The sequence below is a fragment of the Rhizobium sp. ERR 1071 genome (assembly GCF_007828675.1).
In the GTDB taxonomy this organism is placed as follows: Bacteria; Pseudomonadota; Alphaproteobacteria; order Rhizobiales; family Rhizobiaceae; genus Rhizobium; species Rhizobium dioscoreae.
Window position 1 is genome coordinate 1 of record NZ_VITM01000013.1, and the last position, 56,423, is coordinate 56,423.

At 60.4% G+C, this 56,423-nt stretch carries 54 protein-coding genes and 1 tRNA gene (1 of these 55 running past the window's edge); 26 read left to right on the top strand and 29 right to left on the bottom strand.

What is annotated here, in order from left to right; translation table 11 throughout:
* Positions 1–51: 51 nt before the first annotated feature.
* Positions 52–432 carry a hypothetical protein gene (locus tag FBZ99_RS28495; protein ID WP_145636228.1) on the bottom strand — a complete coding sequence of 127 codons (381 nt, stop codon included), beginning with the start codon at positions 430–432 and terminating at the stop codon, positions 52–54.
* Here FBZ99_RS28495 and FBZ99_RS28500 point away from each other — a divergent pair.
* Entirely contained in the window at positions 419–2,359 is a 1,941-nt protein-coding gene (locus FBZ99_RS28500; RefSeq protein ID WP_145636231.1) for a M23 family metallopeptidase, read from the top strand. The two genes, FBZ99_RS28495 and FBZ99_RS28500, sit on opposite strands and share 14 nt — an antisense overlap.
* A 106-nt stretch (positions 2,360–2,465) precedes the next feature.
* On the opposite strand, the gene clpB is transcribed toward FBZ99_RS28500, so the two are convergent.
* The 7 genes from clpB to FBZ99_RS28535 form a co-directional block, all read right to left on the bottom strand.
* On the bottom strand, positions 2,466–5,066 hold the full coding sequence (gene clpB / locus FBZ99_RS28505; RefSeq protein ID WP_145636238.1) for an ATP-dependent chaperone ClpB: 2,601 nt from the start codon (positions 5,064–5,066) through the stop codon (positions 2,466–2,468).
* Positions 5,067–5,451: 385 nt separating this feature from the next.
* On the bottom strand, positions 5,452–6,147 hold the full coding sequence (locus FBZ99_RS28510) for a DUF4167 domain-containing protein (RefSeq protein WP_095435959.1): 696 nt from the start codon (positions 6,145–6,147) through the stop codon (positions 5,452–5,454).
* Positions 6,148–6,493: 346 nt separating this feature from the next.
* Positions 6,494–7,369: a peptide chain release factor N(5)-glutamine methyltransferase gene (prmC, locus tag FBZ99_RS28515; protein WP_145636240.1), complete on the bottom strand. Its 876-nt coding sequence runs from the start codon at positions 7,367–7,369 to the stop codon at positions 6,494–6,496.
* The gene (prfA, locus tag FBZ99_RS28520) at positions 7,366–8,445 is read right to left on the bottom strand and encodes a peptide chain release factor 1 (protein ID WP_113332334.1); all 1,080 of its coding nucleotides are present in this window, start codon (positions 8,443–8,445) and stop codon (positions 7,366–7,368) included. Before prfA ends, prmC begins: the two co-directional genes overlap by 4 nt.
* A 94-nt stretch (positions 8,446–8,539) precedes the next feature.
* Entirely contained in the window at positions 8,540–10,807 is a 2,268-nt protein-coding gene (gene ptsP, locus FBZ99_RS28525; protein WP_113354191.1) for a phosphoenolpyruvate--protein phosphotransferase, read from the bottom strand.
* 100 nt (positions 10,808–10,907) lie between these two features.
* Positions 10,908–12,182 (bottom strand): aspartate kinase, encoded by a 1,275-nt coding sequence (locus FBZ99_RS28530; RefSeq protein WP_069612962.1) that lies wholly within the window; start codon positions 12,180–12,182, stop codon positions 10,908–10,910.
* Positions 12,183–12,353: 171 nt separating this feature from the next.
* Positions 12,354–12,980 (bottom strand): hypothetical protein, encoded by a 627-nt coding sequence (locus tag FBZ99_RS28535; RefSeq protein ID WP_113332336.1) that lies wholly within the window; start codon positions 12,978–12,980, stop codon positions 12,354–12,356.
* A gap of 263 nt (positions 12,981–13,243) precedes the next feature.
* Between FBZ99_RS28535 and ubiG the strand changes: the two genes are divergently transcribed.
* On the top strand, positions 13,244–13,996 hold the full coding sequence (gene ubiG / locus FBZ99_RS28540; RefSeq protein ID WP_145636243.1) for a bifunctional 2-polyprenyl-6-hydroxyphenol methylase/3-demethylubiquinol 3-O-methyltransferase UbiG: 753 nt from the start codon (positions 13,244–13,246) through the stop codon (positions 13,994–13,996).
* A 21-nt stretch (positions 13,997–14,017) separates the two neighbouring features.
* Here ubiG and FBZ99_RS28545 read toward each other — a convergent pair whose 3' ends face one another.
* The 5 genes from FBZ99_RS28545 to FBZ99_RS28565 are packed head-to-tail and all read right to left on the bottom strand — an operon-like array spanning position 14,018 to position 16,976.
* Complete coding sequence (locus FBZ99_RS28545) at positions 14,018–14,605, bottom strand: DUF3291 domain-containing protein (protein WP_113332338.1); 588 nt, start codon at positions 14,603–14,605, stop codon at positions 14,018–14,020.
* Complete coding sequence (locus tag FBZ99_RS28550; protein WP_145636245.1) at positions 14,605–15,033, bottom strand: DUF1178 family protein; 429 nt, start codon at positions 15,031–15,033, stop codon at positions 14,605–14,607. The genes FBZ99_RS28545 and FBZ99_RS28550 overlap by 1 nt, the downstream gene beginning before the upstream one ends.
* Entirely contained in the window at positions 15,030–15,887 is an 858-nt protein-coding gene (locus FBZ99_RS28555) for a carbon-nitrogen hydrolase family protein (RefSeq protein ID WP_145636247.1), read from the bottom strand. Before FBZ99_RS28555 ends, FBZ99_RS28550 begins: the two co-directional genes overlap by 4 nt.
* Positions 15,888–15,911: 24 nt before the next feature.
* Positions 15,912–16,169 carry a glutaredoxin 3 gene (gene grxC / locus FBZ99_RS28560; RefSeq protein ID WP_069612956.1) on the bottom strand — a complete coding sequence of 86 codons (258 nt, stop codon included), beginning with the start codon at positions 16,167–16,169 and terminating at the stop codon, positions 15,912–15,914.
* A gap of 30 nt (positions 16,170–16,199) precedes the next feature.
* Complete coding sequence (locus tag FBZ99_RS28565; RefSeq protein WP_145636249.1) at positions 16,200–16,976, bottom strand: ComF family protein; 777 nt, start codon at positions 16,974–16,976, stop codon at positions 16,200–16,202.
* 119 nt (positions 16,977–17,095) lie between these two features.
* Between FBZ99_RS28565 and FBZ99_RS28570 the strand changes: the two genes are divergently transcribed.
* On the top strand, positions 17,096–17,980 hold the full coding sequence (locus tag FBZ99_RS28570; protein ID WP_113354197.1) for a methyltransferase domain-containing protein: 885 nt from the start codon (positions 17,096–17,098) through the stop codon (positions 17,978–17,980).
* Between the two features lie 9 nt (positions 17,981–17,989).
* Here FBZ99_RS28570 and FBZ99_RS28575 read toward each other — a convergent pair whose 3' ends face one another.
* Both FBZ99_RS28575 and FBZ99_RS28580 read right to left on the bottom strand, forming a co-directional pair.
* Entirely contained in the window at positions 17,990–18,172 is a 183-nt protein-coding gene (locus tag FBZ99_RS28575) for a Flp family type IVb pilin (protein ID WP_069612954.1), read from the bottom strand.
* A 175-nt stretch (positions 18,173–18,347) separates the two neighbouring features.
* Positions 18,348–18,665, bottom strand: coding sequence for a hypothetical protein (locus FBZ99_RS28580; RefSeq protein WP_069612953.1), 318 nt, complete (start codon positions 18,663–18,665; stop codon positions 18,348–18,350).
* A 384-nt stretch (positions 18,666–19,049) separates the two neighbouring features.
* On the opposite strand from FBZ99_RS28580, the gene FBZ99_RS28585 reads away from it, so the two are divergent.
* A complete protein-coding gene (locus FBZ99_RS28585; RefSeq protein WP_069612952.1) occupies positions 19,050–19,376 on the top strand; it encodes a hypothetical protein in 327 nt (108 codons plus the stop codon).
* Positions 19,377–19,434: 58 nt separating this feature from the next.
* Here FBZ99_RS28585 and mutT read toward each other — a convergent pair whose 3' ends face one another.
* From mutT to FBZ99_RS28605, 4 genes are all read right to left on the bottom strand, one after another.
* Positions 19,435–19,848 carry an 8-oxo-dGTP diphosphatase MutT gene (gene mutT, locus FBZ99_RS28590; RefSeq protein ID WP_113354198.1) on the bottom strand — a complete coding sequence of 138 codons (414 nt, stop codon included), beginning with the start codon at positions 19,846–19,848 and terminating at the stop codon, positions 19,435–19,437.
* Complete coding sequence (locus FBZ99_RS28595) at positions 19,845–20,624, bottom strand: GNAT family N-acetyltransferase (RefSeq protein WP_113354199.1); 780 nt, start codon at positions 20,622–20,624, stop codon at positions 19,845–19,847. Before FBZ99_RS28595 ends, mutT begins: the two co-directional genes overlap by 4 nt.
* 10 nt (positions 20,625–20,634) lie before the next feature.
* Positions 20,635–21,876 carry a bifunctional glutamate N-acetyltransferase/amino-acid acetyltransferase ArgJ gene (gene argJ / locus FBZ99_RS28600; RefSeq protein ID WP_145636252.1) on the bottom strand — a complete coding sequence of 414 codons (1,242 nt, stop codon included), beginning with the start codon at positions 21,874–21,876 and terminating at the stop codon, positions 20,635–20,637.
* 174 nt (positions 21,877–22,050) lie between these two features.
* Complete coding sequence (locus tag FBZ99_RS28605; RefSeq protein WP_069612949.1) at positions 22,051–22,974, bottom strand: peptidylprolyl isomerase; 924 nt, start codon at positions 22,972–22,974, stop codon at positions 22,051–22,053.
* A gap of 246 nt (positions 22,975–23,220) precedes the next feature.
* Here FBZ99_RS28605 and secA point away from each other — a divergent pair, with 246 nt between their 5' ends.
* Positions 23,221–25,941, top strand: coding sequence for a preprotein translocase subunit SecA (secA, locus tag FBZ99_RS28610; RefSeq protein ID WP_113332346.1), 2,721 nt, complete (start codon positions 23,221–23,223; stop codon positions 25,939–25,941).
* Between the two features lie 127 nt (positions 25,942–26,068).
* Here secA and FBZ99_RS28615 read toward each other — a convergent pair whose 3' ends face one another.
* Positions 26,069–26,698, bottom strand: a complete 630-nt coding sequence (locus FBZ99_RS28615) for a glutathione S-transferase family protein (RefSeq protein ID WP_113332347.1) — start codon at positions 26,696–26,698, stop codon at positions 26,069–26,071.
* Positions 26,699–26,949: 251 nt separating this feature from the next.
* On the opposite strand from FBZ99_RS28615, the gene FBZ99_RS28620 reads away from it, so the two are divergent.
* Together FBZ99_RS28620 and FBZ99_RS28625 are read left to right on the top strand one after the other, a co-directional pair.
* Positions 26,950–28,365, top strand: coding sequence for an oligosaccharide flippase family protein (locus FBZ99_RS28620; RefSeq protein ID WP_145636254.1), 1,416 nt, complete (start codon positions 26,950–26,952; stop codon positions 28,363–28,365).
* A gap of 2 nt (positions 28,366–28,367) precedes the next feature.
* Positions 28,368–29,639: a GNAT family N-acetyltransferase gene (locus FBZ99_RS28625; protein WP_113354202.1), complete on the top strand. Its 1,272-nt coding sequence runs from the start codon at positions 28,368–28,370 to the stop codon at positions 29,637–29,639.
* Here FBZ99_RS28625 and FBZ99_RS28630 read toward each other — a convergent pair.
* Entirely contained in the window at positions 29,626–31,266 is a 1,641-nt protein-coding gene (locus tag FBZ99_RS28630; RefSeq protein ID WP_145636256.1) for an AMP-binding protein, read from the bottom strand. The genes FBZ99_RS28625 and FBZ99_RS28630 overlap by 14 nt on opposite strands.
* A 255-nt stretch (positions 31,267–31,521) precedes the next feature.
* Between FBZ99_RS28630 and FBZ99_RS28635 the strand changes: the two genes are divergently transcribed.
* Entirely contained in the window at positions 31,522–32,502 is a 981-nt protein-coding gene (locus tag FBZ99_RS28635; protein ID WP_145636258.1) for an aldo/keto reductase, read from the top strand.
* 447 nt (positions 32,503–32,949) lie between these two features.
* A complete protein-coding gene (locus FBZ99_RS28640) occupies positions 32,950–33,744 on the top strand; it encodes a class I SAM-dependent methyltransferase (RefSeq protein ID WP_145636260.1) in 795 nt (264 codons plus the stop codon).
* Positions 33,745–33,750: 6 nt separating this feature from the next.
* On the opposite strand, the gene FBZ99_RS28645 is transcribed toward FBZ99_RS28640, so the two are convergent.
* Positions 33,751–34,338 (bottom strand): TetR/AcrR family transcriptional regulator, encoded by a 588-nt coding sequence (locus FBZ99_RS28645; protein ID WP_145636262.1) that lies wholly within the window; start codon positions 34,336–34,338, stop codon positions 33,751–33,753.
* A gap of 232 nt (positions 34,339–34,570) precedes the next feature.
* Between FBZ99_RS28645 and FBZ99_RS28650 the strand changes: the two genes are divergently transcribed.
* The 6 genes from FBZ99_RS28650 to FBZ99_RS28675 all read left to right on the top strand — a co-directional run bounded on the left by FBZ99_RS28650 (position 34,571) and on the right by FBZ99_RS28675 (position 39,351).
* The gene (locus FBZ99_RS28650; protein WP_145636265.1) at positions 34,571–35,869 is read left to right on the top strand and encodes an MFS transporter; all 1,299 of its coding nucleotides are present in this window, start codon (positions 34,571–34,573) and stop codon (positions 35,867–35,869) included.
* A 143-nt stretch (positions 35,870–36,012) separates the two neighbouring features.
* Positions 36,013–36,097: transfer RNA gene (locus FBZ99_RS28655), tRNA-Leu, on the top strand.
* Between the two features lie 300 nt (positions 36,098–36,397).
* The gene (locus tag FBZ99_RS28660; protein ID WP_152096731.1) at positions 36,398–37,207 is read left to right on the top strand and encodes a HipA family kinase; all 810 of its coding nucleotides are present in this window, start codon (positions 36,398–36,400) and stop codon (positions 37,205–37,207) included.
* Between the two features lie 3 nt (positions 37,208–37,210).
* Positions 37,211–38,002 (top strand): DUF3037 domain-containing protein, encoded by a 792-nt coding sequence (locus tag FBZ99_RS28665; RefSeq protein WP_145636269.1) that lies wholly within the window; start codon positions 37,211–37,213, stop codon positions 38,000–38,002.
* Positions 38,003–38,229: 227 nt separating this feature from the next.
* Positions 38,230–38,823 carry a YqaA family protein gene (locus FBZ99_RS28670; RefSeq protein ID WP_145636271.1) on the top strand — a complete coding sequence of 198 codons (594 nt, stop codon included), beginning with the start codon at positions 38,230–38,232 and terminating at the stop codon, positions 38,821–38,823.
* 15 nt (positions 38,824–38,838) lie between these two features.
* The gene (locus FBZ99_RS28675) at positions 38,839–39,351 is read left to right on the top strand and encodes a disulfide bond formation protein B (RefSeq protein ID WP_145636272.1); all 513 of its coding nucleotides are present in this window, start codon (positions 38,839–38,841) and stop codon (positions 39,349–39,351) included.
* Between the two features lie 273 nt (positions 39,352–39,624).
* Here FBZ99_RS28675 and FBZ99_RS28680 read toward each other — a convergent pair whose 3' ends face one another.
* Entirely contained in the window at positions 39,625–40,182 is a 558-nt protein-coding gene (locus tag FBZ99_RS28680; protein WP_015341304.1) for an HNH endonuclease, read from the bottom strand.
* Positions 40,183–40,292: 110 nt separating this feature from the next.
* On the bottom strand, positions 40,293–40,982 hold the full coding sequence (locus tag FBZ99_RS28685) for a DNA-3-methyladenine glycosylase family protein (RefSeq protein ID WP_173002585.1): 690 nt from the start codon (positions 40,980–40,982) through the stop codon (positions 40,293–40,295).
* On the opposite strand from FBZ99_RS28685, the gene gluQRS reads away from it, so the two are divergent.
* Complete coding sequence (gene gluQRS, locus FBZ99_RS28690; protein ID WP_145636274.1) at positions 40,981–41,862, top strand: tRNA glutamyl-Q(34) synthetase GluQRS; 882 nt, start codon at positions 40,981–40,983, stop codon at positions 41,860–41,862. The two genes, FBZ99_RS28685 and gluQRS, sit on opposite strands and share 2 nt — an antisense overlap.
* Here the strand turns inward: gluQRS and FBZ99_RS28695 are convergent.
* On the bottom strand, positions 41,827–42,765 hold the full coding sequence (locus tag FBZ99_RS28695; RefSeq protein ID WP_145636277.1) for a YihY/virulence factor BrkB family protein: 939 nt from the start codon (positions 42,763–42,765) through the stop codon (positions 41,827–41,829). The genes gluQRS and FBZ99_RS28695 overlap by 36 nt on opposite strands.
* 101 nt (positions 42,766–42,866) lie before the next feature.
* Between FBZ99_RS28695 and FBZ99_RS28700 the strand changes: the two genes are divergently transcribed.
* The 6 genes from FBZ99_RS28700 (at position 42,867) to FBZ99_RS28725 (ending at position 47,636) form a co-directional block, all read left to right on the top strand.
* Positions 42,867–43,700 (top strand): SDR family oxidoreductase, encoded by an 834-nt coding sequence (locus FBZ99_RS28700; RefSeq protein WP_145636280.1) that lies wholly within the window; start codon positions 42,867–42,869, stop codon positions 43,698–43,700.
* Positions 43,701–43,821: 121 nt separating this feature from the next.
* Positions 43,822–44,025: a twin transmembrane helix small protein gene (locus FBZ99_RS28705; protein WP_015341309.1), complete on the top strand. Its 204-nt coding sequence runs from the start codon at positions 43,822–43,824 to the stop codon at positions 44,023–44,025.
* A 111-nt stretch (positions 44,026–44,136) separates the two neighbouring features.
* On the top strand, positions 44,137–44,715 hold the full coding sequence (locus FBZ99_RS28710; protein ID WP_113354211.1) for a cob(I)yrinic acid a,c-diamide adenosyltransferase: 579 nt from the start codon (positions 44,137–44,139) through the stop codon (positions 44,713–44,715).
* A 197-nt stretch (positions 44,716–44,912) separates the two neighbouring features.
* Positions 44,913–45,662, top strand: a complete 750-nt coding sequence (locus FBZ99_RS28715; protein ID WP_113332362.1) for an electron transfer flavoprotein subunit beta/FixA family protein — start codon at positions 44,913–44,915, stop codon at positions 45,660–45,662.
* Positions 45,663–45,683: 21 nt separating this feature from the next.
* Positions 45,684–46,613, top strand: coding sequence for an electron transfer flavoprotein subunit alpha/FixB family protein (locus tag FBZ99_RS28720; protein WP_145636282.1), 930 nt, complete (start codon positions 45,684–45,686; stop codon positions 46,611–46,613).
* A gap of 144 nt (positions 46,614–46,757) precedes the next feature.
* Positions 46,758–47,636: a 3-hydroxybutyryl-CoA dehydrogenase gene (locus tag FBZ99_RS28725; protein ID WP_113231607.1), complete on the top strand. Its 879-nt coding sequence runs from the start codon at positions 46,758–46,760 to the stop codon at positions 47,634–47,636.
* A 156-nt stretch (positions 47,637–47,792) separates the two neighbouring features.
* Here the strand turns inward: FBZ99_RS28725 and tlpA are convergent, their stop codons facing one another.
* A complete protein-coding gene (gene tlpA / locus FBZ99_RS28730; RefSeq protein ID WP_145636284.1) occupies positions 47,793–48,458 on the bottom strand; it encodes a thiol:disulfide interchange protein TlpA in 666 nt (221 codons plus the stop codon).
* A 23-nt stretch (positions 48,459–48,481) separates the two neighbouring features.
* Between tlpA and argH the strand changes: the two genes are divergently transcribed.
* The 4 genes from argH (at position 48,482) to FBZ99_RS28750 (ending at position 54,557) form a co-directional block, all read left to right on the top strand.
* On the top strand, positions 48,482–49,882 hold the full coding sequence (argH, locus tag FBZ99_RS28735) for an argininosuccinate lyase (RefSeq protein ID WP_145636286.1): 1,401 nt from the start codon (positions 48,482–48,484) through the stop codon (positions 49,880–49,882).
* Positions 49,883–49,981: 99 nt separating this feature from the next.
* Positions 49,982–50,176: an LPS translocon maturation chaperone LptM gene (gene lptM / locus FBZ99_RS28740; RefSeq protein ID WP_015341316.1), complete on the top strand. Its 195-nt coding sequence runs from the start codon at positions 49,982–49,984 to the stop codon at positions 50,174–50,176.
* 13 nt (positions 50,177–50,189) lie between these two features.
* Positions 50,190–51,461, top strand: a complete 1,272-nt coding sequence (gene lysA / locus FBZ99_RS28745; protein WP_145636288.1) for a diaminopimelate decarboxylase — start codon at positions 50,190–50,192, stop codon at positions 51,459–51,461.
* A 348-nt stretch (positions 51,462–51,809) separates the two neighbouring features.
* Complete coding sequence (locus FBZ99_RS28750; protein ID WP_145636290.1) at positions 51,810–54,557, top strand: TIGR02302 family protein; 2,748 nt, start codon at positions 51,810–51,812, stop codon at positions 54,555–54,557.
* Between the two features lie 74 nt (positions 54,558–54,631).
* Here the strand turns inward: FBZ99_RS28750 and FBZ99_RS28755 are convergent, their stop codons facing one another.
* The 3 genes from FBZ99_RS28755 to FBZ99_RS28765 all read right to left on the bottom strand — a co-directional run.
* The gene (locus tag FBZ99_RS28755) at positions 54,632–54,991 is read right to left on the bottom strand and encodes a response regulator (RefSeq protein ID WP_113332370.1); all 360 of its coding nucleotides are present in this window, start codon (positions 54,989–54,991) and stop codon (positions 54,632–54,634) included.
* A gap of 159 nt (positions 54,992–55,150) precedes the next feature.
* Entirely contained in the window at positions 55,151–55,699 is a 549-nt protein-coding gene (gene hpt, locus FBZ99_RS28760; RefSeq protein WP_095435999.1) for a hypoxanthine phosphoribosyltransferase, read from the bottom strand.
* A 146-nt stretch (positions 55,700–55,845) separates the two neighbouring features.
* Positions 55,846–56,423, bottom strand: the 3' portion of a protein-coding gene (locus tag FBZ99_RS28765) for a hypothetical protein (RefSeq protein WP_145636292.1). The gene runs 88 nt beyond the window's last position; 578 of the gene's 666 nt are visible here — the last part of the coding sequence; its start codon lies beyond the right edge, outside the window; its stop codon occupies positions 55,846–55,848.

The window sequence follows — 56,423 nt, forward strand, 5'->3', positions numbered from 1 at the left end:
CAGGAAACACCAGAGCGAGAGACTTCGTCGCCAGCAGCGCCGCCGCCCTCGTCAGTGATCGGGCTTATAGACCCCCCAACCCGATATAGTCAACAGGCCTATTTTGAAAAAAATCAAAAAACAAATAACTAATTGATTCTTATGTGAGTTTTGTGAAGATGCCCTGTAGTCATCGAAAATAGCCTGCAAAAACACCCACAGATATCCTGGATGAAGCGTCGGGCCGCCTGCACGATGACGGAACAAGCCGCAAAACCGCTTTCTGCGTCCCATCTTCATCAGCGACCCTGCCATTTTATGGGAAACAGCATATGGATCGCCGCAAAAAACGCCCGGTTGATTTGACACCCCTGTCATAAATATGCACATCTTCGCCCCCAGCCTGCGGCTCGCATGAAGGAAGCGGATCACGATCGGCATGATGACGGACAAGATGATGCTCCGATCACTCGGTAACGAGCCGCCTATCCTGGCCGATGGCCGGCGGGCGCCGGATCGGCGCGAAGTGTCTCTTCGTTGGCTTTCCGGCACCTTTCTGACAGGCCTGACGTCGAGTATCCTGATGGGCGTGGCCTTGTTTGCCGCACTTGACGGCCGCCAGCAGCTGGCGATCCCCGCGGAAGCCTACGCGACATCGGACAATCATAATGCCACCGACGACCAGGTCACCCGCGGCGGCCGGCTGATTTCCACCGCGATCGCCTCGAAGCCGTCCGACCGCAATATTCTCGAAGTTTCGACCGTTGTGCGCGATGGCGACAAGGAGGTGGTGCGCCGCCAGCCCTTCGCTCATGTGAAGATCGCGCTCGCCACCAATCGCATCGCCAGCGAAAGCTACCCCCCCTTCGATCCGCTGGCGATCTTTTCCGCCGACGAAAACATACCGCAGCCCGCCAACAAGACCGGCGCCATCTACGGATCGGACGTCGAATCCGAAGTCAGCCTGAAGACGATTGCCTTTCCCACCAAGGATATTCCCTTCCAGCTCGCCGGCTCCATGTCACTCGATGAGGTCGAAGAAAATGTCCGTTCCAACGGTTCGGTGCTGGCGGACGGCAATACCCAGCTTTCGGCGCTCTATTATGTCGACCCGCGCCGTTTCGCCAATGACGATCCCGACGTCGATCTGACGGCGGGCCTTGCAGCCCGCATCGTTGAAGAGAACATGTCGGTCTCCGCTCCGGAAGCCGTGACCGCGCAGACGGAAGAATTTGCCGACGACATCATTCCCGTCCGCGAAAACATGTCGATTGCCGCGGCGCTGACCGGATCCGGTTATCTGAAGGCTGACGCGGACGATGTCGCAGCCAAGATCCAGCCGCTCTTCGGTTCGTCCGATGTCTCCGCCGGCGACGTGTTGCGTATCGGCATCCTTCAGAAGGGTGAGCAGGCGAAAATCATCCGCGCCAGCATCTATCGCGGCACGAAACATCTGCTCACCATCGCGCAGAACGACCGCGGCGAATTCGTCGCCGGCAGTGCACCGCCGATGCTCGATGCCATCGCCACGGCCTTCGATAACGACTTGCCAGCTGTTGCGGCCGGCCGCGACCTGCCGAGCGTCTACGACGGCATCTACCGCGCCGCCCTTTCCTACGGCATGACCAAGGAGATGGTGGCGCAGATCGTCAAGCTGCTTGCGAGCAATGTCGATTTCCAGGCGCAGCTGAAACCGACGGATTCGCTGGAAGCCTTCTTCTCGGTCACCGACGACAAGGGACAGGCGACGGCCGATTCCGAACTGCTCTACGTCAACGCCCGGTTCGGCGACAACGTCACCCGCTTCTATCGCTTCGAGGATCCGACCGATCATTCGATCGACTACTTCGACGAGAATGGCAAGAGCATCCGGCAGTTCCTGCTGCGCAATCCCGTTCCCACCGGCGTCTTCAAATCCGGCTTCGGCATGCGCCGCCACCCGATCCTCGGCTTTGCGCGCATGCATACCGGTGTTGACTGGTCAGCCCCGCGCGGCACGCCGATCATCGCTGCCGGCAACGGCATCGTCGAAAAAGCCGGTTGGGATTCAGGTGGTTTCGGCAATCAGACACTGATCCGCCATGCCAATGGCTACGTCTCCTCCTACAATCACCAGAGCGCGATCGCCAAAGGCGTCGTGCCGGGCGCAAAGGTGGTGCAGGGACAGGTGATCGGCTTTATCGGCTCGACGGGCCTGGCGACCGGCCCCCACCTGCACTACGAGCTGATCGTCAACGGCACGAAAGTCGATCCGCTACGCATCCGCCTTCCCGGCGGCAAATCGCTGGAAGGCGACGCACTCGCCAAGTTCCAGGAAGAACGCAAGCGCATCGATACGCTGCTCACCGACGAGAAGACGAAGCAGATCGCCAGCAAGTAGCCTCGGCCGCTCGGCCTATTTCATGCTGAGCTATCAACACTACGCTACGGCCGATAGCAAAATGGCGGCCCGAAGACCGCCATCTGTGTTGACTCGGTCGGCCAGCTTACGCCGCTTCGTTTACCGCCTGACGCGGGCGGAACAACAGCCGGTCCGAACCGCTGGTGACCTTGACGAGCGAGCCATCCGGAATCTGCCCGGACAGGATCTGCTCGGCGAGCGGATCCTGGACATATTTCTGGATCACCCGCTTCAGCGGCCGTGCACCGTAGACCGGATCGTAGCCCTTGTTGGCCAGCCAATGGCGGGCATCGTCGTCGAGTTCGAGCGTGATCTTGCGTTCCGACAACAGCTTCAGCAGACGTTCGAGCTGAATGTCCACGATCGCGCCCATCTCATCGCGCTTCAGGCGATGGAACAGGATGATCTCGTCGATACGGTTCAGGAATTCCGGCCGGAAATGCGACCGGACGACTTCCATTACCTGCTCGCGCACCAGATCGCTGTCATCGCCGTCCTTCAGCTGGGTGAGATATTCGGCACCCAGATTGGAGGTCATGATGATCATTGTGTTGCGGAAATCGACCGTGCGGCCCTGTCCGTCCGTCAAACGTCCGTCATCCAGAACCTGGAGCAGGATGTTGAAGACATCGGGGTGCGCCTTCTCGATCTCATCGAACAGCACGACCTGATAGGGCCGGCGGCGGACGGCTTCGGTCAATGCGCCGCCTTCCTCATAGCCGACATAGCCGGGAGGGGCACCGATCAACCGCGCCACGGAATGCTTCTCCATGTATTCGGACATGTCGATACGCACCATTGCCGTCTCGTCGTCGAAAAGGAAGCGGGCAAGCGCCTTCGTCAACTCCGTCTTGCCGACACCCGTCGGACCGAGGAAGATGAACGAGCCGATCGGCCGGTTCGGATCCTGCAGGCCGGCACGCGAGCGGCGAACGGCACGCGACACAGCCTGAACGGCGTCACCCTGGCCGACGACCCATTTTGCCAGCTCGTCTTCCATCCGCAGCAGCTTGTCGCGCTCGCCTTCCAGCATCTTGTCCACGGGAATCCCGGTCCAGCGGGAAACGACCTGGGCGATATTGTCGGCGGTAACGACCTCCTGCACCATGGAATCGCGGGCACTATCCTGCTCTTCCGCGGCGTGCAATTCCTTCTCAAGATTGGGGATCACGCCATAGGCAAGCTCGCCTGCACGCTGGAATTCACCCTTGCGCTGGGCAATGGCGAGTTCGTTGCGGGCATCGTCGAGCTGCTTCTTGAGATCGGCGGCAAGACCGAGCTTCTGCTTTTCCGCCTGCCAGCGCGCGGTCAGCGCATCGGCTTCCTCTTCCAGCGAAGCAAGATCGCCCTCCAGCCGCTTCAGCCGGTCGGCGGAAGACTGGTCGGTTTCCTTCTTCAGCGCCTCACGCTCGATCTTCAGCTGGATGATGCGGCGATCGAGTTCATCGAGCTCTTCCGGCTTGGAATCCACCTGCATACGCAGACGCGCCGCTGCCTCGTCCATCAGGTCGATGGCCTTATCCGGCAGGAAGCGATCGGTGATGTAGCGGTTCGACAGGGTTGCAGCAGCCACCAGAGCGGCATCGGCGATGCGCACCTTGTGATGCTGCTCATATTTTTCCTTCAAGCCACGCAGGATCGAGATCGTGTCTTCGACCGTCGGTTCCTCAACCATGACAGGCTGGAAGCGGCGGGCAAGGGCAGGATCCTTCTCGACATGCTTGCGGTATTCATCGAGCGTGGTCGCGCCGACGCAGTGCAGTTCGCCACGCGCGAGCGCAGGCTTCAGCAGGTTGGATGCATCCATCGCACCGTCGGCCTTGCCGGCACCAACAAGGGTGTGCATTTCATCGATGAAGAGGATGATCTCGCCATTTTCCGACTGCACTTCGTTGAGCACGGCCTTCAGCCGCTCTTCGAACTCGCCGCGGAATTTCGCACCGGCAATCAGCGCGCCCATGTCGAGCGCCATCAGCTTCTTGTCCTTCAGCGATTCCGGCACGTCGCCATTGACGATACGTAGCGCCAAGCCTTCGACGATCGCCGTCTTGCCGACGCCGGGCTCACCGATCAACACAGGATTGTTCTTCGTACGGCGGGACAGGACCTGAATCGTGCGACGAATTTCATCGTCACGGCCGATCACAGGGTCGAGCTTGCCTTCGCGAGCCTCGGCGGTGAGGTCTCGGGCATATTTTTTCAAGGAATCGAAGCTTTGCTCCGCATTGGCGGAGTCAGCCGTGCGGCCCTTGCGGATATCGTTGATGACCTGATTGAGGGCAACAGGGGTCACGCCGGCATTCTTCAGGGTTGCCGACGTGGAAGCCGAGGGTTCGATCGCCAAAGCTTGCAAGAGACGCTCGACGGTGACGAAACTATCGCCCGCCTTCTTGGCCGCATCTTCTGCAGTCGTGAAAACCTTGGCGAGCGGCTGTGAGAGATAGACCTGGCCGTCACCGCCGGAAACCTTCGGCAGCTTGGCAAGCGCGGCATCATTGGCGATACGGGCAGCTTTGGCATCGCCGCCGGCACGTTCAATCAACGAGGCGGCCATGCCCTGATCGTCGTCCAGAAGCACCTTGAGAACGTGCTCGGGCGTGAACTGCTGATTACCCTGTGCAAGCGCATTGGTTTGGGCGGATTGCAGAAAACCGCGTACCCGCTCGGAGTATTTTTCAATATTCATATGAGACCTCCATGAATCGCTCTGCCCGGACCCGGCACAGACCGATGATTGAGATTGAGCCCCCTCTAGAGGCGAGCCCCGCCTTACCGCCATTGAGATTTGCAGCAAGACAACTGGAGGAGATATGGGAGGCTATTTGAAGAGTTTAAAGGGTGCAAAACGCGAAAAAAGCGCGGGGTTTGGTTGGCAAATCGCGCCGACTTATTGGCCGGTTCCCTCAGCTAAACCCAGCTTCGACGGTCGATGGTAGCGAATCTTTCTCTCTCGCTACCTGATGACCATTCAGCCCTTTCCATTCGCCCATAGCAAAACGGCAACGGCAGCGCATCTCGCACTGCCGTTGCCGTTTCAATTTCTGCCGACTGCGCCCGAAAGCGTATGGGCCTTATTCCGAGGTTGCGTCCGCCAAGGCCGGAGCTTCGCCCGAAGCGGCTTCGCCCTCACCGTCGCCACCGGCAGCGCTGCGGCGCGGCTGGCGGCGCGGGCGGTTACCGCCGGCACTGCGGCGGCGCGGCTGGCGCTCGGTGGCGGCCACGGCCGGAGTTTCCTCTTCGATCGCCACTTCGGCCGGAATCCCTTCGATCACCGGCTGCGGACCGGTGCCATTGATGACCTCGGGCTCGCTGGCCGGAGCGGCAGCAACCGCTGGAGCAGCCTGCTGCTGGCGACCGTGGGGCTGAGCCATCTGCGGCTGATCGTCAATCTCCTGCGCATCGATATCGTCGATATCGCGCTCGGCATTATCGCGGTCATTGTAATTGTGATGATCGTCGCGCTGGTAGCGCTCCTGCATCTGCGCCTGGGCGCTGGCAATGATCCGATTGTAGTGCTCGGCATGCTGCAGGTAGTTTTCCGCCATGACGCGGTCGCCGGAGCTTTGAGCATCGCGAGCCAAGGCCGCGTACTTCTCGGCGATGTGCTGTGCGGTTCCGCGGATTTTCACATCGGGACCGGAGCTGTCGTAAGTCCTGGTCAGCGGGTTCGAGCCCTTGCGGTTGAAATTGTTGTTGTTATTTCCGCCGCCGCCGTTGTTGTTATTACCACGCCCCCGACCGCGCTTGTTTTGCTGTCCTGGCCTCATAGATCCTTCACCTGAATTCTCTTCGTTGGGATAAAATCATACACGGCACCTGCCGCCGCGGGTCGGATACTTCCGAACCGGGGCCTGCGTGCCGCAAGCAAACTGCGCTTTAGCGCTCGTCTGCCGCTCGACTACGTCAGATTAACTGATCACGCATTGGGTTATCTTCAACCTTTGACACTCTTATCAGAGAGCGGATCCCCGAGGCTGTCCAAGATGAGCGAATCGTCTCGTTCATTCCCAGCCGCCCAACGCGTGAGCGCAACCTATATTGCTTCCTCAGGAAATCCAAGCTTTTTCTTTGCGATAACAACGGGGTTCCACAAATCCGCTGCAAAATGTCACGTTAATGTTGAAATTCAAACACAAGAACCCGGTCGTTCTGGCCGTAGTCCCGAACCGCCTCGACAAGGGAAAATCCTGCTCCTTCAAAAACCGAAGTCACCGTTTCACGCTGATCGTAGCCGATCTCCACACCAATCATACCGTTCTGATATAGAAATCGAGCCGCATCCTTTGCGATCGCCCTGTATGCATCCAGCCCATCAAGGCCCCCATCAAGGGCCGTGGGAGGATCGAAATCCTTTACTTCTGGAGCGAGAGTGGAAATGACACTAGACGCAATATAGGGCGGATTTGAGACAATCACGTGAAAACGTTCGTGGATGGCTTCAAACCAGCTCCCTTGCACAGTTCTGAACCGCGCCGCCAGGCCATTTCGCTCCGCGTTCCCGCGAGCGGTTTCCAGCGCTTCGCTGGAAATATCGGAACCAACGCCCATTGCTTTAGGGCATTCACGAAGCAGGGCCAAACAAATGGCCCCGGTCCCCGTCCCGATGTCCAGTATATGGATATTGCCGATCTGGGATTCAAGACGCCTGACATGTGGCAGCATCGTATCGACGAGAATTTCCGTATCGGGCCGCGGTTCGAGCGTTGCAGCCGAAAGCCGCAGCGAGAGACCATAGAATTCCCGCTCGCCGAGAATGCGATAGACCGGCTCATGATTGAGCCGACGATCGATCGCCGCACGTATCATCACCACGTCATCCTCGGATACGGGCTCGAAACCGTGCGTCACGAGGCCGGTCGCAGAAAGATGCAGAAGGCCGCCGACAAGAATGCGTGCTTCCGTGGCGGGATCGTCGAGATCGGCCCCGGCAAATCGGGCGCGCGCCTCCTGCAGGAGCTCGGATGCGGTCGGCCCCTGCCCGCCACTCATGCCTGTTCGCCGAGCTGGGCGAGCTGGCTCGCCTGATAATCCGCCAGCAGCGCATCGACCACCTCGTCGATCTCGCCCACCATCATCCGGTCGAGCTTGTAGAGCGTCAGGTTGATGCGGTGATCGGTGACGCGCCCCTGCGGGAAATTATAGGTGCGGATGCGCTCGGACCGATCGCCGGAGCCGACCTGGCTCTTGCGGTCGGCGGAACGCTCGCTGTCGGCCCGCTGGCGCTCCATGTCGAACAGGCGAGACCGCAGGACCTGCATGGCTTTAGCGCGGTTCTGATGCTGCGACTTTTCCGAGCTGGTGACAACGATACCCGAGGGAAGATGGGTGATGCGCACGGCCGAGTCGGTCGTGTTGACGTGCTGACCACCGGCACCTGAAGAGCGCATGGTGTCGATGCGGATATCCTCAGGCCGGATCTCGATATCGATTTCTTCGGCTTCCGGCAGCACGGCGACGGTCGCCGCAGAAGTATGAATACGCCCGCTCGCCTCGGTTTCCGGCACACGCTGCACGCGGTGAACGCCGGATTCGAACTTCAATCGGGAAAATACGCCCTTGCCGCTGATGGTGGCGATGATTTCCTTGAAACCACCCGCTTCGCCCTCGCTCGCCGAAAGCACTTCCACCTTCCAGCCATTGCTGGCGGCAAAACGCTCATACATGCGGAAGAGATCGCCAGCGAAAAGGGCCGCTTCCGAGCCGCCAGTGCCGGCGCGGATTTCCAGGATCGCGCTCTTCTCGTCGGCGGCATCCTTCGGCAGAAGCTCGATCTGGATCGCCTTTTCCAGCGTCTCGATTCGCTCCCTGACCTCGGGCAGCTCCATTTCGGCAAGATCGCGCATGTCGCGATCGACGGATTTATCGGAGAGCATGGTTTCGAGATCGGCAGCCTCGGCAAGGGCACGCTCATAATCGCGGATTTTGGTCACAACCGGCTGCAGCTCGGAATATTCGGAAGCAAGCTTCACATAGACATCCGCGGCCGGACCGGCGGACATGCGCGCCTCGATCTCGCCGAAGCGGCGTTCCAATTCGCGCATTTTTTCAACAGGGAGCTTCGCCACCCTCTACTCCAATTCTTCTTATTATCTCTGCTTTGATGTTGTGATGCGCATGATCCTGCCTGCAAAACCGCTTTATGCTTTTCAGGATCGCGCGCTAAAGCGGAATATTGTGGCTCTCGGCAAAGTGCACAAGGATATCCCGCATGGAATTCGTCGGCTGCTTGTCATCGAGTGCGGCTTCCATGACCTCGGACAAGGCCTTGAGGTCAAGCCCGAGCAGCATTGCTTTGACCGGCCCGATCGAGGCCGGCGACATCGAAACCGAGCGGAAACCGATGCCGAGCAGGGCCATGGCCGAAATCGTCTTGCCCGCCAGTTCGCCGCAAAGCGTTACCGGCGTCTTGTTGCGTTCGCCAGCCCGCACAATATCGCGCAGGATACGCAGAAACGGCCGCTCGAGCGGATCGAAGCGATCCGAAACGCGGGCATTGCCACGATCGACCGCCATCGAGAACTGGAACAGGTCGTTGGAGCCGACCGAGACGAAATCGACCTCCGCCATCAGCTCGTCCAGCTGCCACAGCAGCGCGGGCACCTCGAGCATTGCGCCGAACTGCAGCTTGCGCGGCAGGCCGTGCCCGAAGCGCGAAAGGTGCTGCACTTCCTTTTGCAGAAGTTCACGCACGGCTCGGATCTCGGAGACTTCCGTGACCATCGGCACCATCATCTTCAATTCGCTGTCGGCTGCCGCCCTGAGCATAGCCCTGAGCTGCGTGCGCAACAGGCCTGGACGATCGAGCGAGAGGCGGATGGCGCGCCAGCCGAGCGCGGGGTTTTCTTCCTCATGCGCTCGGAAATAGGGAACGACCTTGTCGCCGCCGATATCGAGCGTGCGGAAGGTGACGATACGGCCACCCGCCTGCTTCATGACATTGCGATAGAAGGCTTCCTGTTCATCCGCCTTCGGCATGGTCGAGGCGATCATGAACTGCAGTTCGGTGCGGAACAGACCGATGCCCTCGGCTCCGGATTCCGCAAGTTGCGGCAGGTCTACCAGCAGACCGGCATTCATCAGCAGCGAAATGCGCTGCCCGTCCTTTGTGATCGGCTCGACGGAACGCAGAGCCCGGAACTGCTCCTGCCTACGGGCACGGAACCGGACCTTCTCTTCATAGGAGCGCTGATGATCAGCCATCGGCCGCAGGTGTACATGACCACCGTCGCCGTCGATGATGACCGGATCGCCGTTTTCGGCCAGCGCAACGACACCTACCGCCTGTCCGACGACCGGAATGCCCATGGCGCGTGCCACGATGACGACGTGGCTCGTGACAGCGCCCTCTTCCAGCACCAGGCCGCGAATATTGGCGCGGGGATAATCGAGCAGTTCAGCCGCGCCCATCGCACGCGCGAAAATGACCGCATCGTTCGGGAAGCCTTCCGCGCTGGTACGGCCTGAATGTCCAATGAGCTGCCGCAAAAGCCGGTTCGCCAGATCTTCGAAATCGTGCATGCGTTCGCGCAGATAGGGATCGGTCAGGCGCATCATGCGCGCCTTTGTGTCACTCTGCACCTTTTCGACGGCGGCTTCAGCGGTCAGGCCGTTGCGGACGGCTTCCTCAAGCTTGCGCACCCAGCCCTGGTCGTGCGCGAACATGCGGTAGGTCTCAAGCACCTCGCGATGCTCACCTTCCATGGACACGTCACGGCGCGACAGCATGTCGTCGATCGAAATGCGCAGCGAACCGAGTGCCTCGGCGAGGCGGCCGATTTCCTTGTCGGCATCCTCGTTCAAGAGATTGGTGACGACGATGCGCGGCTCGTGCAGCACGACATAGCCGAGGCCGATGCCTTCATTGTAGCTGTCGCCATCGATCGTAACGGAGCGAGTGAGATCGAGTTCCAGGCCAGGCTTGGTGATCTTCTTCAGCTCGCCGGTCGCGATCATCTCGGCCAGCACCATGGCCGTCGTTTCGAGCGCCTCCAGCTCTTCCTCGCGATAATTGCGGCTCGCCTTGTTCTGGACGACGAGAACGCCGAGCGAACGGCCGGTGCGCAGGATCGGCACGCCGAGGAAGGAGTGATAGATCTCTTCGCCGGTTTCCGGAAGGTAGCGGAAGGCCGGATGCGATTGTGCATCGGAAAGATTGAGCGGCTGGGCGGATGCGGCAATCGTGCCGACCAGGCCTTGCCCCATCTTCAATTGCGAAAGGTGGACGGCCTCTTTATTCAGACCCTCGGTGGCATAAAGCTCAAGGACACCGTCGGCGCGCAGCACATAGACCGAGCAAACCTCGGCAACCATATTGCTGGCAATCTGGCGGACGATCCGGTCAAGGCGCTCCTGCGGCTCCAGCGGCTCCGCCATCAATTCGCGTAGCCGCTTGAGCAGAACGCGTGGACCGCCGGATAGGTCTCTCATTGCGCCACTAGCTCCCGAATCAAGATGTCATGCCCGTCTTGCCCACGTCAGGGCCGGCCGAAACTCGCCTCCGTCACGGTCCGTCGTCAGCAGTCGTGACTCAACTCTTATCCAGACCGTAGCAGGAATGCAAAGTCCTGACTGCGAGTTCTGCATAAGGACCGTCGATCAGGATGGAAATCTTGATTTCTGACGTCGTAATGGCCTTGATGTTGATGCCTTTTTCGGCAAGTGCCCTGAAAGCGGTCGCAGCTACGCCTGCATGCGAGCGCATACCGATGCCGATGACGGAAACCTTGACCAGACCTGATTCGCTCTGGACGACGTCGTAGCCGATCTTTTCCTTGTTTTCGCCAAGAACGCGCAGCGCCTTCTCGACGTCGCCCGAGGGCACCGTGAAGGTCATATCGGTCTTGGAGCCGTCTTCGGAAATGTTCTGAACGATCATGTCGACATTGATGTGGTTTTCGGCCAGCGGCCCGAAGATCGCAGCGGAAACACCCGGCCGGTCGGCAAGACGACGCAGCGAGATCTGAGCCTCATCCTTGGCATAGGCAATGCCGGTGACTACTTCCTGTTCCACGATTTCTTCCTCGTCACAAATCAGCGTTCCGGGCGGGTTAAGCAGATCGCCCATGCCCGGAGCATCGGGATCCTCGAAAGAAGAGCGCACGAAAGTGCGGACCTTGAACACCATGGCGAGCTCAACCGAGCGCACCTGCAGCACCTTCGCACCGAGAGACGCCATTTCGAGCATTTCCTCGAAGGCGATCTTCTTGAGGCGGCGCGCCTTCGGCTCGATGCGCGGGTCGGTCGTGTAGACGCCATCGACATCCGTGTAGATATCGCAGCGATCGGCCTTCACGGCGGCGGCGATCGCAACGGCCGACGTGTCGGAACCGCCGCGGCCGAGCGTCGCGACGCGATTGTCGGGACCGAGACCCTGGAACCCGGCGACGACGGCGACCTGCCCTTCCTTCATGCGGCGGATCATGTCTTCGCCGTCGATGTCGAGAATGCGGGCCGCACCATGCGCATTGTCGGTGCGGATGGGGATCTGCCAACCCTGCCACGAACGGGCGTTGATGCCCATGGCCTGCAGCGCAATCGCCAGCAGGCCGGAGGTGACCTGCTCGCCCGAAGCCACGACGGCGTCATATTCGCGTGCATCGTAGATCGAGTGATTGGCGCCGGAGACTTTCGGCATGTTCTGGACCCAGCCGACCAGTTCGTTGGTCTTGCCGGACATGGCGGAAACGACGACTGCCACTTCGTGACCGGCATCGACCTCGCGTTTCACATGGCGTGCAACGTTCTTGATACGGTCCAGATCCGCGACGGAGGTCCCGCCGAATTTCATCACGATGCGTGCCATGTGCCTCTACCAGTACCCTGCGCCGGGCGGCCGAATGCGGAAAGCCCGACATGCAAAATCGCCCTTCCGGTTCGGTAGCCGGAAAAGCGTGATCTCAATGGGGCCGTCTCTTAGCGAGTTTGTCGGGCAGGCGCAATAGCATCGGACGCCAGAGGCGACGAAAAGTTTACTCTAAAAATCCACTTTTAAGGTCGACCAGAGCTTGTCGAGAATGCCCCCTTCCTTGGGGATATTTTCTTTGTTGAGGAAGGTGGCGACAAGCACGCCGCCTTCCGGCCGGCCGGTCGCGACGATCTCATATTCCATGACGTCGTCGTCCGTGGTCGTCTCGGCCTTCACGCCCTTCAGCACGGTACCGCTCGGCAATGTGCGCTGGGTCGCTCGCTTGCTGATTTTCGCGCCGCCATTGATGCTCTCCTGCACCATCTGCTGGAGTACGACATCGGTATAGCTGGAAGGGTTAAGACCCTTATAGACCTGCACGATGATGCCCGTGCCGATCGGCGTCATCAGCGCATATTGCTGCACGCCGTCGCCGAGATCCGTCTTTGCAACCGTGAACTTGCCATCATGATCGAAGGAGAATTTGCCGCCGGTGAAGGTCACCGTCTCGCTGCGCTGCAGCTCCACCGGGACCTTGCGGCCATCCTTCATGGTGACTTCGAGCGTATCGCCGGGATTGATGCCGACGCTGACTCCGTCGATCGTCAGGCGAAACCCCTTGCCGTCCCCGGCGCATGCATGGCTGGCCGCAAACCAGCACATGGCGACGACCGTCGCGAGACGGAGTGGTCTCATGAGGAGCTCCTCTACAGGCCAGTCGATCGCAATCGATCCCGGTTCCGAAAGTCCATTTCACAACCCGGCGATTGATCGGCCATAAGATACCGCCATGTCAACCTCCGCACCGCAATTCGCATCGCGCAATCGAGATACCCCACAGCTGATCGAAGGCCGCAGGCCCTTGACATCGCGCATCGATCGTCCGACTTCACCCTTCAGGTAGAATTATTGCTTGCAGTCGTGCGAACCGCAGAACGACGCAAATGATGGAGTGAGCCATGAGCGAAACGGCAAAGAGCACGATCGACCAGAGCGAAGTGGACCGTTTTTCCGCCATGGCGGCTGAGTGGTGGAGCCCGACCGGCAAGTTCAAACCGCTTCACAAGTTCAATCCGGTCCGTCTGGCATATATCCGCGACCGCGCCTGCGAGAATTTCGACCGCGATCCGAAGAGCAGCCGACCGCTTGAGGGCCTTCGCGTGCTCGACATCGGCTGCGGCGGCGGTCTGCTGTCGGAACCGGTAGCGCGCATGGGCGCCACCGTCATCGGCGCCGATCCCTCGGAAAAGAACATCGGCATCGCCTCGACGCACGCGAAAGCCTCCGGCGTTCCCGTCGACTACCGAGCCGTCACCGCCGAGCAGCTGGCCGAAGCCGGCGAAACCTTCGATATCGTGCTGAACATGGAAGTGGTCGAGCATGTCGCCGACGTCGAATTCTTCCTGTCGACCTGCGCAAAAATGGTGCGTCCCGGCGGCTTGATGTTCGTTGCGACCATCAACCGCACCATGAAGGCGGCAGCCCTTGCCATCTTCGCCGCCGAAAACGTGCTTCGCTGGCTGCCCCGCGGTACGCACCAGTATGAAAAGCTGGTCCGCCCGGAGGAAATCGAAAAGCCGCTTGCCGCAAGCGGCCTCGATATCATTGCCCGCACAGGCGTCTTCTATTCGCCGCTGCAGGACCGCTGGAACCTCTCGAAGGATATGGACGTCAACTACATGCTTCTGGCGAAGCGAGCGAACTTGGGCTGATCGTGCATCTGCGAATCCGCCTCAGACCTTCAATGTCAGCACGTGTGCCAGCAACTCGCTCTGGCCCACGGCGTTGCGAGCAACGATCTCTTTAATGCGAAGGCGATCGATCTCCTGAGGCCGGCCAGCAGGCCCATAGGGCTGCTTGAACGAGAAGGCAGCCGGGCCGGCACCATGATCGTGCAAATGTTCCAGGCGCTCGACGCCATCCCTCCATTCCGGAATGGTCCCGTGATCCACCCACCAAAGGACAAGCGGCGGCCAGCTCTGCCTGAGGTTCCAGTGTCGCGCGCCTTTCAGGGCGTCGGCATGCACGCCGCTATAGGTGAATGCCATCAGCGATTCGATATCGGCCCAGAGCGACAGTGACGATGGCGCCGTCTGAAAGCCGCTGCCCTCGATGAAACGCGGAAAGACCTGTTGACCCCAACAGGGAACGCCCGGTTCGCCGGAATAACCGGATCGACCGATAAAGCCATCAGCCCGGGCAGCAGCCTCGAAATTCGCCGCCTCGCGCAGCCGAAATCCCTCGACCTCAGGACTCTCGTAGGCCGCGACATGCAGCCCGAAATTATACATGGCGAGATGTTTGCTGCCGGTCGCCGGCATCAGTTGATATCGTCTGGCAACACGGGAATGGCTGCGATCTCGATACCCTCCTCGACAAGGGCCTGCGCCTCATCAGGCGTCGCCTTGCCGATGATCCCACGCGCATCTGCTTCGCCGTAATGGATCTTGCGGGCCTCTTCCGGGAATTTGGCGCCGACATCCTCGGCATTGGCCTTGATGGCGTCGACCGCTTCCTTGAGCTTGGCCATCGCCTCCTTGCGGGCGGCATCCATGGCAAGCGTCTGCATCTCGTCCTTCTTGCGCGCGGTCGAAACCGAAGGCGCCATCAGCTGCTTGGAGATCGCAGCCGAATTACAGACCGGACAGGTGAGAAAACCGCTTGCGACCTGGCGGTCGAAATCGGCACTTTCGGCAAACCAGCCCTCGAACTCATGGGCATTGTCACAGGTAAGCGAATAACGGATCAAGCAGCGACGCCTCCAGCCGCCGGCGTCGCGATCTTCTCCAGCGAAAATTCGCGCGCATTCTTCAGGTTCGGTATCTTGTCATGGGCTGATTTGACGGCAGCGATATCGATCTCGGCGATGACCACGGCCTCGCCCGTGCCACCGGCGGATGCCAGCACCTTGCCCCAGGGATCGATGATCATCGAATGGCCGAAAGTCTCACGGCCGTCCTCATGCTTGCCGGCCTGCGCGGCGGCAATGACGAACATGCCGTTTTCGATGGCGCGGGCGCGCAGCAGAATTTCCCAATGCGCTTCACCGGTCTGCTTTGTGAAGGCGGCAGGTACCGTCATCACCTCGGCGCCAGCAACGGCCTGGGCGCGGAAGAGCTGCGGAAAGCGCACATCGTAGCAGATGGAAAAGCCGAGTTCGGCGAACGGCAGCGATGCGATGCGCGCCTCCGACCCCGGCCGATAGACGGCGCTTTCGCGCCAGCTCTCGCCATTGTCAAGATCGACGTCGAACATATGGATCTTGTCGTAGCGATTGATGAGCTTGCCGTCGGGACCGAAGAGGAAGCCACGATTGGCGATCTTGCCGTCATCGAGCGCAATGGCAGTCGAACCGATATGCAGGTATATGCCGAGCTCTTCTGCCAGTCCGGACGCCGTCTTGACGATGATATCGTTCGGCTCGTCACGCAGCACAGCGCGCAGGCCCGGACGATCCTTCTGCACCGCGCCGGTCATCTCCGGCGTTTGCACATAGACAGCACCCTGCGAAGCGGCGTCGCGCACCAGGCGCGCCATATCAGCCGCGTTCTTCACCGGATCGACACCGGAACACATCTGGACGGCGGCAGCCTTGAAGCTCATCGGTTTCTCCCTCGTAAAGACAGGTCAGGCAGCCAGCATCGGATCGAGCTTGCCGGCCCGGTCGAGCGCATGGATGTCGTCGCAGCCGCCGACATGCTCACCATTGATGAAGATCTGCGGGAAGGTCGCGGCGCCGTTCGACTTCGCGATCATCTCCTGCCGCAGTTCGGGCGAATAGGTGGCGTTGTGCTCGACATAATCGACGCCTTTGGATTCGAGCAGAGATTTCGCACGGGCGCAATAGCCGCAGAATTCACGCGTATAGATGACGACGGATGCCATGATCCACTCCGGAAAAGCCTAGATTGATTGTCATATAAGATGGCCGACGACCCTTGCAAAGGTCAAAACCGTGACATCGGCCGCACCTGCTTTCTTCAGTGCGCGCGTGGCCGCGGCAACCGTGGCGCCCGTGGTATAGACATCATCGACCAGAACGACGCGCCGCCCGAATATATCGGCCGCCCGATGCTCGGAGACGGCGAAAGCACCGCGCACATTGTCCTGTCGCGCCTTCGCCCCGAGACCCACCTGCTGGCTCGTGCGTTTGACGCGCAGGAGCGTTGCGGCGAGCAGCGGCTTGCCTGAAAGACGGGCAATGTGGCGAGCAAGCTCGGCAGCCTGATTGTATTTGCGCGCAAACAGCCGCGCCCGGTGCAGCGGCACCGGAATGATCGCATCGCAATCCGCAATCGTGCCGTCGCTGGCACGCAGCATCCAGCCGGCCATCATCGGCGCGAGATCGGTGCGATCGCGATACTTCAGGCTCAGAACGAGATCCCGGACGATGCCGTCGTGAACGGCGGCGGAGCGCAGGCGGTCGAAGACGGGCGGATCGGCAATCGCCTCTGCGCTGAGGATGCCAGCGCCAAGATCATGGGAGAACGGACTGCCGAGCACCTCGCAATAGGGCCGCTCGATAAAGCGAATGCCCGACCAGCATGCCGCGCAAAGACCGCGATGCGCGCCGAGGGAAACGCCACAACCCGGGCAGGCCGGCGGATAGACCAGATCGGCAAGAGCCATCCAGGGTCTTTTCAGCCCGGCGCCCAGCATAGACAAGGTGATTTCGCGTCCCATCATCCCCATATGATTGACACTAGCAATTCCGGGAAAAGTGTATAGCGGTTTTCCGTCCGGAATTGCGCAAGAGAAAACGCGCGTGCCCGGCACGCGCCGCCGAATTGATGATAGTGCAGGAAACCACCATGGAAATCGTGTTCGACCAATCGCTGCTTGCAGCCCGCAAGCGCCGGGCCTTGAGACAAGGCGACCCGAAAGCGGCATTCCTGCTCGACATTGCCGCCGGCGAACTGGCGGAGCGGCTTGGCGTCACCGAACGCCATTTCGACGAAGCCGTCGAGCTGCATGGCACGACCGGCGTAGCTGCGCATCTGGCTCTGGCAACCGGCAAGATCAGCCATTTGAAAAGGATCGAAAGCGAAATGGGTTTTGCCGCTCCCGGCGAGACCCTTATCGAAGCGCCGCCGGAAGAACTGCCGCTGGAGCCGGAATCGGTCAATCTCGTGCTTTCGCCGCTTAGCCTGCATGTCACAAACGACACGCCCGGCGTCTTCATCCAGATCCGCCGCGCGCTGAAGGCGGATGGTCTTTTCCTGGCGGCGATCCCCGGCTCTGGAACCCTGCAGGAATTGCGCGACGTGCTGCTCGCGACCGAAATCGAACTGACGGGGGGCGCAAGCCCGCGCGTCATCCCCTTTGCCGATGTCCGCGATGTCGGTGGCCTCCTGCAGCGTGCCGGCTTTACCTTGCCCGTCATCGACGCCGAAACCTATACGGTGCGCTACGACAATCTCTTTGCCCTGATGCGCGACCTGCGCGCCATGGGCATGACCAATCCGCTGGTCGACCGCAGCCGCAAACCGCTGACGCGTGCCTTCTTCCTGCGTGCGGCCGAGCTTTACGCCGAACGCTATTCCGATCCGGACGGGCGGATCAGGGCGACATTCTCCATCATCTACGTCTCAGGCTGGACGCCGCACGAAAGCCAGCAGAAGCCGCTGCGGCCTGGTTCGGCCAAGGCGCGGTTGGCCGATGCGCTCAAGGTCGAGGAACACAAGCTCAAGCAATAGGCGGTCGCGTCAGTTCTGGGACGCCGCCGAATTCTGTATCGTATTGGACAGGAGGTTGAATGTGCTTGAGAGGCTGCCTCCGAAGGCGCCGACACCGCTGATGATCGCAGCCGACATCAAGGCTGCGATGAGACCATATTCAATGACCGTGGCACCGGTCTTATCGGTGAAAATACGCCGAACGGAACGCATAAGCTCGAAGCTCCCAGCATTGGACAACTGATGAATCCGATGCTCGTCATGGCATCCGGCAGGCTATGCTCACGCGCCAGAGCGTTTGTGCTTCTTTAAGTCGCAAAAACGCTCTATCTTTTTGTTTCTACGCAATTCCGATGGGAAACCGCTACGCACTTTTCCTGGAATTGCTCTATTGGCAGCCGCTGTCGGCACCATAACCCTGGACGATACAAACCGAACCCGGCTCCTGCTGCAGAACACTACGGCGGATCGTATACCGCTTGCCGTTTTCCGTCTGCGGGATCGAACCCGTGGTAATATTGTCAATATCCGGCGCGCTTGCAAGCACGCGTGACTTGGATTTGTCTGATAGCATCGGGGTCAGAATAAGCGAAAGCGCGACCGCCGCCGTACCGAACAGCAAAGCGATATTCAACGCGCCCGTTCTGCGCGACGTGGAATAGGACTGCTCTTTTTCCTGAACAGCTTTCCAGAAATCGTCGTCCATTGTGTCAAGCCTTCTCTAACGCACCCAACAACCGCTTGATTGAGAGAATTGAATGCCAGAAGGTCATAAACGATCCCTTAATATCCACATGCAAATTAATGAGACGTAAAATTCCGGGACAGTGCATGATTCGCATTATCAGGCTGATATTAAATGGCTAATTCTCGTTAACCATATTTGCGACGTATTACCTTGACGCATTTCAAACCGTCACTGCGTGAACCTAAAAAAGATCCGCCCCACGACGGGACATCAAATTCGGTCCGGAGAGGCACGCACTGGACGAAAATTTCATCGATACATCAAATAATAGAGATTGACACTTGCGCGCCATGATATATCGCCAAGCTACATTTTGTTATCCTGGGTTGCGTGAATTTACACATGGCAGGTTTGCTCAAGGCGGTTGGCGGTTTGGTGATTGGTATTGCGATCCTGTTCGGGATTGCGACGTTGTTTAGTGGAAGTGCAGCGGGCGTAGCGGCGGGGCTGATAGGCGCCCTTTCCTACGCTTTTAACGGCGCCGTGATTTTTGCCCTTGGACTGATGCTCGAACATTTGGAGGCAATTCGCCGCGAATGTGACAGGCAATCTGACATGCTGACGGATTTGCTCCGCAAAATGCCGAAGACGGATGCGTCCCCTCGAGAGCCCGGCGTCTCCCAACTTGATCAGCTTGCAAAATCAAGTTTCAAATTCAGAGATATCTAGACACGGGGGGCGCGACACCGCCCGATACCGGCGCTGCCTCAGCCCTTGCCGTAAAAAGCTAAAGCAGATCCTGCAGGAACGGGATCAGCGGCTCATCGGCCGGCGGCATCGGATAGTCGCGCAGGGCCTGCGGCCGTACCCATTTGATCGCCTGCCCTTCCCGGCCATGCGGGATTCCTTCGTAACGCCGGCAGATATAAAGCGGCATCAGCAGATGGAAGGTTTCGTAAGTATGGCTGGCGAAGGTCAGCGGCGCGAGACAGGCGATTTTCGTCTGGATGCCAAGCTCTTCCTGAAGCTCGCGCACCAAGGTCTCCTCCGGCGTCTCGCCAGACTCGACCTTGCCGCCGGGAAACTCCCAGAGGCCGGCGAGCGATTTTCCCTCGGGGCGCTGCGCCAGAAGGATACGGCCGTCAGCGTCGATGAGCGCGCAGGCGGCCACGAGAACGATCTTTCGGCCAGCCTCGTTCATGCAGCCTCCGGCGGTCGCCAATAGCAATAACGATAGGCTTCGCGGAAACCGAAACGAACGTAGAGCGCCAAAGCCGGAGCATTGTCGGCGCTGACCTGCAACCAGGCGGTCTTGGCGCTGCGCATCCGGGCCCAGCGAAGCGCCGAAGTCAGGATCTCGGCTCCGAGGCCCTTGCGCCGATGCTGCTGCGAGACGGCAACCGACATGACGCCGGCAAGATCGTTGTCCTGCACGCAAAGCGTTGTCGCCACCGGTCCGGCATCATCATTTTCGATGACAAAGAGGCCCGATGGCGGCTTGATGCCGCTCACCACCTCGGCCAATGCCGGCTTCAGAGCCGGATCAGCCTCATCAACGATGAGGCTCGCATCGACAAAGCGGCCGACATCGTGGCTCGGCAGATGATCCAGCATATCAGGCAATTCGAGATCGACGAGATTGGCGGTCATGACGATCGTCTCGTCGAAACACGTCCAGCCGCGCTCCCGTAGGAGATCGATGAGCTTCGGCGAGGCGAGCGGCGTCTCGCGCACGACCATAGGCCTGCCATAGGCTTCGAACTTGCGCTGCGCTTTTGCCAGCCGGATCTCGAGATCGCGATGATCGGAGGGATCGAGCGGCACGACAGAATTCAGCCGCTTCGACGGATGACCCGCCGTCAGCCGGATTTGCCAGCTGCCATCATATTGCACCGACGAGGCGGGCCAGGCCCGGAAACCGACGGCTTCCAGCCTGCGCACCAAGGGCAGCTTGTTTATCGTGGACTGCGCATGCATCAGCTAGGTATCAGCTCCGGTAGTCGCCATTGATGGCAACATATTCCTTGGTAAGGTCGCAGGTCCAGACCGTTGCGCGGCCATTGCCGAGGCCAAGATCGACCTTCACGGGAATATCCTGCTGCTTCATGACATTAGAGGCGGCTTCTTCCGAATAGGAAGCGTCACGCTCACCGTTGACTGCGACGCGGACATCGCCGAACCAGATGGCGAGCTTGTCGCGATCCGCCATTTCGCCCGCCTTGCCGACAGCCATGACGACGCGGCCCCAATTGGCGTCTTCGCCGGCGGCGGCGGTCTTGACCAACGGCGAATTGGCGATCGAAAGCGCGATGCGCTTGGCAGCCGCGTCGTTTTCGGCGCCCGTCACCGTAATTTCGAGCATCTTGGTCGCGCCTTCGCCGTCGCGAACGACCTGGATGGCAAGATCCTTCAGCAGCTCGTTAAGTGCCGCCCGGAAACCGATAAGCTTCGGATCGTCGGCGCGATCGATATGCGCCTGACCATCAGCCGCGGCAGTGCCGGTGGCGAACAGCATCAAAGTATCGGAGGTCGAGGTATCGCTATCGACCGTCATCGAATTGAAGCTCGGGCCGACGCCTTCGGACAGCAGCGTCTGCAGCACGGCAGAAGAAATATCGGCATCGGTGACGACGAAAGAGAGCATCGTCGCCATATCGGGTGCGATCATGCCGGCGCCCTTGGCAATACCGTTGATCGTGACCTTGACGCCGCCGATCTCGGCGGTGCGGGTCGCGACCTTCGGATAGGTATCCGTGGTCATGATCGCCTTGGCGGCCTCGAACCAGAAATCGCTTGTCGCATCCTTCGCCATCGTATCGAGCACACTGGCGAACTTGCTGGCGTCAAGCGGCTCACCGATGACACCGGTGGAGGCGAGATAAACTTCGTTTTCACCGCAACCGACGGCAGCCGCCGCGGACTTGGCGGTCAGTTCCGTCGCCTGGCGTCCCTTGAGGCCGGTGAAGGCATTGGCATTGCCGGAATTGACGACGACGGCGCGCGCGCTGCCGTGCGCCAGGTTCTTCCGGCAGAAATCGACCGGAGCCGAAGGGCACTTCGAGCGGGTGAAGACGCCCGCTACGGCGGCCGGCTTGTCGAAGACCATCAGCAGGACGTCGGTCCGGTTCTTGTACTTGATGCCGGCGGAGGCCGTGGTCATGCGCACACCGCGAAGGGCGGGCATGGATACAAAGGTTTTGGGAGCGAGCGGAGAAACGGAACCGGACATGAGACCCACCTGGACGAGCATGATGCCGAAAAGTGTAGGCGGTTTTCGGATTACATCATGCTCTGCTTTTTAATTCTGGAGCGGATTCAGATTTTAGGTCGTATCGACCTAAAATCATCCGGCTCCAGTGAAGGGCCCGGAAAATCCGGGCCCTGATTGTTTGACTGCTGTCAATTACTGCTGCGGCTGAGCGTCGGGCGCTGCCGCACCGTCGGCAGGCGCAACTGCATCGTCGGCCGGTGCTGCATCCTGCTGCTTCTGCGCGTCGTCATAAGCCTTGCTGAGCGCCGGATCGTTGATGACGACCTTGGTATCCTGCTTGGCCTTGTTCAGGAGTTCAAGATACTTGTCGCGCATGACGAGCTGACGAACCTGGTCCTTGACCTGGTCGAACGGCGGAGGAGGAGCATTGCGCTTGTCTTCAACCTTGATGATGTGCCAGCCGAAATCGGTCTTAACCGGGGTCTTCGTGTAGGTTCCGACCGGAAGCGCGAAAGCCGCGTCCTCGAATTCCTTGACCATGCGGCCATGGCCGAAATAGCCGAGATCGCCGCCGTCAGCCTTGTTTGGATCCGTCGACTTTTCCTTGGCAAGTGCGGCGAAATCCTTGCCGGCATCGAGTTCCTTGATGATCGCCTTGGCTTCATCCTCGGTCTTCACGAGAATGTGGCGGGCATGAACCTCTTCCTGCTTCGGCAGGGCTGCGACTTCCTTGTCGTAACGAGCCTTGACTTCATCATCCTTGATGGCGTCGGCGACGTGAGCCTTGAAATAGGCATTGTGCAGCTCGCGGTCGCGCAGATAGGCCATGTGAGCCTGGAAGTCCGGCGTCTGATCGAGCTTCTCGGCAGCGGCCTTCTGCGACAAAAGCTTCACATCGACCGAAGCCGAGAGTGCTGCGACCTTCTTCTGGTCATCCGGAAGCTGGCCGAGCTGCGGATCGAGATTGGCGATTGCCAGATCGAGTTCGGATTGATGGATTTCGACATCGCCGACCTTGGCGACAACGGGGTCCTTGGCATCGGCCGCGAAGACCGGAGCCTGGAAGGTAACGATTGTTGCGAAAGCAACCGCAGCAAGCTTGTTATACTTCAACATAAAATAACCCTTCGGTGATCTCGACCGGCTCGACAGATGTGAATCCGGCGTGAAAAAGCCTTCAGCAGGAGAATGTGGCCTTTCTGTATCGGCCAAATCCCGTTGACATCAATCGACCCCCCTCTTATCTGTCACGCAACCTCGCGTCCAGAACAGTTTCCGGCCGTTTTGTGCTATACTCCCGTTTTTTTCGGGAATGGATCAAGCAGGAAACGGCAGGATGAAATCTCAGAAAGGACCAGTCACATGGTCAGCCTAGGTGGAATTGCCCGCAAGTTGTTCGGCTCGTCCAACGACCGTCGGGTTAAATCGTTCCAGCCGAAAGTAGCCGCAATCAACGCGCTCGAGCCGGAGATGCGTGCGCTGTCCGATGAAGCTCTGGCCGCCAAGACGGTTGAGTTCCGCCAGCAGCTCGCGGACGGCAAGACGCTGGACGATATCCTCGTGCCGGCCTTCGCGGTCGCTCGTGAAGCGTCGCGCCGTGTTCTTGGCATGCGACCCTTTGACGTGCAGCTCATCGGCGGCATGATCCTTCATTCCAATGCCATCGCTGAGATGAAGACCGGTGAAGGTAAAACTCTGGTTGCCACCCTCCCGGTCTATCTGAACGCGCTGGCCGGCAAGGGCGTCCATGTCGTTACCGTCAACGATTACCTGGCGCAGCGCGACAGCGGCACCATGGGCCGCCTGTACAGCTTCCTCGGCCTGACGACGGGCGTCATCGTCCACGGCCTGTCGGATGAACAGCGCCATGACGCCTATGCCTGCGACATCACCTACGCCACCAACAACGAGCTCGGCTTCGACTATCTGCGCGACAATATGAAATATGAGCGCGCTCAGATGGTTCAGCGCGGCCATAGCTTCGCGATCGTCGACGAAGTGGACTCGATCCTGGTCGACGAAGCGCGCACGCCGCTGATCATCTCCGGTCCGCTCGACGACCGCTCCGATCTCTATATCACCATCGACGCCTTCATTCCCCGCCTGGCGAAGGAAGACTATGAAATCGATGAAAAGCAGCGCTCGGCCAACTTCTCCGAAGAAGGCACCGAGAAGCTGGAAAACATGCTGCGCGAAGCCGGCCTCTTGAAGGGTGAATCGCTCTACGACGTCGAGAATGTCGCGATCGTCCACCACATCAACAACGCGCTCAAGGCGCACAAGCTGTTCCAGCGCGACAAGGACTATATCGTGCGCAACGGTGAAGTCGTCATCATCGACGAATTCACCGGCCGCATGATGCCAGGCCGCCGTTATTCGGACGGCCAGCATCAGGCGCTGGAAGCCAAGGAGCATGTGCAGATCCAGCCGGAAAACCAGACCCTGGCGCAGATCACCTTCCAGAACTACTTCCGCATGTACGAAAAGCTCGCCGGCATGACCGGTACGGCATCGACGGAAGCAGAGGAATTCGGCAACATCTACGGTCTCGACGTGATCGAAGTGCCGACCAACCTGCCGATCCAGCGTATCGACGAGGACGACGAGGTCTATCGCACGCACGCCGAGAAGTATAACGCCATCATCAATGAGATCCTCGACGCTCACAAGCGCGGCCAGCCGGTGCTGGTCGGCACGACGTCGATTGAGAAGTCCGAACTTCTCGCCGACCTTATGCGCAAGCGCGGCTTCTCCAATTTCCAGGTTCTGAACGCGCGCTACCACGAGCAGGAAGCCTACATCGTCGCCCAGGCCGGCGTTCCGGGCGCAGTGACGATCGCCACCAACATGGCCGGCCGCGGCACCGACATCCAGCTCGGCGGCAACCTCGAAATGCGAGTCGAGCGCGACCTGCACGAAATGGAACCCGGTCCGGAGCGCGACGCGGCCATTGCCCGCATTGCCGAAGAGATCAAGGAACTCAAGCAGAAATCGATCGCTGCCGGCGGCCTCTACGTCATCGCCTCCGAGCGCCATGAAAGCCGCCGTATCGACAACCAGCTGCGTGGCCGTTCCGGCCGCCAGGGCGACCCGGGCCGCTCGAAATTCTACCTGTCGCTCCAGGACGACCTGATGCGCATCTTCGGTTCCGACCGCATGGATGGCATGCTGCAGAAGCTCGGCCTCAAGGAAGGCGAAGCGATCGTCCACCCCTGGATCAACAAGGCGGTTGAACGCGCCCAGAAGAAGGTCGAGGCCCGCAACTTCGACATCCGCAAGAACGTTCTGAAGTACGACGACGTATTGAACGATCAGCGCAAGGTCATCTTCGACCAGCGTGTCGAGCTGATGGAATCCAAGGACCTCTCCGAATTCGTCGGCGACATGCGCCACGATGTCATCGAAGATCTCGTCGCCAGACATATTCCAGAGCGCGCCTATGCCGAACAGTGGGATGCCGACGGCCTGAAGACGGCTGTCGCCAACTTCTTCGATCTCGACCTGCCCATTCATGACTGGGTCAAGGAAGAAGGCATCGGCGAAGACGACATCCGTGCGCGCCTGACGGAAGCGGCTGAAAAGGCTGCGGCCGAAAAGGCTGAACGCTTCGGCCCTGAGATCATGACCTATGTTGAGCGCTCCATCGTGCTGCAGACGCTGGACAATCTGTGGCGCGAGCACATCGTCAACCTCGATCATCTGCGCTCGGTCATCGGCTTCCGCGGCTACGCCCAGCGCGATCCGCTGCAGGAATACAAGGCCGAAGCTTTCGAGCTGTTCCAAGCACTGTTGAACAATCTGCGCCAGGCCGTGACCGCGCAGCTTTCGCGCGTCGAACTGGTGCAGCAGCCGGCCGAGCCGGAGACGCCGCCGATGCAGGCCCGTCATATCGACGCGACAACGGGCGAAGACGAATTCTCACCATTCACGCTTGCAAGTGAGAGCGCTGTGGCACCGGAAAATCGCGATCCGCGCAACCCGGCAACCTGGGGCCGCGTCGGCCGCAACGAGGCCTGCCCCTGCGGCTCCGGCAAGAAGTACAAGCACTGCCACGGCGCCTTCGAAAGCAGCGAAGTGGTCTGAGCCTCGCAAACCGACAGCAATGAGCAAAAATGCCGCCTTCGGGCGGCATTTTTGTTTGCAACGATCAGGGACTACAACAATTCGCCGATAGGCGCCGCCGACAACCATTTCAGCACGCCCACCGCGTTCAGACAGCGGAATGCGGATCCTCATTGTAGAGATGCACCGGGTAGCCCGGTCCAATGACGTCAAGCACCCGATCGAACCAGGCCCTAAGCGCGGGGTAGTCGGCAAGATCCAAGCCGCAATCCGCCGCCCTATGGGCATAGGCGTAAACCGCGATATCCGCGATCGAGAACTCCTCACCAACGAGGAACGGCGTGTTCTTCAACCCGCGCTCGAGCGCTGCAAGCGTACGAAGGCTGCCGGCGCGCTTGGCTTCCGCCAAAACGGCATTGAGCTCGAGCCGTCCCGTGAGCGTCCAGAAGCGCAGCGTACCGATGACCGGTTCGACATGATACTGCTCGAAAAACAGCCATTGCATGACCTTGGCATGTCGATAGCGATCCGCCGGAAGAAACCGCGTGCCTTCAGCAACATAGGTGAGAATAGCGTTCGATTCCGCAATCGTTCGCCCATCCTCCAGTTCGAGAACGGGGATGCCTCCTGCCGGATTGAGATCGAAAAAGGCGTCCGTGCGCCCCTCCCCCTCGAAAATGGACACCAGGCGGGTCTGATAGGGAATATCGAGCAATCCGAACAGAACCCTGGCCTTCCAGCCATTCTGCGACGGCAAATAATCGTGAAGTGTGAGCATGAAATCCTCCTCCAATAGACCCTGGATTCTACATGCCGACCAAACCTCCGCCACCCGTTTCCTGCGACGGCTCTCTGAGTGGTGCGGGCATGAACTCCTCGCAGCCAACGGTTGCTTTTGCACTCACCCGACAGACAACCGACCGCATGCATGACCCCTGACATTTAACTATCGAAAGAACCGATTCTTAACTCTCCTCTGCCAAGACTAACGCGAGTTTGGGATCATACTTAAAGTATTGCGTATCGATCATGGCGGTCTTTCAAACAGCGGAAAGAATGTTGCCGTCCGCATTGCGGGCCGCGCTATCGCCGTATCTACGCAAAGTCGCCGCTATGCTTACCGGCCGGGACGAAAAGGCAGTTTCACAGCGCATGGCGCTGATCGCCTTCACGATCCGCGTTGCAGGCGCCGCCCTCGCCTTTCTCTCGCAGATCATCCTGGCCCGCCTGATGGGGCGGTTCGAATACGGCATCTTCGTCTTCGTCTGGGTGCTGATGATCCTGTTCGGCAATCTCGCCTGCCTCGGCTTCCCGACCGCCATCATCCGCTTCCTGCCCCAATACGATGCCAACGGCAATCATGATGCCATTCGTGGCTTGAATGCCACGGCACGCCTGTTCGTGGTCGCCGTTTCGGGCAGTCTGGCACTGATCGGCGCGCTGCTGCTCTTCGCCTTCCGCGGCATGGTCGAACACTATTACGTCATGCCGGTTTTCCTCGGTCTGATTGCCGTGCCGATGATCGCGCTTGGAGACGTTCTGGACGGTACGGCCCGCGCCAAACACTGGCCGATCATGGCTCTCAGTCCGACCTTCCTCATTCGCCCGACGCTGATCCTGCTCTTCATGGTAATCGCCATACTCGCCGGCGCGCCACGCGATGCCGTTACCGCCATGGCGGCGGCGCTTGCTGGCGCCTTCACCAGCGTCCTGCTGCAATATCTTGCGGTGACGCTCCGTCTGCGCCGCCATTATCCAAGCGGCCCGAAAACGACTGAATTCAGCACTTGGACAGCCGTCGCCCTGCCGATTTTCCTAGTCGAAGGCGTGGGCTACCTGCTCACCAATTCGGACGTCATCGTCGTCGGCATCTTCCTCGATCCGGATGAAGTCGCCGTCTATTTCGCGGCGGCAAAAACGATGGCCCTGGTGCTCTTCGTCTCCTTCGCCGTCAGGGCCGCCATTGGCCCGCGCTTTGCCGCCATTCTTGCTGAAGGTGACCGGAGCAAGCTCGCAGCCTTTGCCACGGAGGCGACGCGCTGGTCCTTCTTTCCGGCGCTTGCCCTCGGCCTCGTGGTGCTGGCGGCAGGGCAACTCCTGCTTTCACTGTTCGGCGCGGCCTTCACCGAGGGCCAGATCGTGATGGCGATCCTGCTTGCCGGCATTCTCGCAAGAGCGCTCGTCGGCCCTGCTGAAGTGCTCCTGACCATGGCGGACAAGCAGATGCTTTGCGTCTATCTCTATGCTGTGGCGCTCATTGCCAATGTCGGCCTGAACGTTGCGCTCATCCCGCATCTCGGCATCGAAGGAGCGGCGATTGCCGGAGCGGTCGCCATGGCGATCGAAGCCCTGCTCCTGCACATCGCCGTGCGCCGTGCGCTCGGCATCACCCTATTCGCCCTTATCCGGCGTCCTGCAGCGCCATCGGCAACGAGGGCCCTCTGATCATGGCACGTCCACCCTATACCGAAACCACCGACAGCCAAGTGAACGCCCTGACGCATACGCTCGCAGCGCTGCATTTCGAAGCGCCGAAAGCCGAGGCTCGCGTCGAGGTCGGCCGGGCCGGCCGCGAATTCTGCCTCTATCCCGGCAAGCTCGGCTACGAGCTGCAGGATGAGCTGGACTTCCTGTCCAACCGTGCCATGGAGCCGAACGTCTTCTTCTCCGGCCGCTTCCTCGCGCCCGCCATGCCCCGCCTTGAGGATCGGCAGGTGCGGCTGGCACTGATGCGCGACAACAGCAGCACGCGCAGCCGCATCCGTCTGCTGATGCCCTTCACCATCGACAAGCCGGGCTTTGCAATAGGGCCGTCCATTATCCGGGTCTGGTCGAACTCGTTTGGCCCACTCGGCACACCCTTGCTCGACGCCGAGGATGCCGGCGAAACGCTCGACAACCTCCTCGAGGCGCTCTCCCGGCCGGAACTGCATCTGCCGAGCACGCTCGTATTGCCGGATGTTCGTCTCAACGGTCATTTCGTCCAGATGGCCAAGGTCATCGCCATCGGCCGGAACCTGCCGATCGCCGTCGCCAACCCATTCCAGCGTCCGATGCTCCAGAGCAATGACGACGCGCTTACCTATCTCAAGCGGACGATTTCCAACGCGCACTTGCGGGAAATGCGCCGGCAGTGGCGGCTGCTGGAAAGCCTGGGCGAAGTCACCTACAGCGTCGCGCGCCAACCCCGCGATATTCATGGGCGCATGGAAGAATTCCTGGCGCTGGAAGCAAGCGGCTGGAAGGGAAAGAAGCGCTCGGCGCTGGTCACCGATCGTCACCATGCCGCCTTCGCCCGCGAGGCAATTTCCAACCTCGCAGCCATCGACGCGGTGCGCATCCATACCATCGATCTCGACGGCAAGGCTATCGCCTCGATGATCGTACTCATTATGGGCGGTGAGGCCTATACCTGGAAAACTGCCTATGACGAGGCCTATGCCCGCTTTTCGCCGGGCAAGCTGCTGATGGGCGAGCTGACGGAATGGCATCTGGACGATGCCAACGTCGTCCGCTCCGATTCCTGTGCCGTGCCGGATCATCCAATCATGAGCCGCTTCTGGCACGAGCGTGAAGAGATGGGCACGCTCATCATCGGCCTGACACCGAACGGCGACCGCGACGTCCGCCAGGTTACCACGCAGCTCCATATGTATCGCAGCACCCGCAACATGGCGAAGCTGCTGCGCGAAAAGATCCTGTCGCTTACGAAGCGCTGACCTCGGCGATCGCCCGCTCGCGCAGCAGGCGGCGGATCACCTTGCCCGAGGTCGTCAGCGGCAGAGCATCGACAAATTCGATCTCGCGCGGATATTCGTGCATGGAAAGCCGGGTCTTCACCCATTCGCGGATTTCGGCCGCAAGTGTCTCGCTCGGTTCGCGGCCGGGCACGAGCACGACATAAGCCTTGACGATTTCCGTTCTGACCGCGTCCGGCTTGCCGACGGCCGCCGCCATCTGCACCGCAGGATGGCCGCCGAGGCAATCCTCGATCTCGCTCGGGCCGATGCGATAGCCCGACGAGGTGATGACATCGTCATCGCGGCCGACGAAGGAAATATAGCCATCCGCATCCTGCCGGCCTATATCGCCGGTCAGCAGCCAATCATTGGCGAATTTCGCCTCCGTCGCCGCCTCGTTCTGCCAATAACCCAGGAACATCACCGGATCGGGCCGCCTGATCGCGATCTGCCCCGTCTCGCCCACGGGAACCTCATGGCCATCAGCATCGACGATCGCGACATGATGGCCGGGGGCAGGCTTGCCCGTCGCCCCGCCGCGGCTGACGCCGAACGCCTCGCTGGAGGAGAGCACGAAATTGCACTCCGTCTGGCCGAAGAATTCGTTGACGCTGACACCAAGCGCGGACCGCGCCCATTCGAAGGTTTCACGGCCGAGCGCCTCGCCTGCAGACCCTATCGTGCGCAGCTTCAGATCATAATGCGCCCGCGGATTGTCGACGGCCTTCAGCAAACGCAGCGCCGTTGGCGGAATGAAGGCATTGCGCACCTCCATCTCAGCCATGATGCGGAAGGCCATGTGTGGATCGAACTTCTGCCCGGGGGAGGAAACGACGGGAACGCCGAGCATCAGGCTCGGCAGCAGCGCATTCAGGAGACCGCCGGCCCAGGCCCAATCCGACGGCGTCCAGAGCCGGTCGCCGGCTTTGGGAAAGCCCTCATGGGCGAATTGCATGCCCGGAATATGCCCCGGCAGCACGCGATGGCCATGCAGCGCGCCCTTGGGTGGGCCGGTCGTGCCCGAGGTGAAAATCATCAGGGCCGGATCGTCCGGGCCGGTATCGGCGACCGCAAACAGCGGCGGATGCGCCGCCACCAGATCGGCAAAGCCGGAAACGCCCTCTTCGCCGCCATCGATGCTGATCACTTGCGCCAGTTCCGGCAATCGGTCCCGGATCGGACGCAGCCGTTCGAGGCCGAACCGGTTGGTGACGATGGCCGATGCCCCGGCTGCCCTCAGCCGGTATTTCAGCGCCTCGGCGCCGAACAGCAAGGCCAGCGGCAACGCGATCGCGCCCATCTTGTAGATCGCCACATGCGCGACGACTGTCTCAAAACTCTGCGGCAGCAGCAGCGCCACCCGATCTCCCGCCCGCACCCCGAGCGCGACGAGCGCATTGGCGAAAGAGGCCGAGCGATCGCGCAACTCACCATAGGTCATGGAAAAGTGATTGCCGTTGGGATTGAAATGCTGAAGGCAGATCCGGTCGGGCTCGCATTCGGCCCAGGCATCGCAAACAGCATGTCCCATGTTGAATTTCGCCGGAATCTCCCAACGAAAGTCACGATAGAGGGCTTCATAAGTATCACGCGGGGGCAATTTCATGCGCAGTTCCAGAAAATGGTGCGGTGCAGCTAACACCTGTCGCCTCTGGGGTTCAAGGAAACATTTGAAATCACCGTCTTCCCCCGGGCGCGAATCGCCTTATTTATTGAGGAATACTTCGAAGCTCTTCACGAATTCATGCGTCGACCGACGGCGACTTTGCCCGTCGATTTGCTTTTCGCGGCGCACCCATCCCATCGCCCTTCTGACGATGGGCCTCCTTGTAGCGAATGATCGAATGGACGGAGAATAGCGATGGAATACGTAAAGCTCGGCAGGACCGGCCTTGAAGTCTCACGCATCTGCCTGGGTTGCATGACCTATGGCGATCCCAACAAGGGCACGCACGCCTGGTCATTGAAGGAGGAGGACAGCCGCCCGCTGCTGCGCCAGGCGATCGAAGCCGGCATCAACTTCCTCGATACGGCCAATACCTATTCCAACGGTTCGTCGGAGGAGATCGTCGGCCGTGCCATCAAGGATTTCGCCCGCCGCGACGATATCGTGCTCGCCACCAAAGTCTTCAATCGCATGCGCCCCGGCCCGAACGGCGCCGGTCTGTCCCGCAAGGCGATCTTTGACGAGATCGACAACAGCCTTCGCCGCCTCGGCACCGACTATGTCGATCTCTACCAGATCCACCGCTGGGATTATACGACGCCGATCGAAGAAACGCTGGAAGCGCTGCATGATGTCGTCAAGGCCGGTAAGGCCCGCTATATCGGCGCTTCCTCCATGTATGCCTGGCAGTTCGCCAAGGCGATCTACACCTCCCGTCTCAACGGCTGGACGGAGTTCGTCAGCATGCAGGACCACCTGAACCTGCTCTACCGCGAGGAAGAGCGCGAGATGCTGCCCTTCTGCGAGGACCAAAAGATCGCCGTCATTCCTTGGAGCCCACTTGCTCGCGGCCGCCTGACGCGCGACTGGGACGAGGCGACAGCCCGCACGGAGTCTGACGAATTCGGTAAAACGCTTTACACCCAGGCACTCGAAGCCGACCGTAAGATCGTCGATGCCGTCGGCGCGGTCGCCAAGGCACGCGGCATCCCGCGCGCGCAGGTCGCAACCGCCTGGATCTTGCAGAAAAGCGCCGTCACTGCCCCGATCATCGGCGCTTCCAAGCCCGGCCACATCACGGATGCTATCGCCTCTCTGGAAGTCAAATTGACGTCGGAAGAAATCGAAACGCTGGAATCACCCTATGTCCCGCATGGGGTTGCTGGGTTCAAGTGAACCGGGATTTTGGAGCTGCCCAGGTTGGGCTGGTGATATTGCGGCTGGCTGCCTGGCCCCTCACCCCAGCCCTCTCCCCGCGCGCGCAGGGGTATCGCATATGGTGCGGATGAGCATCCTAAGCTCCTTCTCCCCTCGGGGAGAAGGTGGCCCGAAGGGTCGGATGAGGGGGCTATCGATTTGAATTCATGGATTTTCGTGCGTTTAGCAGGCACCCCCTCATCCGCCGGACGGCACCTTCTCCCCAAGGGGAGAAGGGGACGCGACAACAACTTCGGGTCATATGCGATTGCCCTCCTCGCGCGCGGGGAGAGGGTTAGGGTGAGGGGCATTCACATCCTCTGAAGCCGATTGGCCACGCGGCAAATCGCGCAAAAGTGACTTCACGAACCGGTCATAGTTGGGGCTTAACAGATCGAGGTTCCTTCCCCCCGAGGATGATATCCAATGATCACTGTTCCCTTCGAAGCACGGCGATTTCAATCGACCGCGGCCTATTACCTGCGCTATCGCATTCCCTATCCTGACAAGCTGATTACCCGCGTCGCCGAACGCAGCGGCCTGAAATCAGGCGATCATGTGCTCGATCTCGGCTGCGGCCCCGGCCAGCTTGGCATCGCCTTCGCGCGGCTGCAGGGTGCCGCCGTCACCGCCATGGATCCGGAACCGGAAATGCTTGCCGAAGCCGAGATCGGCGCGAAGCAAGCGGGTGTCGATATCACCATCCGCCAAGGCTCTTCCTACGATCTCGGACCTGACATCGGCAGGCTGCATCTCTGCGTCATGGGCCGCTCCTTCCACTGGATGGACAGGCCGGCGACGCTTGAGGCCCTCGATAAGCTGATCGAGCCGGGCGGCGCCGTCGTGCTTTTCCACGATAAAGGCATTCTGGCGGAGCCGAACTGGCGCGGCATCCTTGAACCGCTGATGGAAACCTATTCGCCCGAGCGCAGCGCGGAGCGGCAGATGCGCCGGAGCAAGGAATGGGCGCCGCATGAAGCCATGCTGCTCGCCTCACCCTTCCGCAATCTGGAACGGATCGGCATCGTCTCGGAATATACCAGGGATATCGAAGAGATCGTCGGCCGCATCTTCTCGATGTCGTCGACCTCGCCGCAGGCACTGGGCGACAAGGCCGCCGATTTCGAAGCCGCACTTCGCGCCGAACTGCTGGCGGCCGCACCCGACGGCAAATTCAGGGAGGTCGTCGAGGCGAACGGGCTGCTCGCCTTCCGCGACTAGGCAAGCTCAGCCGTTGCTTTCACCCGGCGGCGGCGACAGCTCCTGCCGGGTCGCCGACAGAAACTCTTGCGATAGCTCAGAATTGTCCATCGCCCGCGCCAGAATGACGGCGCCCACCATGGCCGAAAGGCTGGCAAACGCCTTGCGCCGGCGCTCCTCCGGCGTCTCGCCGGGAACGATCTCTTCCAGCACTTCGACCAGCCCTATCAGGCCGCCGGTGAAGGTGGATTGCATCTTGGGGCCATGGCGGCTGACCTCCTGCGTCAGCGCCGCAAAGACGCAGCCTGTCGCGTGCTCGACGACATTGCGATGCGAGAGATAATGGGCAAGCAGCGCTTCCAGCGGCTGTTCGGGCGAGCTTGCAGCCACCTGCTTCCAGCGCTCCAGCGAGCGGGCCACCAGCGCCTTGCTCGCCTCGCAGGCAAGCTCGTCCTTCGAATCGAAATGGCCGTAGAAGCCGCCATGCGTGAGCCCGGCCGCCTTCATGATCTCTGCGACGCCGATGCCGTCGAAACCCTTCTCGCGAAAGAGCTCGCCCGCCACGGCAAGGATCTTCTCGCGATTCTCGGCGAATTTCTCGCGGCTCACTCTCATCAAAAAACTCCATCAGAGCATCAAGAAAACTGTATTGACAATTTATATGATGACCATCATCAATACGCAACAAATATGATAGCAATCATGTAAATGCCTTTACACAAACGTTCAAGCCGGGAGAACGGCGGGACGCTATAAGCGGATGTGGTCCCCAGGCCGTCCGCGATCGAGCGCTCGTAAGCCTCCCGGTCCAGCCGCCAAGACACGCAACCTGATTGGAACGCAGCTCATGGTTTCCACTGCCCTTGCCTCGACGCTCGCCCGGCGCAACATCCATTACGGATGGGTCGTCGTCGCCGCCACTTTCCTCACCATGCTGGTCACGGCCGGCGCCATGGGCGCGCCCGGCGTGCTCATCAAGCCGCTGGAGGACGAGTTCGGCTGGAGCACCTCCTCCATTTCGTCGGCGCTTGCCGTCCGCCTCGTGCTGTTCGGCCTGATGGGTCCCTTTGCCGCCGCCTTCATGAACCATTTCGGCGTGCGCAAGGTCATCGTCTTCGCGCTGGCGACCATCGGCGTCGGCTTCATCGGCTCGCTCTTCATGACGCAAGTCTGGCAGCTGCTGCTCTGCTGGGGCATCATCATCGGCTTTGGCACCGGCCTCACCGCCATGGTGCTCGCCGCAACCGTCTCGACCCGCTGGTTCACCAAGCATCGCGGCCTCGTCATCGGCATGCTCTCGGCAAGCTCGGCCACGGGGCAGCTCGTCTTCCTGCCGCTGATGGCGGAGCTGACGACGCGCTATGGCTGGCGCACCACCGTGCTCTTCGTCTGCGGCATGATCGTCGTTGCCGCCCTCGTCGTGCTGCTCCTGATGCGCGACCGCCCCTCGGACGTCAACCTGCCGCTGGTCGGCGAGATCCACATCACGCCGCCGCCGGCCGCCACCAAGGACCTGAAGGCCGCGCTTGCCTCGCCGATCGCCATTCTGCGGGAGGTTTCCACCACATCCACTTTCTGGATCCTCTTTGCCACCTTCTTCATCTGCGGCCTATCGACCAACGGGCTGATCCAGACGCATTTCGTCACCCTCTGCGGCGATTTCGGCATCGTGCCTGTCGCGGCCGCCAGCGTGCTCGCGGTCATGGGCATCTTCGATTTCTTCGGCACGATCGGCTCCGGCTGGCTCTCCGACCGCTTCGACAATCGCTGGCTGCTCTTCTGGTATTACGGCCTGCGCGGCCTGTCGCTGGTTTACCTGCCCTTCAGCGACTTCACCTTCTACGGCCTGTCGATCTTCGCCGTCTTCTATGGCCTCGACTGGATCGCCACCGTGCCGCCGACCGTCAAGATCGCCGCCGACCGCTTCGGCCGCGAAAAGGCCGGCCTCGTCTTCGGCTGGGTCTTCACCGGCCATCAGCTGGGTGCCGCCACCGCCGCCTATGGCGCCGGCCTCACCCGCACGGAGCTCAACACCTATCTCCCCGCCTTCTTCGTCGCCGGCGCCTTCTGCCTGCTCGCCGCGCTCCTGGCGATCACCCTGCAAAAGTCCGGCTCCACCACCAAGAGCCCTGCCATGGCGCACTGAGCTTCACGCGGCAAAAGCCCATGGCGTCCACCCGCGCCATGGGCCAAGCCGCAACCCTGCGGAAACACTCGCAATATCTGCCGCTCCCCGCTTGCGCGCCCCGCCGCTCACATGCTAGACAGCCGCCTCGTCAGTACCCCGTTGCCCCATTGGCGGAATTGGTAGACGCGCTCGACTCAAAATCGAGTTTCGAAAGAAGTGCTGGTTCGACTCCGGCATGGGGCACCAAAAATCTCCAGATAAGTCAATTACCAAGACTTCAACGGTTGATGCATCCATCCGCTACAGCGCCTAATGTGGAACACGTGACTGCTTAGACGACCTCCGAACACGGATAAGCCGGGGAAGTTCGGAGGTCGTGTGACTACTCTGATTACGCTATTTTACTGAAGACGCGTAGGCTAGTTCAGCCTGCGCTTCAGCGCGAGCTTTGTGGCGACTAAATCACTCGTACCCTCGACATACGGTTGCATTGCGCGTGTGTAACGATAAGGTGACCTTGTCGAAAATCGGACATCGGGGTACGAAGTGCTAGCCTGCGGCAATTCAATCTGCCCAACAGAGATCACGCGAGAAATTCAGCATTTTACTTCAAGTACCAGCCCGGCCAGGGTCGCTACAAACGCAGGTGATGGGTTCATAAAATCATTGGGCAACCCTATGGGGAGCGCGGCGCTGGTTTCGGAATTGGTCGCCGCTGAGTTGGCTGTTTGGTTTGGACTAGCCATTCCTCCGTTCGCTGTTATTCATCAATGCGATATCGAGATCATTATGCGCAAAAATGGTCAACCGATGATAGCGCCCCTTTTCTTCTCATCAGCGGTTGAGGGCACGCCGCGTGACGGAACAGATGCATTCCTGCGGCGTCTTCGAGATAAAGATTGTGTGTCAAGGCTCGTTGTTTTCGACACTTGGATCAGAAACTGGGATCGTTACTATGGAGGGGACGCCAATTCGGACAACCTCCTGTACGTACAGGCGTCGGTGCATAAATATGATTTAGTGCCAATCGATCACTCAAATTGTTTCATTGGCGGCGACCCGGTATTTCCAGACGGCGCTGCGCCGAACGATTGGATCGAAGACGGGAGTGTTTATGGGAAATTTCCCGAATTTGACGACTTTATCACTAGCGACGGTGTTACGGCAGCGCTTGACAGGCTGACAACATTAGACCGTAATTTCGTAACTGAAGTTGTTAACTCCGTGCCATTAGCTTGGGGTTTAGGACCGTTAGCTCGAGTGGGGTTGATAGATTTCATCTGCGCTCGCGCCACCTACCTTGTAGACACCTTAGCGCCGAAGCTGATAGACGAGCCGCCTTTTCCGGGATTTTGAGCGATGAAAGACAGGCAGGGATACTTCTCAATCATTCAGTATTCAGAGCACCCTGAACGCGCAGAATACATCAATATTGGTGTGGTTTTGTTCGCGGCTGAGGCTCCATACGTTTTCTGCAAGTTCGGCGAACGCCCGAAGCGTATAAAATCAGCATTTAATGTCAGTCCCGGCGTCCATTTTGAGCTTCTTCAGAACTCATTCTATAACAGGCTCCTCTCCGAATTTAGAGACGGTTGGAAGAGAGAGAATATCGATAGATTCATCTCGCAAAGATCAGGAAAAATACGACTGTTTCCATTGAGGTCCATTCTCATCAGCAATGCTAGAGCTGATTTGGATAGTGTCTTTTCCGATTTGGTCGGTGAGATACCTGCCAAGCCTCGCAAGCAGCGAGCTAACGCTATGCTGGCTAGTAAACTCAGAGAGTTTGGTGTTGACACCTTGCTTGAGAGGCCCGATCCCGTCCTCCTCGAAGGCGGTATAAAAATTGAAGCGCCGTTTGGCTATCAGAATGGAGCGTTCAATCTGCTTCAGGGCCTCTCGCTGGGTGACGATCCAGACAAGGCTCTAAGCAAGGCGAGTCCTTCCATGATCGAGGGAAATCTGCTCTTTAGCCAAACGCTGCAAGAGAAGCGCCTCGTAGTGGTTGCCGATGGTGCCGAGATGCATGATGAGAGCTTCATCTCGCTGCTAAGTTCTCAAATGGAGCAGCACAAGGTACGCTTCTACACCATGGCCGACATGCAGCCGCTTGTCTCAGATATCAGAATTAATTACGCGCTGCATCATTGACTGGAGTTGAGCACTTGGGGAACATTTTAGTTTTCCCGAGTTTGCGAAGCTCTTCATCTTCCTCTCGGGAGGCTAGGGCGAAGCGTGCCAATGAAGGCACATCGACTAACGTTTGCGCACCCCCATCACGAAAAATTTTGCCTTTCCGCCACTTCCATCAGTCCCTGACCATTTACAGCCATAATCCTGCCCCCTAAAGGTTTGCAACGCAGCAAAAAGGGGGCCTTATGCTTCGTAGACTGTACGACTGGACCATGTCGCTCGCCGGCCGCAAATCGGCGGAAATCTGGTTGGCCGTGATCGCCTTCGTCGAGAGCTCCATCTTTCTCGTTCCGGCGGACGTGCTTTTCCTGCCGATGTCTCTGGCGAAGCCCGAGCGCGCCTGGCGCTATGCGCTGACGGCGACGGTTGCCTCCGTGCTGGGCGGCATTGCCGGCTGGGCGCTCGGCTACTACGCCTTCGAGACCATCGCCAAGCCGATCCTCGAATTCTACGGCAAGCTCGACGCCTTCAACCAGATGAGCGCCGGCATCACCTATGAATGGGTGCTCCTGCTGCTGGTTACATCGGGTCTGGCCCATCTGCCGCCGATCAAGGTGGTGACGATCCTCTCCGGCGTCGCCCATATCAATCTCGGCCTGTTCATCGTCTCGGCCATCGTCGCCCGCGGCGCCCGCTTCTTCCTCCTGGCCTTCCTGCTTCGCCGCTATGGTGAATCCATCCGCCACTTCATCGAAAAGCGCCTGGGCCAGATCACCATGGCCGTCGCCGCCGCTCTCATCGCCCTCTATGCCGTCTTCCATTTTGCTTTGGCGAGCTGACAAGGAGCCCTCAGCATGTCCATGACTTCGCCTTCCCCCCGCGCCGGCCTCGGCTATGGCGTCCTGCTGACGATCGGCATGATCGTCGTCATCGGTTCGGCGCTCGGCTTCCAGTACATTGGCGGCTATATCCCCTGCGCACTCTGCCTCGATCAGCGCCAGCCCTATTATTATGGCATCCCCGTCGCCATCATCGCCGTGCTGACGGCAGTCGTCGGCCTGCCCTCCTGGATCACCCGCGGGCTGCTGATCATCGCCGGTCTGATGATGGTAGTCGGCGGCGGTATCGGCGTCTATCACGCCGGCGTCGAATGGCACTTCTGGGAAGGCCCGACCACCTGCTCGACAACGGCCAGCAGCGTCACGCAGAATGCCGGCGACCTGCTCGGCCAGCTGAACACCATCAAGGGGCCGTCCTGCACGGAAGCAGCCCTTCGTGTCGCCGGCCTTTCGATGGCTGGCTGGAATGTGATCGCCAGCGTGATCCTGGCTGCGATTGCTTTTGTGGGGGCAAAGAAGGCTGCGTGAATCATTGGGCGAGTAGCCGTGATCTCTCGTATGCCGCGGCTCTGATACCCCCCTCTGTCCCTTTCGGGACATCTCCCCCACAAGGGGGGGAGATTGGTGGGAATGTGTCGCACCTGCAAAGCAAAGTAAGCTCAACGACAGCAGATACGATGTCGATTTAGGTCGGGAAGGTACCGCAAGTTACCGATCTCCCCCCTTGTGGGGGAGATGTCCCGAAAGGGACAGAGGGGGGTGCCGCACTCACCTCAAACTCGGACCTAAAGAAGCACGTCCTTACGGCTGCAGTTCCGAATCCCAGTAGAGATAGTCGAGCCAGCTGTCGTGCAGATAGTTCGGCGGGAAGAGGCGGCCGTTATTGTGCAGGTCCTGCACGGTCGGCTGGTATGGCTTCTGCGCCGGGAACATGCCGGCCTGCTTCGGCAGCTTGCTGCCCTTGCGCAGGTTGCACGGCGAACAGGCGGCCACGACGTTCTCCCAGGTCGTCTCGCCGCCGTGGGCGCGCGGAATGACGTGGTCGAAGGTCAGGTCGTCATGGGAACCGCAATACTGGCATTCGAACTTGTCGCGCAGGAAGACGTTGAAGCGGGTGAAGGCGGGATTGCGGGACGGCTGCACATATGTCTTCAGGCATACGACGCTCGGCAGCCGCATCGAGAAGCTCGGTGAGGACACGCACTGATCGTATTCTGCGATGATGTTCACACGGTCAAGAAAAACCGCCTTGATCGCGTCCTGCCAGGACCAGAGCGACAAGGGATAGTAACTCAGCGGTCTGTAGTCAGCGTTCAGCACGAGCGCCGGCAAGGACTGCGGGGAGACTGCAATCGTCAAGGAACCCTCCTGATCGATTCGGCATCTGCACCTGTATATTAGGCCGGTTGTTACAGGATTGTGAAGTCCAATAAATTCAGTGCATAAAGGCGATTTCGGGACATAGCCGATTAAACGATAGGCAGCGCATCCCGGCGCGTTTTCACGGCATAATAAGCCCAGAAAAGTCGGGCCGCGACCGAGCGCCAGGGCGCCCAAACCGCGGCTTCCCGGGTGATTTCCTTGGCCAAGGGCCTGACTTCATGGCCGAAAGCCATGCCGACGGCCGCCTGAAGCGCGACATCGCCGGCCGGAAACACATCTGCGTGACCGCCGCAGAACATCAGGTAGACCTCGGCCGTCCAGGGCCCGATTCCCTTGATGGAGGTCAGCTCGGCGAGCGCCTTGTCAGGTGATTCGGCACTGAGCGCATGGAGATCGAGGCTGCCTCCGGCAACGGCTTCGGCCACGCGCGCCAATGTCTCGTGCTTGATTCGCGACAGGCCGAAGGTCCGCCAAGCCTCCGGCGCCAGTGCTACATAGCCTTCAGCCGTCACCTGCCCCATGCCGGCGATCATTTTCCCCCAGATCGCGTCGGCACTGGCGCGGGAAACGACCTGCGACACGATGATATGGGCAAGCCCTTCGAAGCCCGGTTCGCGCAGCCGCAGCGGCAGCGCGCCGGCCTCTGCGGCAACGGGCCGCAGGCGCGGATCGATCTCCAGCAGCGCGGCCAGTCCCTGTTCGATATCGCGCTCGTCGCGAATGATCTGCATGACGCCTCGTGGTCCCCGGTTCAAATTCGTGGCAGAAGAAAGCATGATCGAGATTCCCCGTCAAAAGCCGAAGTTCCGTTTTGCCCCGAGCCCGAACGGCCCGCTGCATCTTGGCCATGCCTTGTCGGCGATCCTCAATCACGACATGGCGGCAAAGGCAGGCGGCGATTTCCTGCTGCGCATCGAAGACATAGATCAGGCGCGCTGCACACCCGATTTCGAAAAAGGCATCTATACCGACCTCTCCTGGCTCGGCCTCAGCTGGCAGCAGCCGGTGCGCCGGCAGTCCGAGCATTTTCCGGCCTATCAGACAGCGCTGCAGACGCTTGTCGAGCGCGGCCTCGTCTATCCCGCATTCCTGACGCGCGGCGAGGTCAAATCGCGCGTCGCCGCTTTCGAAGCGGATGGCAAATCCTGGCCACGCGACCCTGACGGCACGCCGCTCTATCCGCTCGATGACCGCGAGCGCAGCGATGCCGAGCGGCAGCGCCTGCTTGTTTCGGGCATGAAACACTCCTGGCGTCTCGATATGAAAAGAGCGCTGGCGGCAGCGGACGAACCATTGTACTGGCGGGAAAGCGGCGATGGCGAGACGGGCACTATTCCAGCCGATCCCGCCGCCTGGGGCGATGTCGTGCTGTCGCGCTCCGATGCGCCCTCGAGCTACCATCTTTCGGTCGTTGTCGACGACGCCGCGCAGGACATCACCCATGTCGTGCGCGGTCTCGATCTCTTCCACGCCACCTCGATCCATCGCCTGCTGCAGACGCTGCTCAGTCTGCCGGAGCCGCTTTATCACCACCACCGGCTCGTCCTCGGAGAGGACGGCAAGAAGCTTTCCAAGAGCATGGGCGATACCGGCATAGCCGAATGGCGCCGGCAGGGCCTCTCACCGGCGGAGCTTCGCCGCCGCATCGGCCTCTGATTCCGCCGCTACCTTTTCCGATGACACCTCCGCAGCAGGGCGGCTCGCCGCCTTGCCGAACAGCAGGCGGCGCACGCGGAATTTCATCAGCGCCGCATTGATCTCCGCCCCCATGATGAAGATCACGGCCAGCATATAGAGGAAGATCAGCACGATCATCACCGACGCCAGGCCGGCATAGGTGGCGGTGTAATTGGCGAAGGTGGAGAGATAATAGGCGAAGAGCACCGCGCCGATCGACCAGAACACCAGCGTCAGTATCACGCCGGGAATGACGTCGAACAACCGCCTGCGTCCGGCCGCCAGCCACAGATGCAGGATCAGCAGGCCGGCCAGGAGCAGAAAAATCGTGCCGTAGATCCGCCAGCTGAAGACGATGTCGAGGATATCGGCAAGCTTCGGCAGCCATTGCCTGGTGTAATTGAGGGCGAGCGGCACCGCGACAAGCAGAATGCTGAGGATGGCGAAGATCAGCACGGCAATGAGCACGTAACCGAGGCTGGCGAGGCGGTTGAAATACCAGGGCCGGGTTTCGGGCACGCGATAGGCGCGGTTCAGCGATATGCGCAGCGCCTCAACGCCGTTCGAGGCGAAATAGGCGGCCGCAAGCACGGAGATCGTCAAAAGGCCGCCGCGCGGGATGGTTAGCACCTGCACCACCTGATCGGCGAGCGGCTTGGCGATCGCCTCCGGCCAGGTGTCGAAGATCAGATGCACAGCCGTCGACGAGAACTGGCTGGCGCCGAGAAAGCTTGCGAGTGCCGTGCCGAAGATCAGGAAAGGGAAAACCGCGAGCAGCGTCGACAGCGCCACATGACTTGCCATGGCGAACCCGTCATCCTCGACGAAATGGAACACTGCGTCGTAGATCACCTTGTAAGTCGTCCGCAGGGCTGTCGGCATCCCATCTCCGCTTGACGTCGGCGCTCACCTGCCGGTTGTCGATTGTATCGGGTTCCTGAATATGGGAAACGAGTCCCGGTTTGTACAGGAATCATCTTTCCATGACGGAACAACGCACGATCCTCGTCACTGGTTGCTCCTCCGGCATCGGCGCTTATTGCGCGCGAGCGTTGCGCGGCGATGGATGGCGCGTCTTTGCAACCGTGCGCAAGGAAGACGATCTCGCCTCGCTCGAAGCCGACGGCATCGAAGCGCTGCTCCTCGACTACACAAAGCCTGAGACCATTTCCGCCACCGTAGCGACAGTGCGCGAGCGCGCGGGCGACCGCATCGACGCCCTCTTCAACAATGGCGCCTACGGGCAGCCGGGCGCCGTGGAGGATCTGACGACCGATGTGCTGCGCGAACAGTTCGAAACCAATTTCTTCGGCTGGCACGAGCTGACGCGCCAAATCCTGCCGGTGATGCGAAAGCAGGGACACGGCCGCATCATCAACTGCTCCTCCATTCTCGGGCTGGTTCCCTATCGCTTCCGCGGCGCCTATACCGCCTCGAAATTCGCGTTGGAAGGGCTGACGATCACGCTCAGAATGGAATTGCAGGATAGCGGCATCCATGTGAGCCTCATCGAGCCCGGCCCGATCGCGACGCGTTTTACGGCCAATGCGCTCGCCAAGATCAACGAGCATATCGACCTCGAAGGCTCGCCCCATGCGGTGGAATATCGCAGGCAGCTGAAACGGCTTGATGGATCAGGTCCGATCAATAAACATAAATTGGGTCCGGAAGCAGTCTATGATGTGCTAAAATCGGCTTTGAACGTGAGAAACCCGCGCCCGCATTATCTGGTAACGACACCCGCCAAGCAGGGCGCCTTCTTGAAAAGGCTATTGCCGGCTAACCTTTTCTATCGTCTGATGCGCCGGCTGGACTAGAGCAATCCCACGAAAGGCGCGAAGCGTGTTTTCCGCGTGGGATTGCTTGAAATGATGACCTTGAGTGACTTGAAGCTTCGACGGAGCGCTGAGCCACTCTGAAGACAAGGGTGGAGGAGCCATGTCTACCGTTACCTATGTTGCCGCCATCATTGTCATGGGACTTGTCGCGATCGTTCTCATTCGCGGCCTGCTGAACATGATGAAAGGTGACAACCCGAACCTTTCGAACCGGCTGATGCAGCTGCGCGTGCTGCTGCAGGCAGTCGCAGTGATCCTGATCATGCTGACGCTCTGGCTGACGGGCGGCGGCCGCCCGGCCTAAAGCAATTCCAGGAAAAGTGCGAAGCGGTTTTCCGTCCGGAATTGCTTAAAATAAAGGGTTAGGGCATTTCGCGATTCAAAAAAGGCGAAAGGCTCTAACCACAGGAACCCGATGGTCAAGCTCAACAAGATCTACACGAAGACCGGCGACGACGGCACGACGGGCCTTGCCGCCGGCCCGAGGCGGCTGAAGCACGACCTGCGCGTCGAAAGCTACGGCACGGTCGACGAGACCAATTCCGCAATCGGCGTCGCCCGGCTGCACACGTCGGACATGCCCGAGATCGACGCGATGCTGATGCGCATCCAGAACGATCTGTTCGATCTCGGCGCCGATCTTTCGACCCCCGAAACAGACGAGCCGCCCGCCTATGAACCATTGCGCATCATCGATCACCAGGTCGAGCGCCTCGAGCAGGATATCGACCGGCTGAACACCGATCTCGAGCCTTTGCGATCCTTCGTCCTGCCCGCCGGCAGCCCCGCTTCCGCCCATCTTCATCTTGCCCGCACGATAGCGCGTCGCGCCGAGCGCCTCATGGTGGCGCTGTCGCGGGAGCGAGGCGAACGGGTGAGCCCGGCGGCGCTGAAATATATCAACCGCCTTTCCGATTTTCTCTTCGTCGCGGCACGGCACGCCAATGATCGCGGCCAGGCCGATGTTCTCTGGGTTCCCGGCAAGAATCGATAGCGGCGCGAATTCGATCACCGAAGGCAGACATATTGACGTTGACGTAAACGTTATTTATGCCTTTCAAGCAATTCGTCTCTCGGCGGCCTGGAAGCGTTGTAATTGGGAAAAAAACGCGTATCCATGTCGCCATTCGACAAATGGAATGGCGCTAAACAGCGCATGTTCTCGGGCGGTCATGTTGAAGGAAGGATTCCATGAAGATTCTCGTCCCCGTTAAGCGGGTTGTTGACTACAACGTCAAGATTCGCGTGAAGCCGGATGGTTCTGGCGTTGAGCTTTCGAACGTGAAGATGTCGATGAACCCGTTCGACGAGATTTCGGTCGAAGAGGCGCTGCGTCTGAAGGAAGCCGGCAAGGCCGAGGAAGTGGTGGTCGTATCGATCGGACCTGCCAAGGCTGAGGAAACTCTGAGAACGGCGCTTGCCATGGGTGCGGATCGTGCCATCCTCGTCGAGACCGACGATGCCGTCGAGCCGCTCGCCGTCGCCAAGATCCTGAAGGGCGTCGCTGAAGCCGAACAGCCGGGCCTCATCATCGTCGGCAAGCAGGCGATCGATGACGACTCCAACCAGACCGGCCAGATGCTGGCGGCGCTCCTCGGCACGGCGCAGGCAACCTTCGCCTCGAAGATCGAGATCGGGGATGGCAAGGCTCAGGTGACGCGCGAAGTCGATGGCGGCCTGCAGACCATCGAGGTCAAGCTACCGGCCGTCGTCACCACCGACCTGCGCCTGAACGAGCCGCGCTACGCCTCGCTGCCGAACATCATGAAGGCCAAGAAGAAGCCGCTCGACAAGAAGAGCCCGGCCGATTTCGGCGTCTCGACCGAGCCGCGCCTGAAGGTGCTGAAGACCGAAGAGCCGTCGGGCCGCAAGGCGGGCGTCAAGGTTGGCTCGGTTGCCGAGCTGGTCGAAAAGCTCAAGACCGAAGCCGGCGTGCTCTGAGGATAGGAAAGGATAAGACCCATGGCCATTCTTCTTCTGGCTGATCACGACAATGCCCACCTCTCCGACCAGACCGCTAAGGCGTTGACGGCTGCCACAAAGATCGCCGGCGACATTCATATGCTGGTCGCCGGCGCAGGCGCCAAGGCTGCAGCGGAACAGGCGGCAAAGCTTGCCGGTGTCTCGAAGGTGCTGGTTGCCGAAGATGCAAGCCTTGCCAACAATCTGGCGGAACCGCTGGCGGCCCTGATCGTATCGCTTTCCGGCTCCTATGACGTGATCATCGGCGCGGCCACTTCGGTCGGCAAGAACGTGCTGCCGCGCGTTGCCGCCCTGCTCGATGTCGCCCAGGTCTCGGAAATCATCGAAGTGGTTTCCGCCGACACGTTCAAGCGGCCGATCTATGCCGGCAACGCCATCCAGACGGTGCAGTCGACCGACGCGAAGAAAGTCATCACCGTGCGCACAGCCTCGTTCGCCTCCGCCTCTGAAGGCGGCTCGGCCGCGATCGAGACGGTGTCTGCAGCTGCCAATCCCGGCCTTTCCACCTTCGTCGGCGATGCCTTGTCGACGTCTGATCGTCCGGAACTGACCTCTGCCAAGATCATCATCTCGGGTGGCCGTGCACTCGGCTCGGCGGAGAAGTTCAGGGAAGTCATCCTGCCGGTTGCCGACAAGCTCGGTGCCGCCGTCGGCGCCTCTCGCGCGGCCGTCGATGCCGGCTATGCGCCGAACGACTGGCAGGTCGGCCAGACGGGCAAGGTGGTCGCACCGCAGCTCTATATCGCCTGCGGCATTTCCGGCGCCATCCAGCATCTGGCCGGCATGAAGGATTCGAAGGTCATCGTCGCCATCAACAAGGACGAGGAAGCCCCGATCTTCCAGATCGCCGACTACGGCCTCGTCGCCGACCTCTTCGAAGCGCTGCCGGAATTGCAAAAGGCGCTCTGATCGCGCCGATAGAGTTTCTCGCAGTTGCGAGAGACTGGAAAATCGTCTTTTATAGGTCTATCAATCTTTGCCGGGCTAGAAATGGCCCGGCAAATTTGAATTAAAAGCATAGCGCATCGCCAGGAGCGCGCCGGGGAGTTGGCAATGAGTTCGCTGAAGACGATCGGTATTATCGGCGCGGGCCAGATGGGCTGCGGCATTGCCCATGTGTCCGCCATGGCCGGCTACAAGGTCCATATCTACGATCTCTCGCAGGATCGCATCGAAAGCGGCCTTGCCACCATCAACGGCAATCTCGCCCGCCAGGTCGCATCCGGCAAGACAACCGACGAAGAGCGCAAGGCAGCGCTCTCCCGCATCACCGGCTCGGCCGATCTCAACGATCTCGCCCAGGTCGATCTCGCCATCGAGGCGGCGACGGAAGACGAAAGCGTCAAGCGCAAGATCTATGCGCAGGTATGTCCGGTGCTGAAACCCGAAGCGCTGCTCGCAACGAACACCTCGTCGCTCTCCATCACCCGCCTTGCCTCCGCAACCGACCGTCCCGAACGCTTCATGGGCATCCACTTCATGAACCCGGTTCCGGTCATGAAGCTCGTGGAGCTGGTACGCGGCATCGCGACCGAAGAATCGACTTTCTCCGCTGCCAAGGACTACGTCTCCTCGCTGGAAAAGACGATCACCGTCGCCGAAGACTTCCCCGCCTTCATCGTCAACCGCATCCTGCTGCCGATGATCAACGAGGCGATCTACACGCTCTATGAAGGTGTGGGCACCGTCGATGCCATCGACACCGCCATGCGGCTCGGTGCGAACCACCCGATGGGGCCTCTGCAGCTTGCCGATTTCATCGGCCTCGACACCTGCCTCTCGATCATGCAGGTGCTGCATGACGGGCTCGCCGATTCCAAGTATCGTCCCTGCCCGCTGCTGGTGAAATATGTCGAAGCCGGCTGGCTCGGCCGCAAATCGGGCCGCGGCTTCTACGACTATCGCGGGGAAACGCCGGTTCCGACGCGGTAAGATACCCTCGCCCCATTGGGGAGAGGGTCGCGCGACAGCGCGGGGTGAGGGGGCGTTACCGGCAAACGGTACTGTTTACCCAGCAACGCGCTTGCTATGACACACCCCCTCATCCGCCCTGCCGGGCACCTTCTCCCCCAGGGGAGAAGGAGAAAATCAAATACCCGCCGCAGCCTTCACCAGGTTCTTGGCATCCTCGCTATCCCAAGCCGCCGGTCCGTTCATGGCCGACAGCAGGCAGCCCTTGTCGTCGATGAGCAGCGTCACCGGCAAACCAAAGGCAAGGCCCTGCTTCTTCAGCACGTTGAACACGCCCATAGTGTTGTCCCGGTAATAGCCGAGCTTGTCGATCGCATATTCTGTGCGGAAGGCCTTGGTCTTTTCGTCGTCGCCCGTATCGATATTGACGGCAACCACTTCGAACTTGTCGCTGCCGGCGCTCTTCTCGAGCGCGTTCAGTGCCGGCATTTCCTCGCGGCACGGCACGCACCATGTCGCCCAGACATTCAAGAGCACGGTCTTGCCGGCGAAACTGCCGATCGACAGCGGCTGTCCCTCTGCCCCCTTGAAGGAAACACCCTGAAGCGAGATCGGCGCCGGCGGCACGCTCATGGCGGCGACCTGGCCCTTGGTGAAAGGCGTCAGGGCAGCGGCGCGATCTCTGGCCGACCCGCATTGATCGGCCGAAGCCGTTTCACCAATGCCATTGCCATACCCCGCCTCCTTCACGTATACCGCTGCCGCACCGGCAATAACCCCGGCGACGGCAGCAAGCATAACGAGTTTCATGGACGGCAGACCGAACGGCTTCTTTGCTGTCATTTCATTCTCCAGGTGGGCATCTCATGACTGACGGCACGGACACCAAATCCTCCAACCAGATGTGGGGCGGGCGTTTCGCTTCCGGCCCCGCGGCAATCATGGAGGAGATAAATGCCTCGATCGATTTCGACAAGAAGCTGTTTGCTCAGGATATCCGCGGCTCAATCGCGCATGCGAGCATGCTCGCCAATCAAGGCATCATTTCAACCGAGGATAAAGACAAGATCGTTCACGGGTTGAACACGATCCTGTCAGAGATTGAAAGCGGCAATTTCGAGTTTTCGCGCCGCCTCGAAGACATCCATATGAATGTCGAGGCGCGGCTTGCGACCTTGATCGGCCCGGCCGCCGGCCGCCTGCACACCGCCCGCTCGCGCAACGATCAGGTGGCGCTTGATTTTCGCCTCTGGGTTAAGGAAGAGCTGCAGAAGTGCGAACAGGCGCTGACCGATCTGATCGCAGCTTTCCTTGATCGCGCCGAGGAACATGCCGAAACCGTCATGCCTGGTTTCACCCATCTGCAGACGGCACAGCCCGTCACTTTCGGTCATCATTGCATGGCCTATGTCGAAATGTTCGGCCGTGACCGCTCGCGCGTGCGCCACGCCATCGAACATATGGATGAATCGCCGATCGGCGCGGCTGCCCTTGCCGGCACGGGATTCCCGATCGACCGCCACATGACGGCCAAGGCGCTCGGCTTCCGCGAGCCAACCCGCAATTCGATCGATACCGTCTCCGACCGCGACTTTGCCCTTGAATTCCTGTCAATCGCAGCGATCGCCGGCATGCATCTGTCGCGGCTTGCCGAAGAGATCGTCATCTGGTCGACGCCGCAATTCGGCTTCGTGCGCCTCTCCGACGCCTTCTCCACCGGCTCTTCCATCATGCCGCAGAAGAAGAACCCGGATGCGGCCGAGCTGGTGCGCGCCAAGACCGGCCGCATCAACGGCTCGCTGGTGGCACTGCTGACGATCATGAAGGGCCTGCCGCTCGCCTATTCCAAGGACATGCAGGAAGACAAGGAACAGGTCTTCGATGCGGCCGAAAGCCTGGAACTGGCCATTGCCGCCATGACCGGCATGATGCGCGACATGACGATCAACACCGCCCGCATGAAGGCCGCCGCTGGCTCCGGCTATTCCACCGCCACCGATCTCGCCGACTGGCTGGTGCGCGAAGCAGGCCTGCCTTTCCGCGATGCCCACCACGTGACGGGCCGCGCCGTGGCGCTTGCCGAAAGCAAATCCTGCGAGCTGGCTGAGCTCTCGCTTGCGGACCTGCAAGCGATCCATCCGGATATCACCGACAAGATCTTCGATGTCCTGACGGTCGAAGCCTCGGTTGCCAGCCGCAAGAGTTTTGGCGGCACGGCGCCTTCGGAAGTGCGTAAACAGATCGCCTTCTGGCGCGCTCGCAACTGAGAAAATCGCCGAAAGTCGCAACCAACAATCAGGGTGCACAAGACCTGGAAACTTCGCTAAGAAGAGTGACTTCCGCGTTTGCCGCCCAAGAGGATTTCGATGCAGATCAACATGCCGCACATCATCCGCCTGACCGTCGTGCTTTCGGTCGTCGGCCTTGCCGTTGTCGGATGCGGCCGCAAAGGCCCTCTCGATCCGCCGAGTGCTCATGCGACCAAAGGCGGCGACGTCTCCAAGCCGACGAAGGAGCCGGGTACGGAGGACAAGAAGTTCTTCCTCGATCCGCTTCTCTGATTGGGCAACGACCGTGAATCATTTTGAGTATCGCGACGGCATTCTCCACGCCGAGGATGTTCCGGTTCCAGAGATCGCCAAGGCGGTCGGCACACCCTTCTACGTCTATTCGACGGCAACGCTGGAGCGCCATTATCGCGTCTTCGCGGCAGCCTTCGGCGATGTCGACGCCATGGTCTGCTACGCCATGAAGGCCAATTCCAACCAGGCGGTGCTGAAGACACTCGGCCGCCTCGGCGCCGGCGTCGATGTCGTCTCCGTCGGCGAACTGCGCCGCGCACTGGCTGCAGGCATTCCGGCAAACCGCATCATGTTCTCCGGCGTCGGCAAGACCGCGCAGGAAATGGATGTGGCGCTCGAAGCCGGCATCTACTGCTTCAATGTCGAATCCGAGCCGGAACTGGAAGTGCTGAACCAGCGCGCCGTCCGCGCCGGCAAGGTCGCTCCCGTTTCCTTCCGCATCAATCCCGATGTCGATGCCCGCACCCATGCGAAGATTTCGACGGGCAAGAAGGAAAACAAGTTCGGCATTTCCTGGCAGCGCGCCCGCGCCGTCTATGAACGCGCCGCCAGCCTGCCCGGGATCAAGGCTACCGGCATCGACATGCATATCGGCAGCCAGATTACCGAGCTGCAGCCGTTCGACGACGCCTTCAAGCTGCTGCGCGATCTCGTGGAGACCCTGCGTGGTGACGGTCACGACATCCATCACGTCGACATCGGCGGCGGCCTCGGCATCCCCTATCGCGACGACAACAATCCTCCGCCCCTGCCGGATGCCTATGCCGAGATCGTCAAGAACCAGCTGCGCGGCCTCAACTGCCGAATCGTCACCGAGCCCGGTCGCCTGATCGTCGGCAATGCGGGCATTCTCGTGACCGAAGTCATCTATGTGAAGGATGGCGGCGACAAGAGCTTCGTCATCGTCGATGGCGCCATGAACGACCTCATCCGTCCGACGCTCTATGAAGCCTATCACGAGATCCGCCCCGTTGTGACGAGTGCTGCCGATATCAAGCGCATCAAGGCCGATGTCGTCGGCCCGGTCTGCGAGACGGGCGACTATCTGGCACTCGACCGCGAGATGGCGCTGCCGAAGCCCGGTGATCTGCTGGCCGTCGGCTCAGCCGGTGCCTATGGCGCCGTGCAGGCCGGCACCTACAACAGCCGGCTTCTGGTTCCCGAAGTGCTGGTCAAGGGCAATGAATTCCACGTCATCCGCCCGCGCACAACCTACGAGGATTTGATCGGCCTGGATTCCATCCCGGCCTGGCTCGAAGGTTAATCGGCTTCATCGGCAATTTCGGGCAGGACCGCAAAAGCTGCTTTGCCCGATCACGTTTCGGCGAAGTGCGGTGAAAAAACAGCCTTTTGCGCCCGTTGCCCTCGTCTTCGCCACAAAGAATGTTATCTTTGATTGAATGGCGTCTCGCCGGGCGCCGCGTGCGCGAGTGTGTGGGACGCCGCCCCATCCCAACGGGCCACTAGAGCGGATGATTTTGGATCGAATCGATCGAAACTCTGAATCCGCTCTAGAATCAGGGAAGTAGAGCATGACGCCGTCCGAAAACCGCTTACACTTTTCGGCATCATGCTCTGGCCATCAACGTCAGATCGGGAGAAGACCGGACCGATGACCAGCCCCAGCAACCCTAAGAAGGGCGCTTTCGCCACCCGTCCGGCGCTGGCGCGCATGGTTGCGGTCAAGCGTCTCTTTGCGCAGCTGGTGCTCGCCAGCGAGCAGCTTCTGCCACGGCTGCTGTTGCCGGCATCCATTCTGGCTCTTTTCCTGTCCGTCGCCTGGTTCGGCATTTTCCGCATTGCGCCGGATGTCCTGCGCTTTCTGCTGCTTGCCGTTTTCGCGGTCGGCTTCGCCATCTCCCTCTATCCGCTGCGCCGCCTGCGCTGGCCGAACACCGTCGAGGCGGACCGGCTGCTGGAGGAGCGCAACGGTCTCGCCCACCAGCCTGTCACGGTGCAGGAAGAAGAGCCGGCGCTCGATAGCCCCTTTGCGCGCGCGCTCTGGCGCGAGCACCAGACGCGTATGGCCGAACGCATCGCCGCCTTGGATGCGGGCCTGCCGAGGCCGGATATCACCCGCTACGACCGCTTCGCATTGCGCGCAGTCCCGGCCTTGCTGCTGGTAACAGCCTTCAGCTTTTCCATGTCCAATAGTGGCGGCTCGCTCGGTGATGCCTTCACGGCATCAAGCTCGACATCGGGCAACCCGGATGTCCGTGTCGATGCCTGGGTTACCCCGCCCTATTACACCGGCGAAGCGCCCGTCTATCTGACGGGCAATGTCGACAATGCCGGCAATAGCCTGAACGTGCCGCAATTCTCCGAACTCACTGTGCGTGTTTCGGGTGCTGCGACGGATGAGAAAGTGCTGTTCCAGGCAGCTGGCGCCGAAAAGGGCGTCGAAATTCCCGAGCAAGCCGCTGACGCTGACAAGCAAGGCCCCGCTGGCGCAAAGCCTGCAACGCCTCCTGCCGTACCACCGGCAGCGAACGGCACCGGCAATATTCCGGCCGCGGACGGAATGGTTGCCCGCACCCATGTTCTCAAGCTTGAAAAGGGCGGCGAGCTGACCGTCAACGGCAAGTCCTGGTCCTTCAATGTGGTCGTCGACAAGCCGCCGGAGATCACCTTCGACGGCATTCCGCACGCGACGGCGAGCGGCGCATTGGAACTCGGCTTCAAGGTCAAGGATGACTACGGCGTCGAGGAAGCCCATGCCGAGATCGTGCCGGTGGAATCCGATCCGGCTGCCAAACCCCTATACGGCTTGCCCGAATACAAGCTGGAACTTCCGCGTCGCGACCGCCGCAATGGCAAGGGTCTGGCGAGCCACGATCTGACGCAGGATCCGCTTGCCGGCAAGCGCGTCCGCATCACCCTCGTCGCCAAGGACGGTGCCGGCCAGACCGGCCGCAGCTCTCCCTACGAGATGGTATTACCGTCACGCAATTTCAGCCAGCCGCTTGCCGCAGCCGTGGCCGAAGAACGCCAGGTCTTCGCGCTCGACACGCGGAAGATGCCGGAAGCGATCGAGCTCAACAAATCGCTGACCATACGGCCCGAAGAGACAATCCCCGATCTCGGCAATTATCTCGCCATCAAGTCCGCCCTGACTCGGATGAAGCTCGCGAGCAACGAGGCATCCCTGAAGGATACCGCCGATTATCTCTGGCAGATCGCGCTCGGCATGGAGGACGCACAGCTGACCGATGCGGAAAAGGCCTTGCGCGACGCCCAGCAGAAGCTTTCCGACGCCCTGCAGCGCAACGCCCCCGACGCCGAGATCAAGAAGCTGACCGACGAGCTGCGCAAGGCGATGGACGCCTATATGAAGGAGCTGGCCGAGCGCATGCGCAACATGCCGGCCCAGCCGAACCAGCGCTCCGCCAATATCCTGCGCCAGCAGGACCTGCAGCGCATGATGGATCAGATCGAGAATCTCGCCCGCTCCGGCAATCGCCAGGCCGCACAGCAGATGCTTTCCGAACTGCAGCAGCTCATGAACAGCCTGCAGGCCGGCAAGCCCCAGCCGGGGCAGCAGCAGAACCAGGCCAACGACAAGATGCGCGAGCAGATGGACAAGCTCGGCCGCATCATGCGCGACCAGCAAAAGCTGATGGATCAGACCTTCAAGCTCGATCAGGCCATGCGCGACCGCATGCAGCGCGGCGATTCCAACGAGGACGGCGATGGCTTGATGGATCAGCCCATGCCCGGCCTCAACGACCCGATGCGTCCGGATATGGGCCAGCGCAATCAGGGCCAGCAGGATCAGCAGCAAGGCCAGAACCAGCAGGATCAGAAGGGCAAGGACCCCACTGATGGCATGACGGCCGATCAGCTGCGCGACGCGCTGAAGCAGCTGCGACAGCAGCAGGAGGATCTCGGCAAGCAGCTCGGCGAACTGCAGAAAGACCTCGGCTCGCTCGGCATGAAGCCGAACCAGAATTACGGCAAGGCGCAGCAGGAAATGAAGGGCGCGTCCGGTCAGCTTGCCGAGGGCAATGGCGAAGGCGCCGTTCAGGGTCAGGGGCGCGCGCTGGATGCCCTGCGCAAGGGCACTCGCGAGATGATGAACCAGCTCATGGCCCAGATGCAGCAGGGTCAAGGTCAGGGGCAAGGTCAAGGCCAGATGCCGGGACAGATGGGCCAAGGCGGTCAAAACGGCCGCGACCCGCTCGGCCGGTCACGCAATGACGGCGGTTTCTCTGACAACCCCAACGACAACATGGTGCCAGACATCATCAACGCAGAGCGCGCCCGCCAAATCCTCGACGCCATTCGCGAGCGGCTGAGCAACAATCCATCGCTCAGCGAAGAACGGCGCTATCTGGAACGTTTGCTGAATCTGGGTCAGTAAGGCCGCTTTAAGCCTATTGCGATGACGAAAATGGAGCCAGCACGAGGCCTACCCGCGCTGGTCAACGGCCAATGTCAGGCAGCCAAGGCCCGGGCAACAGCCTTGCGGATGTCTGGCAGCGCGAAGGGCTTGGCAACGACGTCGACGATCTTTTCCATGAGGTCGTCGGCGCGCTCGCGCTGCTCGGCATAGCCGGTCATCAGCAGGATCTTCATGCCCGGGCAGGTTGAATGGGCCTGATGGGCAAGCTCGATGCCATCCATCACGGGCATGCGGATATCCGACAACAGGAGATCGTAGCCGCCCTCTTTCAGCTTTTCTAAGCCTTCCGCTCCGTCGGCCGCCTCTTCGGTCTCGTGACCGTCCAAGCGCAGCGCGCGGGCGACGAAGGTGCGAAGTGAATCTTCGTCTTCCGTGATCAGAATTTTTGCCATGGTCCGTGCTCCTGGTCCGTCATGTTCCGCGACCGAAATCACCAGAATTCCGTTTGCGATAGGTAAACGGCCGACAGGCGATCAAGCTCCGTGGTTAACGGTTCGTCATCGCCGGAGCAGAATGGGACAGGCGGACAAGCCGCCGGCATTAACTTAAGATCAGGCCTCGGCGTCGCCCGTGACGACACCGACGAAGGGCAGTTCGCGGAAGGCGTAGGCGACATCCATGCCGTAGCCGACAACGAAATAATCGGGGCATTCGAAGCCGACATAATCGGCTTCCAGCTCTTCCTGGCGCTTGACGCTCTTGTCGAGCAGGACGGCCAGCGTGACGTTGCGGGCGCCACGCTCGTAGAGCAGCTCCTTGGCGAAACGCAGCGTGCGGCCCGATTCCAGAATGTCGTCGATCAGCAGCACGTCGCGATCCCGAACGTCGCTGTCGATGTCCTTGACGATGCGCACGCCCTGCGATGTCGTGCCGGCGCCATAGCTCGAAAGCGTGATGAACTCGACCTCCGGGGCAAGCCCGGTCTCATGCAGCGCCCGCAGCAAATCGGCTGCGAAGATGAAGGAGCCCTTGAGGATGGCGATGACAAGGAGGTCCTTTGTCGGCCCGCTGGCAATTTCCTTGGCCAGGGCATGATTGCGCTCCGCGATCTGCTCGGCAGTGAAAAGCGGCTCGATATTCTTCCCGCGTACGACAGGCATTGATTGGCATGCTCCATGGCTGCGCGGCCCCTGGCCGCCGATCAAGCTCTACAGCGCCGCACGTCGTATACGACACGACGCGTCAAGGTCGCTGTAGCACTCTAAAGCAGTAGCCCGTAGCACACTCAGCGGCTTGGACACACCCCCTATGGCATGAAGGAAAGCAGGACATCCGGCGTTTTTCCACCAGGATGCTGTAATCTTGTGGAGAATCCGCGGCTTTCATGCGGTCCGAGGCGATCGACCGGCGTGTCAACGACGATGCTTCTGACCAGCTGACCACCGGCAAAAAGATCGGCGCGCACCTGCGGAACCGAAAGCGTGGCACCGCTGACATTCTCGATGATGCCGTTCAATCTCAAGACGGGTAGCCCGTTCTCATCCCTCGGCGTCAGTGTCACATGCGAGAACTGCAGCGGATCGGATGTCGCCTCGGCCGATGCGCCGGAGAGACCGAAAAAACCGCCCGAAAGGCCGAAGATCAAGATTGCAAGGCAGATGATGAGCGCCACGAAGCTGCGCCGCGATGCCTGCTGCAAGACTTCCTCAGTCACCCGCAGAACGGTGAGGATGCGCGAAAGTGTAGTCTTGCGCGCCACTGGCTGAGGTCTAGGTTGGTTACGCCCGCCATAGCGCATATTGACGCCCGATGCTGGCCGCCCGCGTGCGGCGGAAACGGTCACGAATTCGGCGTCGACAATATCGGGTTTCGGCATGACGTAAT

Excerpts from the sequence above, each read along its gene's own strand:
- FBZ99_RS28500 (WP_145636231.1), top strand. The coding sequence starts at position 419 with ATGATGACGGACAAGATGATGCTCCGATCACTCGGTAACGAGCCGCCT.
- clpB (WP_145636238.1), bottom strand. The coding sequence starts at position 5,066 with ATGAATATTGAAAAATACTCCGAGCGGGTACGCGGTTTTCTGCAATCC.
- FBZ99_RS28510 (WP_095435959.1), bottom strand. The coding sequence starts at position 6,147 with ATGAGGCCAGGACAGCAAAACAAGCGCGGTCGGGGGCGTGGTAATAAC.
- prmC (WP_145636240.1), bottom strand. The coding sequence starts at position 7,369 with ATGAGTGGCGGGCAGGGGCCGACCGCATCCGAGCTCCTGCAGGAGGCG.
- ptsP (WP_113354191.1), bottom strand. The coding sequence starts at position 10,807 with ATGAGAGACCTATCCGGCGGTCCACGCGTTCTGCTCAAGCGGCTACGC.
- FBZ99_RS28530 (WP_069612962.1), bottom strand. The coding sequence starts at position 12,182 with ATGGCACGCATCGTGATGAAATTCGGCGGGACCTCCGTCGCGGATCTG.
- FBZ99_RS28535 (WP_113332336.1), bottom strand. The coding sequence starts at position 12,980 with ATGAGACCACTCCGTCTCGCGACGGTCGTCGCCATGTGCTGGTTTGCG.
- ubiG (WP_145636243.1), top strand. The coding sequence starts at position 13,244 with ATGAGCGAAACGGCAAAGAGCACGATCGACCAGAGCGAAGTGGACCGT.
- FBZ99_RS28545 (WP_113332338.1), bottom strand. The coding sequence starts at position 14,605 with ATGCCGGCGACCGGCAGCAAACATCTCGCCATGTATAATTTCGGGCTG.
- FBZ99_RS28555 (WP_145636247.1), bottom strand. The coding sequence starts at position 15,887 with ATGAGCTTCAAGGCTGCCGCCGTCCAGATGTGTTCCGGTGTCGATCCG.
- grxC (WP_069612956.1), bottom strand. The coding sequence starts at position 16,169 with ATGGCATCCGTCGTCATCTATACGCGTGAATTCTGCGGCTATTGCGCC.
- FBZ99_RS28565 (WP_145636249.1), bottom strand. The coding sequence starts at position 16,976 with ATGGGGATGATGGGACGCGAAATCACCTTGTCTATGCTGGGCGCCGGG.
- FBZ99_RS28570 (WP_113354197.1), top strand. The coding sequence starts at position 17,096 with ATGGAAATCGTGTTCGACCAATCGCTGCTTGCAGCCCGCAAGCGCCGG.
- FBZ99_RS28575 (WP_069612954.1), bottom strand. The coding sequence starts at position 18,172 with ATGCGTTCCGTTCGGCGTATTTTCACCGATAAGACCGGTGCCACGGTC.
- FBZ99_RS28580 (WP_069612953.1), bottom strand. The coding sequence starts at position 18,665 with ATGGACGACGATTTCTGGAAAGCTGTTCAGGAAAAAGAGCAGTCCTAT.
- FBZ99_RS28585 (WP_069612952.1), top strand. The coding sequence starts at position 19,050 with ATGGCAGGTTTGCTCAAGGCGGTTGGCGGTTTGGTGATTGGTATTGCG.
- mutT (WP_113354198.1), bottom strand. The coding sequence starts at position 19,848 with ATGAACGAGGCTGGCCGAAAGATCGTTCTCGTGGCCGCCTGCGCGCTC.
- FBZ99_RS28595 (WP_113354199.1), bottom strand. The coding sequence starts at position 20,624 with ATGCATGCGCAGTCCACGATAAACAAGCTGCCCTTGGTGCGCAGGCTG.
- argJ (WP_145636252.1), bottom strand. The coding sequence starts at position 21,876 with ATGTCCGGTTCCGTTTCTCCGCTCGCTCCCAAAACCTTTGTATCCATG.
- FBZ99_RS28605 (WP_069612949.1), bottom strand. The coding sequence starts at position 22,974 with ATGTTGAAGTATAACAAGCTTGCTGCGGTTGCTTTCGCAACAATCGTT.
- secA (WP_113332346.1), top strand. The coding sequence starts at position 23,221 with ATGGTCAGCCTAGGTGGAATTGCCCGCAAGTTGTTCGGCTCGTCCAAC.
- FBZ99_RS28615 (WP_113332347.1), bottom strand. The coding sequence starts at position 26,698 with ATGCTCACACTTCACGATTATTTGCCGTCGCAGAATGGCTGGAAGGCC.
- FBZ99_RS28620 (WP_145636254.1), top strand. The coding sequence starts at position 26,950 with ATGGCGGTCTTTCAAACAGCGGAAAGAATGTTGCCGTCCGCATTGCGG.
- FBZ99_RS28625 (WP_113354202.1), top strand. The coding sequence starts at position 28,368 with ATGGCACGTCCACCCTATACCGAAACCACCGACAGCCAAGTGAACGCC.
- FBZ99_RS28630 (WP_145636256.1), bottom strand. The coding sequence starts at position 31,266 with ATGAAATTGCCCCCGCGTGATACTTATGAAGCCCTCTATCGTGACTTT.
- FBZ99_RS28635 (WP_145636258.1), top strand. The coding sequence starts at position 31,522 with ATGGAATACGTAAAGCTCGGCAGGACCGGCCTTGAAGTCTCACGCATC.
- FBZ99_RS28640 (WP_145636260.1), top strand. The coding sequence starts at position 32,950 with ATGATCACTGTTCCCTTCGAAGCACGGCGATTTCAATCGACCGCGGCC.
- FBZ99_RS28645 (WP_145636262.1), bottom strand. The coding sequence starts at position 34,338 with ATGAGAGTGAGCCGCGAGAAATTCGCCGAGAATCGCGAGAAGATCCTT.
- FBZ99_RS28650 (WP_145636265.1), top strand. The coding sequence starts at position 34,571 with ATGGTTTCCACTGCCCTTGCCTCGACGCTCGCCCGGCGCAACATCCAT.
- FBZ99_RS28665 (WP_145636269.1), top strand. The coding sequence starts at position 37,211 with ATGAAAGACAGGCAGGGATACTTCTCAATCATTCAGTATTCAGAGCAC.
- FBZ99_RS28670 (WP_145636271.1), top strand. The coding sequence starts at position 38,230 with ATGCTTCGTAGACTGTACGACTGGACCATGTCGCTCGCCGGCCGCAAA.
- FBZ99_RS28675 (WP_145636272.1), top strand. The coding sequence starts at position 38,839 with ATGTCCATGACTTCGCCTTCCCCCCGCGCCGGCCTCGGCTATGGCGTC.
- gluQRS (WP_145636274.1), top strand. The coding sequence starts at position 40,981 with ATGATCGAGATTCCCCGTCAAAAGCCGAAGTTCCGTTTTGCCCCGAGC.
- FBZ99_RS28685 (WP_173002585.1), bottom strand. The coding sequence starts at position 40,982 with ATGCTTTCTTCTGCCACGAATTTGAACCGGGGACCACGAGGCGTCATG.
- FBZ99_RS28695 (WP_145636277.1), bottom strand. The coding sequence starts at position 42,765 with ATGCCGACAGCCCTGCGGACGACTTACAAGGTGATCTACGACGCAGTG.
- FBZ99_RS28700 (WP_145636280.1), top strand. The coding sequence starts at position 42,867 with ATGACGGAACAACGCACGATCCTCGTCACTGGTTGCTCCTCCGGCATC.
- FBZ99_RS28705 (WP_015341309.1), top strand. The coding sequence starts at position 43,822 with ATGTCTACCGTTACCTATGTTGCCGCCATCATTGTCATGGGACTTGTC.
- FBZ99_RS28710 (WP_113354211.1), top strand. The coding sequence starts at position 44,137 with ATGGTCAAGCTCAACAAGATCTACACGAAGACCGGCGACGACGGCACG.
- FBZ99_RS28715 (WP_113332362.1), top strand. The coding sequence starts at position 44,913 with ATGAAGATTCTCGTCCCCGTTAAGCGGGTTGTTGACTACAACGTCAAG.
- FBZ99_RS28720 (WP_145636282.1), top strand. The coding sequence starts at position 45,684 with ATGGCCATTCTTCTTCTGGCTGATCACGACAATGCCCACCTCTCCGAC.
- FBZ99_RS28725 (WP_113231607.1), top strand. The coding sequence starts at position 46,758 with ATGAGTTCGCTGAAGACGATCGGTATTATCGGCGCGGGCCAGATGGGC.
- tlpA (WP_145636284.1), bottom strand. The coding sequence starts at position 48,458 with ATGACAGCAAAGAAGCCGTTCGGTCTGCCGTCCATGAAACTCGTTATG.
- argH (WP_145636286.1), top strand. The coding sequence starts at position 48,482 with ATGACTGACGGCACGGACACCAAATCCTCCAACCAGATGTGGGGCGGG.
- lptM (WP_015341316.1), top strand. The coding sequence starts at position 49,982 with ATGCAGATCAACATGCCGCACATCATCCGCCTGACCGTCGTGCTTTCG.
- FBZ99_RS28750 (WP_145636290.1), top strand. The coding sequence starts at position 51,810 with ATGACCAGCCCCAGCAACCCTAAGAAGGGCGCTTTCGCCACCCGTCCG.
- FBZ99_RS28755 (WP_113332370.1), bottom strand. The coding sequence starts at position 54,991 with ATGGCAAAAATTCTGATCACGGAAGACGAAGATTCACTTCGCACCTTC.
- hpt (WP_095435999.1), bottom strand. The coding sequence starts at position 55,699 with ATGCCTGTCGTACGCGGGAAGAATATCGAGCCGCTTTTCACTGCCGAG.